The organism is Rhodanobacter sp. UC4451_H18 (genome assembly GCF_052978225.1).
Genome location: NZ_CM129663.1, coordinates 2,093,838 through 2,150,305, shown reverse-complemented (window position 1 = coordinate 2,150,305; position 56,468 = coordinate 2,093,838). Strand labels below are relative to the sequence as shown.

The window sequence follows — 56,468 nt, the reverse complement described above, 5'->3', positions numbered from 1 at the left end:
CCCGCCCTGGGCCAGGCCGCGTGGTACCGCACGGTGTTTGCGGACTCGATGACGCCGCGCTTCGGGCCGTATGTGCCGTCGCTGGCATTCGCCGTGGTTTTCCTGGCGTTCTGGTGGCTGGTGGTGTGGGCGATGGATCGGCGGGGCATCTATCTCAAGCTGTGATTCGGCGAACGACGCAGGGCGGGCACCGCCCGCCGGCTTCTCCACCCGAAAGCGACGGGCGGTGTCGTGTCTACCGGCGTTGGTGCATGGCCCGGATCAGCAGACCCATCAACAGCAGGCCCAGCACCACGCCGAGGGCGGCGCCCCACAACGCACCGACGTCGCCACCGACCAGGTAGCCCACGCCCGCGCCCAGCGGAAACAGCAGCAGCACCGGCAGGCAGCCCATCAGGATGCCTGCCGTACCGTGGCATCCGGTGCCGACGGGTGGCGCAGCAATACCGCACGCGCGCGTTGCCATTCGGCGGTGGACAGCTCGATCAGCGCCACCGGCTTGCCGCCGACCAGCGCGGCGATCGGCATGCCGTCGCGGTACAGCACGCGCGAGCCGGCCAGTGCCGGCACCTTGTCGCCGACCAGCACGGTGCCGACCAGGTTCAGCGGATCGCTGCCGCTGACGCAGACCAGCTCGCCGTCGTCCGCGCGTGAGCGCACCGCGCGCAACGGCGCGATCGCCTCGGGCAGGGCGAACTGCTCGCCCACCAGGCCCTCGACGAAACGGCCGCCGCGGATTTCGCCGCGAGCTTCAAGCCGGTGGTACACGCGCAGCAGCTCGCGCCACGACGGCAGCCACGGCGCCTCGCGCTCCAGCAGCTTCCAGAACACCACGCCGTAGCGGCGCAGCAGGGTACGCGCAATATGTTCAATCGCCTCGGGCCCGGCCTTGGCGTCCGTGGCCGGGCCGCGCGCCAGTGCCCAGCGCCCCGCATCCTCGATCCCGCCAAATGCGTGCCGGCGCATGCGCCGGTGCCGTGTGCCGTCGCGTTTCGCCGCCGGCAGCAGCAGGGCGCGCAGACCGGCGAAGCTGTCCGCGCTGATCCGGCCGGCGGCCACCAGCTCGCCCAGCGCGTCTTCCAGCTCCGGCCGCAACAGGCGGGTGTCCACCAGCAACTCGTCGAAGAACAGCGCACCATGCTCGCGCAACGCCTCGGCCACGGCCTGGGCGCGCGACGACAGCAGGATGTCCTGCGGCTCGCCCGCGGCGACGGCCGTCCAGACGGCCATCTCCCGGCGGGGCAGCAGCACGATCGGCGTACTGCGCAGCGGCCCGCCGCCACCGCCGCTGCCGGTGCGCAGGCGGCTCCAGGCGATGCGGCCGGCGCGGCACAGCTCGTCCAGCCAGCTGATCGAATAGTCGCCCACGCGCGCTGGCAGGATCTCCGCTTCCCACGCGCCGGCCGCGGCCTCGTAACCTTCCAGCTGTGCCAGCGTGGCCACCAGCGCATCCGGCCCGTTCAGGCGCGTGGCCGCCGACACGTGCTGCCAGTCGAACAGGAAGCGCATCAGCGCGCGCCGGCTGACCGGCTCGATCTCGCGGCGCAGCCGGCCGATGGTGTAGCGGTGGATGCGCGCCAGCAGATGCCGCTCGCACCATTCGGTGTCGCTCGCATCGGCGGTGAAGCGGCCCTGCATCACGTAGCCTTCGGACTGCAGTCGCAGCAGCGCCTGCTCGACCTCGCCCGCGTCGACGGTGATCGACTGCGCCAGCCCACGCACGGTGACCGGGCCGAGTCCGCCGAGGCGGTGGCGCACGAGTTCCAGCAGCGCGTCCTCGCGCGTCCAGGGCTGCGCGGCGTATTCGGCGGGTGCGGCGATCGGCGGCTGCATCGGGGCGGCCGGATGCAGTACCTGCCACAGCGGCAGCTGCTCGGCAGACGTCCATGCGTCGCCGAGCCGGGTGGCGCGCTTCGCCTTCGCCAGCGCCTGCAGTCGCTCGTTCCAGCCGGGGTTGGCGGCGACTTCATCGGCGGTGACGAAACCCAGCAAAGTCAGCGCCTCGTGCATCTCGTCGGCGTCGCGCACCTGCGGCCAGGCTTCCTCGCGTACGGCGGCGATCGCGTCGGAATCGAGCCGGCCCAGATCGTCGGCGCTGTCGGCGTTCCAGCGACGGTTCTGCACGGCCTGGGTGCGGCGCTCCTCCAGCGGCGCGTCGTCGAGGAACGCATACGGCGCGGCGTTCAATACTTCGGCGGCAAGCGGGCTCGGTGCGGTGAGATCGCGCGCCACGATGGCGATCTCGCCGGCTTCGAGCTGGCGCAGGATCGCCAGCAGCCCGTCCACGTCCATCGCCTCGCGCAGGCAGTCGTGCATAGTCTGGTTGACCAGCGGGTGATCCGGCACCTCGCGCTCGCCCACGATGTTTTCCAGGCAGGCGACCTGATCGGGGAAGACCGCGGCGAGCAGGTCCTCGCTCTTCATCCGCTGCAGCGGCGGCGGCGTCTTCCTGCCACCGGTGAAGCGCGGCAGCGCCAGTGCGGTCACCGCATTCCAGCGCCAGCGCGCGGGGAACAGCGGCGCGTCGAGCAGGGCCTGCACCAGCACGTGCTCGGCGGTAGCCGAGTGCAGATAGTGCGCCACTTCCTCCAGCGGAAAGCTGTGGCTGGTCGACAGCGACAGCACGATCGCGTCCTCGGTCGCCGCCGCCTGCAGCTCGAAGTTGAACTGGCGGCAGAAGCGCTTGCGCAGCGCCAGCCCCCACGCGCGGTTGATGCGGCTGCCCCACGGCGTGTGGATCACCAACTGGGTGCCGCCGGATTCGTCGAAGAAGCGCTCCAGCACCAGCGTGTGCTGGCTCGGCAGCACGCCCAGCGCGGCCTTCGCGCGGGCCAGGTAGTCGGCCAGCTGCTGCGCGGCAGCGTCGCCCAGACCCAGCTCGTCGTGCAGCCACGCCACGGCGGCCGGCACGCCGCCGGCATCGAGCTGTGTGGATATCTCCTCGCGCAGCCGCGACACGCCGAACGACAGTTCGTCGCTGCGCCCCGGTGCCTCGCCCAGCCAGAACGGAATGCTCGGCGGCGCGCCGTGCGCGTCCTCCACGCGCAGCCGGTCGCGCTCGACGCGCTGGATGCGGTAGCTGGCGTTGCCGAGCTGGAAGATGTCGCCGGCCATGCTCTCGACCGCGAAATCCTCGTTCACCGTGCCGACGATGATCGCCTGCGGTTCCAGCACCACCTTGTAGTCGGCGGTGTCGGGAATGGTGCCGCCGGAGGTCAGCGCGGTCAGCCGCGCGCTGCGCCGCGGCCGCAACTGGCGGTTCACCGCGTCGCGATGGATGTACGCCGCGCGCGGGCCCTGGCGGGTGGTGAAGCCTTCGGCCAGCATGCGCACCACCGCGTCGAAATCGGCGCGGGCGAGATCGCGGTACGGGTACGCGCGACGCACCAGTGCGTACAGCGCGTCCTCGTCCCACTCGGCGCAGGCGACCTCGGCGACGATCTGCTGGGCCAGCACGTCCAGCGGCTGCGGCGGCATCACCAGCGCGTCGAGTTCGCCGCGGCGCACGCAGTCGAGCAGGGCGGTGCATTCGATCAGGTCGTCGCGGGTCGCCGGGAACAGCCGCGCCTTCGGCGTGCCGTCGATGCTGTGGCCGGAACGGCCGGCGCGCTGCAGGAACGCGGCGATCGAGCGCGGCGAGCCGAGCTGGCAGACCAGGTCGACTTCGCCGATGTCGATGCCCAGCTCCAGCGACGCGGTGGCCACCAGCACCTTCAGCTCGCCGCGCTTGAGCCGCTGCTCCGCATCCAGCCGCAGCTCCTTGGCCAGGCTGCCGTGATGCGCGGCGACGTGCTCCTTGCCGAGCCGTTCGGACAGGTGCCGCGCGGCGCGCTCGGCCATGCGCCGCGTGTTGACGAAGACCAGGGTGGTGCGGTGCGCCTGCACCAGCTGGGCGAGGCGGTCGTAGACCAGCTCCCAGCTGTCGTTCGACATCACCGCTTCCAGCGGCACCGGCGGGACTTCGATGGCGAGGTCGCGCGGGCGGGTGTGGCCCGTGTTGATGATGGTGCACGGATCTTCCTTCTCCCCCTCGGGGAGAAGGGAGTGTTGAGCGCCGACCAGAAAGTCGGCGACTTTTTCTATGGGCTTCTGCGTCGCCGACAAGCCGATCCGCAGCAGGCGCCGCTGGCACAGCGACTCCAGCCGCTCCAGCGACAAGGCCAGATGCGAACCGCGCTTGCTGCCGGCGATGGCGTGGATCTCGTCGACGATCACCGTGCGCACGCCCGCCAGCATGGAACGGCCCGAGGCCGAGCCGAGCAGCACGTACAGCGACTCCGGCGTGGTCACCAGGATGTGCGGCGGCTGCTTGCGCAGCAGGTTGCGTTCGACCTGCGGGGTGTCGCCGGTGCGTACCGCGGTGCGGATCGCCACGTCGGGCAGGCCGAGCTTTTCCAGCTCGGCGCGGATGCCTTCCAGCGGCGCTTCCAGATTGACATGGATGTCGTTCGACAATGCTTTCAGCGGCGACACGTAGAGCACCGTGGTGGCGTCGGCCAGTGTGCCGCCGTGCGCCACGCCCTCGCGCACCAGTTCGTCGATGGCGGCGAGGAAGGCGGTGAGCGTCTTGCCGGAGCCGGTCGGCGCGGCGACCAGGGTGTGCTGGCCGGCGCGGATCGACGGCCACGCCGCCGCCTGCGCCGCGGTGGGTGCGGCGAAGCTGCGGCGGAACCAGGCGGCGACCGCCGGGTGGAAGGCTTCGAGGATTCGGGAGTCCATGCGCGGCGGCACCGGTCGGGGCGGTGGCGGGGAGTGGGACACCCGATCATATATGGGGGCCGCGGCTGCCGTCGCAACCGGCGCGCAGCGGTGCGCGGTCGGCGCCGGCATGTCAGTATTCGCGCTCCATCGGCGCATCGCGTGGAGGCGCTGCAGGACGGTGATCGAACGGGAGGAAGCGGTGCAGGCGCCATCGGATTCGCGGAGCGAGGAAACCGGAGTCACCAGTTGGCAGACCATGGCCGATGGCCAGCGCCTGCTGTTGCGCGACTGGCCGCGACAGGGGGCGCGCGGGGCCGCGCTGTTCGTGCATGGCCTGGGCGAACACAGCGGCCGTTACGATCGCGTCGCCGCGTGGTTCAACCAGCGCGGCTATGCCGTGCGCGGCTACGACCAGCGTGGCCACGGGCAGTCGCCCGGGCGGCGCGGCGCGCTGCGCCATCGCGACGACCTGCTGGCAGACCTGGCGGCGGTCTATCAGGAGTACGCGCGCGCCACGCCGCACCAGCCGCTGCTGCTCGGCCACAGCATGGGCGGTCTGGTGGCCGCGCGCGCCGTGCTCGACGGCGCGCTGGCGCCGCCGGCGCTGGTGCTGTCCTCGCCGGCCCTGCGCACTCACGAATCGCCGCAGATGATCCGGCTGGCCGCGATACTCGGCCGCTGGCTGCCGAACCTGCCGCTGCGCAACGGGCTGGATGCCGGCAAGCTGTCGCACGATCCGCAGGTAGCCGCCGACTACCGCGCCGATCCGCTGCGCCACGGCTGGATCACCCCGCGACTGGCCGATTTCATCTTCCGCGAAGGCGCCGCCTGCATCGCCGATGCCGCCGAGCTGGCCGTGCCCACCCTGCTGCTGGTGGCCGAGAGCGACGCACTGGTCGACCCCGCCGGCAGCCGTGCCTTCGCCAGGGCGGCGGCATCGAGCGGCCAACTGACCACGCGCTTCTTCGCCTCGCTGTACCACGAGCTGTTCAACGAAACCGAACCGGGCCGCGGCCAGGTGCTGATGCAACTGGGCGACTGGCTGGGTCGGCAGTTGCCTCGTTGAGAGAACCCGCGTGCCCGATCCGTGCCATCGGCCCGCCATGAATGGCGGCGATACTTCGATCCAATCTCAGGGAGAGACCACCATGTACGCACGATCGTTTGCGCGCTTTGCGCGGGTATGGCCAGTCCTGTTGTCGGGCCTGTTGCTGGTCGCCTGCGGGCGCGGCCATGACGGCCATCCGCCGACGCTGCAGGGTGCGCCGGGCACGGCCGCCTCGGCGGCGCCGGCGCCGGCCGCAACCAGCTTCGCCCTGCTTTCGGCCAGCTCCCGCAGCAGCGACTCGCGCACCGCGCTGACCCTGCGCTTCAACGCCACGCTGGCCTCGGCGCAGGCGTTCGACACGCTGATCGCGGTGACCGGCCCGAACGGCGAAGTGGTCAGCGGCAGCTGGAGCCTCGACAACGACGGCAAGACGCTGAACTTCCCGTTCGTGCAGGCGAACACGCGCTATGCGGTGCAGCTGAAGGCCGGCCTGCTCGCCGCCGACGGCCGCACCCTCGGCCACGAGGTGAAGCACGACGTGTACTCCGGCAACCTGCCGGCGGCGGTCGGCTTCGCCTCGCACGGCAGCGTGCTGCCGGCGCGCGGCACCCGCGGCCTGCCGCTGGTGTCGATGAACGTGCACGACGCCGACGTGGAGTTCTTCCGCGTGCGCGACGACGCGCTGTCCGACCTGTTCTGCGCGTACCCGCGCAACGGCCATCGCGACAGCTACGAACTCGACCACGACGTCGCCTACTACAACAGCTGCGGCGAAGGCGACGAGCGGCGCAGCCGCATGCCGATCACCGAGATCGCCGATTCGGTCTACGCCAACCACTACACGCTGGGCGGCGAGCCGAACGAGCGCACCGTCACCTACCTGCCGGTGCAGAACATCAGGGAGCTGGCCCAGCCGGGCGTGTACATGGCGGTGGTCAAGGCCGGCGGCACGTTCAAGGACGGCTACGACACCGCCACCTTCTTCGTCAGCGACCTCGGCCTGCACCTGCGCGTGTACCGCGACAACGTGCTGCTGCACGTGGCCTCGCTGCGCGACGGCACGCCGGTGAATGCGGTGGACATCGAGATCCGCGACGCGGCCGGGCGCAGCAAGCTCAAGGCCACCACCGGCGCCGACGGCAACGCGCTGCTCGCGTACAAGGTCAGGGCTTCCGACGTGCTGGTCGCGCGCCACGGCAAGGACGTCTCGGTGCTGCCGTTCAACCGGCCGGCATTGGACGTGTCCAACTTCGACATCAGCGGGCGCAAACAGGCACCGTTCGAGGTCTACGCCTGGTCCGGCCGCGACCTGTACCGTCCCGGCGAGACGCTGCGCGCCTCGGCGCTGCTGCGCGACGACGACGGCAAGCCGATGAAGGCGCAGTCGCTGTTCGTGCGGGTGAAGCAGCCGGACGGCCGCACCCTGGTGGAAAAGCGGCTGGAGCCGAGGCAACTGAACTACTTCGAGCTGAGCCAGGCGATCCCCGCCGACGCGCCGACCGGTTTGTGGCAACTGGAGTTCCGCCTCGATCCTTCGGCCAAGGAGACCGTGCAGGCGTTCCCGTTCCACGTCGAGGAGTTCCTGCCCGAGCGGCTCAAGGTGGATCTGTCCAGCCCGCAGGCGCGACTGGCGCCGGGCGAGCCGCTGAAGCTGAAGGTCGCCTCCAGCTACCTGTACGGCGCGCCGGCCGACGGCAACCGCTTCACCGCGAAACTGCTGGTGGCGCCGGACGTGCATCCGCTGGAGAAGATGAAGGACACCTTCTTCGGCAACCCGCTGGTCGAGCTGCCGAAGAGCGCCGACGACGTGGTCGATGCGAAGCTCGACGCGCAAGGCGTGCTGGAGCAGGACGTGGCGCTGCCCGATGACGTGAAACCGGTCGCGCCGCTGGCGGTGACCCTGTCCGGCAGCGTGTACGAGAGCGGCGGCCGCGCGGTGACGCGGCTGCTCAAGCGCACCTACTGGCCGGCCGACGCGCTGGTCGGCGTGCGCCCGCTGTTCGATCCGAAGCAGGGCGCGGAGAGCGAAAGCCCGGTCGGTTTCGAGATCGTGCGCGCGAACGCGGACGGCGAGTTGGTCGCAGGCAGCCACCTGAAAGTGCGCCTGCAGCGTGAACTGCGCGATTTCTACTGGCTGTACGAGCGCGACGGCGGCTGGCAGTCGAATGCGAACCAGCGCCTGCAGCTGATCGAGGAAAAGGACGTCGACGTGGCCGCCGGCAAGTCGGCCCAGGTGGAATTCCCGGTGCAGTGGGGCAGCTACCGCGTCGAGGTGTACGACCCGGCCACGAAACTCACCACGGTGTTCCCGTTCTTCGCCGGCTACAGCTGGGACGACGAGAACCTCGGCAAGGAAGCACGCCCGGACAAGGTCAAGCTGCAGCTGGACAAGGCGCGCTACCGCGCCGGCGACACCATGAAGGTCAGCGTGACGCCGCCGCAGCCCGGCCCCGGCGTGCTGCTGGTGGAATCGGACCACCTGCTCTACACCAGGAACATCGACGCGAAAGCCGGTGCCACCTTCGAGATCCCGGTGACGAAGGAGTGGGAGCGCCACGACGTCTACGTGACGGCGCTGGTGTTCCGCGGCGGCGAGGCCGCCGAGCACACCACGCCGGCGCGCGCGATGGGCGTGGAATACGTGGCGATGGACCGCAACGACCGGCGCATCCCGCTGAAGCTGGATGCGCCCGCGCTGATGCGCCCGGGCAACCCGCTCGAGGTCGGCGTGCAGGCTACCGGCCTGGCCGGGCAGAAGGCTTTCGTCACGCTGTCGGCGGTCGACCAGGGCGTGCTCAACATCACCGACTACCCGGTGCCCGACGCGTGGGCGTGGCTGTTCGCCAAGCGTGCCTTGGGCGTGGATGCGTACGACCTGTACAGCCGCATCATCGAGGCGATGGACGGCGCCGAGGCGAAGTTGCGCTACGGCGGCGACATGAGCGGTGCGGCGCTGCCCAAGGCCACCCGGCTCAACCCGAAGGTGCAGATCGTCGACCTGTTCACCGGCCCGGTGGCGTTCGACGCGCAGGGCAGGGCCACGCTGCACGTCGACGTACCCGACTTCAACGGCAGCCTGCGCCTGGCCGCGCTGGCGTACACCGACAGCCGCTACGGCAACGCCGACGGCGCGGTCACCGTGCGCGCGCCGCTGGTGGTCGAACCGAGCACGCCGCGGGTGATGGCGGCCGGCGACCAGGCGATGATCAGCCTCGATCTGAAGAACCTGTCCGGCAAGGACGGCACCGCGAAAGTGAGCGTCAAGGGCGGCGGCCCGATCACGGTGGACAAGGCCACCCAGAGCGCGGCGTTGAAGGATGGCGCCGGCACCACCCTGCACATGCCGGTCACCGCCGGCGCGGGCGCCGCGGTGGCGACGGTGGACATCCACGCCGAGCTCAACGATTACAGCGTGGACCGCCACTTCGAATTCGCGGTGCGCCCGGCCTGGCCGGAAACGGTGAGCACCACGCCCATGGCGCTGGAGGCGGGCAAGCCCGAGCACCTCGGCGCCGCCGCGATCGCCGGCCTGCTGCCGGCCACGGTGAACGCGCGGATCACCCTGAGCACCTTGCCGCCGCTGCCGTACGCGGCTGCGCTGCGCGACATGCTGCGCTACCCGTACGGCTGCATCGAGCAGACCACCAGCAAGGGCTACGCCGCGCTGATCCTGGACGGCCCCACGGCCAAGGCGCTGGGTGCGCAAGTGATGAGCGACGACGTGCGCAAGGCCGCGGTGGACGGCGCACTGTCGCGGATCGCCTCGTTCCAGGCCAGCAACGGCCACTTCAGCTTCTGGGGCGGCAGCAGTCCGATCGTCACCTTCACCACGCCGTACGTGGTCGACTTCATGCTGGACGCGCGCGACGCCGGCTTTGCGGTGCCGCAGGAGGTGCTGCAGAAATCGCTGCAGCGGCTCAACGACGACCTGCTCGCCGGCGGCCATCCGTACTACGAGTACGAACAGCACGACCACCTGCGCATCGCCGACGAGGCGTACTCCGGCTTCGTGCTGGCCCGCGTCAACCGCGCGCCGCTGGGCACGCTGCGCGCGATCTTCGACAACGAACGGCAGAAGCTGGTCGCGCCGCTGCCGCTGGTGCACTTCGGCATCGCGTTCAAGCTGATGGGCGACAACGAGCGCGCGCAGAAGGCGATCGACGAGGCGTTTGCGTGGAGCAAGGAGCGCCCGTGGTATGTCGGCGACTACGGCTCGGAGCTGCGCGACCTGGCCCTGATGGTCGCGCTCACGCATACCTACGGCATGAGCAAGCCGGCCTACGACGCCAAGCTGGTCGACTGGGCACGCAACGCCACCGCCAACGTGCGCGTGCGCCAGCAGCAGGACAGGAACTACCGCTGGTCGTGGTCGTACCTGAGCACGCAGGAGCAGGCGGCGATCGCCCGCGTGGCGGCGGCGTTCGACGCGAAGAGCAACGCGCCGCTGGCCGCCACCATGAGCGTGGCCGGCAAGCTCGAGACTGCGCCGGACAGCCGCGTGTGGAGCCGCGAACTCACCGCCGCCGACCTCTCGGCCGGCGTCAGCGTGCAGCCGACCAGCAACGCGGCGATCTTCGCCACGCTCGACGTCGCCGGCATTCCGCAAAAGGCGCCCGCCGCCGACGACAGCCAGATCGACGTGCGCCGCAGCTGGTTCACCACCGACGGCAAGCCGTGGATGGGCAATCAATTGAAGGAAGGCGACACGCTGATCGTCGAGCTGACCATCGAGGCACGCATGGACGTGCCCGACGCGCTGGTCACCGACCTGCTGCCCGGCGGGCTGGAAGTGGAGAACCTCAACCTCGGCGGTGCGCAGCAATGGTCCGGCGTGGTGATCGACGGCATCGACCTGGACCAGCACGCGGCGGCGGCGGAAACCGTGCACGAGGAATATCGCGACGACCGCTACGCCGCTGCGCTGAATCTGCGCCGCGGCGACAAGTCCCGCGTGTTCTACCTGGTGCGCGCGGTGACGCCCGGCAGCTACACCGTGCCGCCGTCGCTGGTGGAGGACATGTATCGCCCCGCCGTGCGCGGCATCGGCAAGGCCGAGCCGGTGAAGATCAGCGTGGTGGAGCCGTGACGGTCGGTGCGTGTGGCAAGCGGTCCGCCAGCTCGTCATCCCCGCGCAAGCGGGGATCCAGTGCCTTCGGTGTCGTGGGGCAAGGACGCAGGCGCTGGATTCCCGCTTTCGCGGGAATGACGGCGTGAGGGTGTATGGCCGTTGTCCATGCTCGCTGAAGGCAACACCATTCCGGCTACCGACAGCCTGACTCCGGCCAGGTCTCGCCGTCGTCGCTGGCTATGCATCGCGCTGGTTCCCTTCATTCTGCTGCTTGTCGCGGTCGTCCTCGATCGCCTGTTCCCGCTCCACCTGCCCGCGCCCGACACCGGCAGCACGGTAGTGCTCGCGCGCGACGGCACGCCGCTGCGTGCGTTCGCCGACAGCGACGGCGTGTGGCGCTACCCGACCACGGCGAAGCAGGTCTCGCCGCTGTACCTGAAGGCGCTGCTCACCTACGAGGACCGCTGGTTCTACCGCCACCCCGGCGTCAATCCGTACGCGCTGCTGCGCGGCCTCGCCGGCGGCATCGCGCACGGGCACATCGTCTCCGGCGGTTCCACGCTGACCATGCAGGTGGCGCGCATCATCGAACCGATCCCGCATACCTTCCGCGGCAAGCTGGTGCAGATCTTCCGCGCGCTGCAGCTGGAGGCGCATCTGTCAAAGGCGCAGATCCTCGACCTGTACCTCAACCACGCGCCGTTCGGTGGCCCGATCGAGGGCGTCGAGGCGGCGTCGTGGGCGTACCTGGGCAAGCCGGCGACGCGGCTGTCGCACGCCGAGGCGGCGCTGCTCGCGGTGCTGCCGCAATCGCCGAGCCGGCTGCGGCCGGATCGCCATCCCGAGGCGGCGCGCGCCGCGCGCGACAAGGTGCTGCGCCGCATGCGCGACCTCGGCGTGTGGAGCGCGGATGAAGTGCGCGACGCGGCGGTCGAACCGGTGGTGGCGCGTTCGCTGCGCGCGCCGTTGTCCGCGGCCTTGCTGGCCGAACGCCTGCACCGGCAGCAACCGCAGGCGCGACGCATCGCCAGCACCATCGACGCGAACCTGCAGCGCGCGGCCGAGGACCGGGTCAGTGCGTATCTCGCACGCCTGCCGGCACACACGTCGGCGGCGCTGCTGGTGGTCGACAACGCGACGCTGGAGGCGCGCATCTACGTCGGCACCAGCGACTTCGCCGATCCGCAGCGGCATGGCTACATCGACATGGTGAACGCGCCGCGCTCGCCCGGCTCGACGCTGAAGCCGTTCCTGTACGGCCTGGCGCTGGACGACGGCCTGATCCACTCGCAGAGCCTGCTGGTCGATGCGCCGCAGGATTTCGGCGGCTACAAGCCGGGCAATTTCGATGAAGCGTTCAGCGGCCCGGTCAGCGCCGCCGAGGCGCTGCAGCGCTCGCTCAACGTGCCGGCGGTGGACGTGCTGGACCGGGTCGGGCCGAACCGCTTCGTCGCGCGGCTGGCCAACGGCGGGGTCGACCTCGGCCTGCCCGCGGGGGCGCAACCGAACCTGTCGATCATCCTCGGCGGCGCGTCCACCCGGTTGGAGAACCTGGTCGGCGCGTACACCGCGTTCGCCAACGGCGGCCTCGCCGGTACCCCGCGCTACACGCTGGAACAACCCGCGCAGCCACGCCGGCTGCTGTCGCCCGGCGCGGCGTGGATCATCCGCGACATCCTCGCCAGCAACCCGGCCGACGTCGAAGGCGGCCCGCTCGCCGGCGCGATCAACCGGCACGCCACGGTGGCGTGGAAGACCGGCACCAGCTACGGCTACCGCGACGCCTGGTCGATCGGCGTCACCGACCGCTGGACCGTCGGCGTGTGGATCGGTCGTCCGGACGGCACGCCCTCGCCCGGCCAGTACGGCGCGGTGACCGCGCTGCCGCTGCTGTTCCAGATCGTCGACATGCTGCCTTCGCGCGGCGGCCACGCCCGCGCGCAACCGGCCAGCGTCAGCCGGCACGACATCTGCTGGCCGCTGGGCGGCGCGGCGGAGAATACCCCGCCCCACCTGTGCCGCCAGCGCCGCAGCGCCTGGGTGCTCGATGACGCCTTGCCGCCTACCTTCGCCGAACGCGATCTCGGCGCGTGGTCAGCCGGCCTGCTCCGCTTGCGCGTCAACGCGAAAGGCCAGCGCCTCAGTGGCGCCTGCCACGCCGCGCACGAGCGCACGATCCAGCTCGCGCGCTGGCCCGCGCTGGCCACGCCGTGGCTCGGCGTCGACGACCGCGCTGCCGCCGCGCTGCCGCCGCTCGCGCCCGGCTGCGCCCCCGATTCGCTGGACCGCGCCACGCCGATCCGCATCGCCGGCCTCGCCGGCGGCGTCACCCTGCGCCGCGCGCCGAACAGCGATCAGCCGCTGCGCGTGACCCTGCGCGCGCTCGGCGCCGACGGCGAAGTGCAATGGCTGCTCGACGGCCGCCTGCAAGGCAGCAGCGTGGGCGCCGCCGCACAAACCATCGCGCTGCACCGGCCCGGCCCGCACACCGTCACCGCCCTGACCCGCGATGGCGCCTTCAGCGCCGTGCGCTTCCACGTGGCGGACTGAAATCGCGCCCGCGTGAACCTCGCGCCGCCGGCGTGGTCAACGAGCCGCACGACCGGGCGAATTGCGCGCCAGAATGGCCGGGCATCGTGTGGCCGCTTTTTCCCCGTACCGGAGTCTCCATGCGCATCCTGCTGGTGGAAGACGATCCCTCCATTGCCGAGGGCATCCGCGCCTCGCTGCGCCAGGGCGGCCACGCCGTCGACCACGTGGCGGACGGCAGCCAGGCCGACGCCGCGCTGCGCGATCACGGCTACGACCTGCTGGTGCTGGACCTGGGCCTGCCGGGGCTGGATGGCAGCGAGGTGCTGCAGCGCCTGCGCCGCCGCGGCAAGGGCCTGCCGGTGCTGGTGGTGACCGCGCGCGACGGCCTGGCCGAACGCATCCGCGTGCTCGACCTCGGCGCCGACGACTATCTGGTCAAGCCGTTCGCGCTGAGCGAGTTCGAGGCGCGCGTGCGCGCCTTGCTGCGCCGAGCCAGCAGCCAGGGCAAGCCGGAACTGCAACTGGGCCGGCTGCGGCTGGACCTGCCCGGCCACCGCGCCTGGGTCGATCGCCGGCCGCTGGAGTTGACCGCGCGCGAGTTCGGCCTGCTCGAAGCGCTGGCGCTGCGCGCCGATCGCGTCACCAGTCGCGCGCAACTGATCGAGGCGCTGTGCGACTGGGACCAGGAGCTGACCGACAACGGGCTGGACATCGCCATCCATCGCCTGCGCCGCAAGCTGGACAGCAGCGGCACCGGCGTGCGCACCATCCGCGGCCTGGGCTATCTGCTGGAGGAGCTGGCCGACGCCGGCGGCGCGACATGAGGCGTCCCGCGCGACCCAGCCTGCGTCGCCGGCTGCTGGTGTTTCTGCTGGTTCCGATGGCGGCGCTGCTGCTGATCGACGCGCTGCTGAGCTACGGCGTGGCGCTGGGCTATGCCAACCGGGTGCACGATCGCGACCTCGTCGACGACGCGCGCACCTTGGCCAAGCTGCTGCACAACAGCCCGCTGGACGGCCGGCTGTCGCGGCAGGCGCGCTTTCTGCTCGAGTACGACCCGGACGGGCGCAGCTACTTCAGCGTGCGGAGTTCCGGCCACGGCCTGCTCGCCGGCGATGACCGGCTGACGCCGCCGACGGCGCTGGCGGTCGCGACCGTGCCCGCGCTGTACGACATCCGCCTGGACGGCCACGCGCTGCGTGCGGCCAGCGTGCGGGTGGACATGCTGAACGACTCCACCGACTGGCTCACCGTCACCGTGGCCGAGACCCTGCACGATCGCCACGAACAGGCGCGCGAGATCCTGCTGCTGGCGGTGGTGATGCAGACCCTGCTGATCGCCTGCGTGCTGTCGCTGGTCTGGTTCGGTGTGCGCCGCGGCCTGCGCGTGCTCGACCCGTTGACCGCGCGGCTGGCCGCCCGCTCGAACGAGCTGAGCCCGATCGACGGCCCCGACGTGCCGCAGGAGATCCAGCCGCTCACGCACACCATCGACGCCTTGTTCGGCCGGCTGCGCGACATGCTGGCGCTGCACGACCGCTTCATCGCCGACGCCGCGCACCAGTTGCGCACGCCGCTGGCCGGACTGAGCCTGCATGTCGATCGCGCGCTGGCGGACCCCAGCCCGGCGAGCCGCGCCGACGCGCTCGCGCACATCCAGCGCCTGACCCGCCGGGCGGCACGCACCTCCTCGCAGCTGCTGGCGCTGACCCGCGCCCAGACGGTGCCGCCGGAGGGCGGCGAGCAGCGCCTGATCGACCTGGCCCGGCGGGTGCCCGAGATGGTCGCCCAGCGCGTGCACGAGGCGATCCGCGCGGGCATCGACCTCGGCTACGAGGGCGGCACGGCGCCGTTGTGGGTGCTCGGCGAACCCGCCGGCGTGCAGGATCTGCTCGACAACCTGATCGACAACGCGGTGCGCTACGCCGGCCATGGCAGCGAGATCACCGTGCGACTGCGCGCGCGCGACGATGGCGGCGCCAGCCTGCTGGTCGAGGACAACGGCCCGGGCGTGCCGCCGGACCTGCTGCCGCGGCTGAGCGAACGCTTCTTTCGCGTCGGCGCCAGCGCCGAGCCCGGCAGCGGGCTGGGCCTGGCCATCGTGCAGCACATCGCCGGCCGCCATGGTGCCGAGCTGCTCTTCCGCAACATCGAGCCGCACGGCCTGCAGGTGGCCGTGCACTTTCCGCCGCCGCCCGCCGCGGTGGGCGCGCCGCCATGAACACCGCCGTGGCCGGCGCCGCGGGCGATAAGGCCGGCGAAAGATTCGCACACCACAATGGGGCTCCGACTTCTGCCCCGGCGCCCGCGCACGTCCTGCGCGGCCCGCCGCCATGGAACATGCCCGCCGAGTTCGCCCGCCTGAACCCCGCTGCATCCGGCCCGTGCAGGCGCCTCCGCCCGCTGCTGTGCGCGCTGCTGCTGTGCGCATTGGCCGGCTGCGCCGAACCGCTGCCGAAGCTGGCACCGCCGCAGTCCGCCCAGTGGCGGCATGCGACCGCCTCCGCGCCGGCGGCGGCGACCGACCCCGCGCTCTGGTGGCATGCGTTCCACGATCCGGCGCTCGATGCGCTGGTCGAGCGCGCGCTGGCCGACAACCTCGACGTGGCGCAGGCGGTCGAGCGCCTGCGCGCGGTGCGCATCCTGCGCCGGCACGCGACCGATCGCTACCGGCCCGGCCTTTCCGCACGCACCGGCGACGCGGTCGACCCGGACGCCAGCGCCTCGTTCTTCGTCGCCGGCTTCGACGCCAGCTGGGAACTGGGCCTGTTCGGCCGCGCCGAGGGCAGTCGCCGCGTGGCGCAGGGCGAGCTGGACGCCGGCGTCGCCGACCTGCGCGCGGCGCGGGTCAGCCTGGTCGCCGAGGTGGTGCGCGAATGGATCGGCCTGCGCACCGCGCAACGACAGGAGCAAGGGCTGCAGCAGGTGGCCGCCGAGCGCGCGCGCGCCTGGCAGTTGCTGCAGGCACGCCAGCGCCTGCAACTGGCCGCACCCGCCGCGGTGGATCAGGCCGCGGCCGCCAGCGCGCAGGCCGAGGCCGCGCTGGCGGCGCCGCGTCAGGCGATCGACGCCAGCGCCCAGCGGCTGGCCGTGCTGCTCGGTCGCGAGCAACCCGATCCGGCCTGGCTGCAGCCCGCGCCGCCACCCGAACTGGGTGCGTGGCGGCTCGGCGCCACCCCGGCCGACCTGCTGCGCACGCGCCCGGAGATCGCCCGCGCCGAGGCCGACGTGCTGCGCGCCGCCGGCGAACTGGCGCTGGCCCACGCCGACATGTTCCCCAGCATCGGCATCGGCGGCTCGCTGGTGTGGGCCACCGACATCAACAACAACCACCGCTTCTCCACCACTCCCAACGCGATCGCCTCGCTCGGCCCGATCATCAGCATCCCGCTGTTCGACTGGGGCATGCGGGTGGCGGCGCACCACGCCAGCGCGCACCAGCTCAAGGCCAGCGTGCTGGCCTATCGGCAGGCGGTGCTGCAGGGCGTGGCCGAGGTGGAGACGGCGCTCGGCAGCCTGCACCAGGAGAGCGAGCGCGAGCGCCACGACCAGGCCGCGTGGCAGGCGTTGCAACACGCCGACCAGGTGCTGCGCCAGCGCGTCGCGCTGCACCTGGACAGCCCGCTGCAGCAGATCGACGGCCGCATCGCCGCGACCCAGGCGACGCTGGAACTGGACGACGCGCGGGCCGCCCGCGCTCTGGCCTACGTGGCCTTGTTCAAGGCGCTCGGCGGCGCGCCGCCTCCGGCGGCAACGACGGCGCCGACCGCCGCGGCCAGTGCAGCGGCGCCGCGCTGATGGTCGCTCTCGCGCGCAAGACGCTGGTCTACGAATGGCGCCGGTTCCTGCCGGCGATGCTGGCGGTCGGCTTCGCCGGCCTGCTGCAACTGCTGCAGATCGCGCTGGTGCTGGGCATCTTCGGCAGCACCAGTGTGTACGTCACCGGTTCGGCGGCCGAGGTCTGGGTGGGTTATCCCGGCACGCAGAGCGTCGGGCTCGGCCGCGCGATCGACGCGGACGTGGCCTCGCACCTGCAGATGGACCCGCAGGTGCAGCGGGTCGAGCCGTACCTGTGGGTCGATGGCGACTGGCGCGGGCCGCGCGAGACCGGCGGCGTCTCGGTGTTCGTCTCCGGCATCGACCCGGCCGCCGACGGCCTGATGTTCGCGAAGGTGCTGCCGCCCGCGTTGCGCGCACGGCTGGCCGAACCCGATGCCATCGTCATCGACCGCTCCGCGCTGGACCAGCTCGGCGTGGACGTCGGCCAGAGCGCCACCATCAACGGCCATCGGGTGCGCGTGGTGGGCATCGGCAGCGGGCTGCGCGCGCTGGGCGGGGTCAACGTGCTGTGTTCGCTGGAAACCGCGCGCGAGCTCGACAACGATCCCACCGACACCGGCCCGACCTACCTGGTGGCGAAGCTGCGCGATCCGGCGCAGGCCGAGGCGGTGGCCGCGCGCCTGCGCGGCGCCACCGCGTTCGGCCCGTACACCGCCTGGAGCGCGCGCGATTTCGCCAAGCGCTCGGTGCGCTACTGGCTGTTCGACACCGGCGCCGGCGCCGGCGTGCTGTTCCTGGCCGGCATCGTGTTCCTGGTCGGCACCGTGATCACCAGCCAGACCCTGATCGCCGCGGTCAACGGCTCGGTGCGCGAGTACGCCACGCTCAACGCGCTCGGCGTGGGCGTCGGCGCGCTGCGCAAGGTGGTGCTGGAGCAGGCGTTCTGGGTCGGCGCGCTGGGCCTGCTCGGCGCCAGCGTGCTGGGCATCGTGTTGATGCTGCTGGCGCGCAGCCAGGACGTGCCGGTGGTGCTCAACGTGGCGGCGGCGCTGGGCTGCATCGTGCTGGTGATGGGGCTGGCCGCCGTGTCCGGGCTGGCCGCGATGCGCAGCCTGCGCCGCGCCGATCCGGCCAACCTGCTGCGATGAGCGCGATGCCCGCCACCACCGAAACCGCGCGCGTGCCGTCGCTGCAGGCCGACAACGTCAGCAAGGCGTTCGTCTCCGGCAACCAGCGCACGCAGGTGCTGGACGGCCTGTCGCTGAGCATCCACGCCGGCGAACTCACGTTGATCTCCGGCCCGTCCGGCTGCGGCAAGAGCACCTTGCTGGCGGTGCTCAGCGGCCTGCAGAAGGTGGACGGCGGCCGCGTGCGCGCGCTCGGCAGCGAGCTGGGCCAGCTCGACCTGCGCGCACTCGAGCGCTTCCGCCTGCAGCACACCGGCTTCGTGTTCCAGGGCTTCAACCTGTTCCCCGCGTTGAATGCGTTCGAGCAGGTCGAGCTGCCGCTGAACCACATGGGCCTGTCGCGCGACGAGGCGCGCCGACGCGCGCGGCAATCGCTGGAGGAGGTCGGGCTGGCGCATCGCATGCGGCTGCGTCCGTCCGAACTGTCCGGCGGCGAGAAGCAGCGCGTGGCGATCGCCCGCGCATTGGCCAAGCAGCCGGAGCTGCTGTTCGCCGACGAGCCGACCAGCGCGCTGGATGCCGCCAACGGCCAGGTCATCATCGACATCCTGCATCGCATCGCGCACGCCCACGGCACCACCGTGCTGTGCGTCAGCCACGACCCGCGGCTGGTCGTCCACGCCGACCGCGTGCTGGCGATGGAGGACGGCCGCATCCTCAGCGACCGGCGCCCCGCGGCACCGGCCATCGATCCCCAGGAACCCGCCCCATGACCTCGCTCGCACCGCATTCCCCGCACCGCCGCGCGCTCCGGTTTGGCATCCTCGCGCTGGGCGTCGCCGGGCTGCTCGGCGGCTGCTCGCAGCCGGGCGACGCACCGGTCGGCACCGCCGCACCGGTCGCCCGTTACGCCGCGGTGGCGCGTGGCCGGATCGACATCCAGGGTGGCCTGCTGGAACTGTCGATGCCGCGCGAAGGCGTGCTCGCCACGGTGGCGGCGCACGAGGGCGACCGCGTGAAGCGGGGCCAGTTGCTGGCCGCACTGGATACGCACCCGGCGCAGCTGGCGGTGGACGCCGCACAGGCGCAACTGGAGCAGGCGCAGGCCCAGCTCAAGCTGCTCGGCGTCAAGCAGCAGGCGGCGCGGCAGCGCGCGCAGCGCCTGGCCGCCGCCGCGGCTGCCGGCGCCGGCGACGGCCAGAGCGCCGACGATGCGCGCGAGGCGGCGGCCCAGCTCGACGCCGAGCAACTGGCCGCGCGCGCCGCGCAGGACATGGCCACGCAGAAGCTGCAGGAGGCCCGCTATGAGTTGCAGCAGCGCAGCCTGCACGCCCCGTTCGACGCCCAGGTGGTGCACGTGGCGGCGCAGCCCGGGGCGAGCGTGTCGCCGGGCTCCGGCGCGCTGTTCACTCTGCTGCCGGACAAGCCGCGCATCGTGCGCGCCGAGCTCAACGACAGCTTCGTCGGCGCGGTCCATCCCGGCATGCCGGCCGAGGTCAGCGCCGACAGCGACCGCGACGGAAACCGCTGGGCTGCACACGTGCTGCGCATCGGCCAGGTGTACGGCCCGGCCACGCTGGAGAACGATCCGCAGGTGCGCGCCAACGCACGCACCGTGGAGTGCGTGCTGACCTTCGACCAGCCGTCGTCGCTGCGCATCGGCCAGCGCGTGGTGGTGCGTTTCGACAAGCCCGCCGGTGCGGCGAAAGACTGAGGAAACCGCCCCCGGCGATCATGCTGGCGGCAAACCGCCACGATTCCGTCCCGCCAGGCCTGCGCGTGATCCAGCAAACCGACTTCTTCCTCGAGGGTGGCCGCCGCGGCGTGCTGCTGATCCACGGCCTCACCGGCACGCCGATGGAAATGAAGCTGCTCGGCAAGGGCCTGAACCGCGCCGGCTTCACCGTGCACGGCATGCAGCTGGCCGGGCATTGCGGCAGCGCCGACGACCTGCTCGCCACCGGCTGGCACGACTGGTACGCCAGCGTGCAGCAGGCCGCCGACGACCTGCTCGGCAAGGTCGATCAGCTGTTCGTCGGCGGCCTGTCGATGGGCGCGCTGCTGGCGTTGAAACTGGCCGCCGATCGTCCGGGGCAGGTCGCCGGCGTGGGCGTGTACGGCGCCACCTTCCGCTACGACGGCTGGAGCATTCCGCCGCTGGCGCGGCTGTCGTTCATGCTGCCGCTGCTGAAGAAACTGGGCATCGGCCGCGGCCGCAGCTTCATGGAGCAGCCGCCCTACGGCATCCGCGACGAGCGCCTGCGCGCCCAGGTCAGCGCGGCGATGCTCGGCGGCGACAGCGCCGCCGCGGGCCTGCCCGGCAACCCGTGGTACTCGCTGGCGGAGATGTACGGCCTGGCCGCCAGCGTGCGGCGCCAGCTGCCGCAGGTGACCGCGCCGTGCCTGGTCGCCCACGCCAGCGACGACGATGTCGCCAGCCCGAAGAACGCCGAGCTGGTGATGCGCGCGGTCAGCGCGCCGACCGAGCTGCTGCTGCTCGACGACAGCTACCACATGATCACCATCGACAAGCAGCGGCGCACCTTGATCGAGCGTTCGGCGGCGTTCTTCGACGGCATCGCCGCATCGCGCGCGGCGACCTGACGATGCCGACGGCGGGCGCCATCTCCCCCCTCGTCGCCAGCCTGTGGCTGCTCAACATCGTGCTCGACACCGGCGGCCAGCTGGCGTTCAAGGCGGCGGCGGGCGACCCGACGGCCGGCGACGGCCTGGCGCGCTGGAAACACATGGCATCGCGGCCGTGGCTGTGGCTCGGCATCGGCAGCTACGTGGCCGAGTTCCTGGTGTGGATCGCCTTCCTGTCGCTGATCCCGCTGTCCGAGGGCGTGCTGCTCGGCTCGATCAACATCGTGGCGATCATGCTGGCCGGGCGCTTCCTGTTCGGCGAGAAACTCACCCGGCTGCGCGTGGCCGGCATCGCGCTGGTCACGCTGGGCGTGGCGATCGTGGGGCTGGGCGCATGAAGCGCTTCTACCTGTTCGGCTTCCTGCTGCTGATGGGCTTCGACACCCTCGCGCAGATCAGCTTCAAGTATGCCGGCACCCAGGCGCTGCCGGTGGAGGCGAGCCTGGCGTGGCTGCTGCGCGTGTTCGGCCAGCCGTGGGTGTACGGCGCGGTGGTCGGCTACGTCGGTGCGTTCTTCACCTGGATGGCGCTGCTGAAACACGCGCCGATCGGCCCGGCCTTCGCCGCCTCGCACCTGGAAGTGGTCTCGGTGATGCTGCTGTCGGTGTGGCTGTTCGACGAACACCTCACCGCCGCCCGCGTGCTTGGCGCGATCGCGATCCTCGCCGGCATCGTCTGCCTCGGGCTGGCCGAGAGCCGCGAGCACGCGCCGGAAGCGGCCGTCATCTGAACGCAGGCCACGCGCTGCCCATGCTGCCCCGCCGCCGCCACGAATTGCCGCCCACCGCCGGCCTGCCGCTGCAGCTGGCCGACCTGCGTCCCGGTGCGCCGACGCTGGCCGCCGACGTCGCCGCGCTGCTGGGCTTGCCGCCGCTGTCACTGACCTGCTCCGGCACCGCCGCACTTCTGCTTGCGCTGGCCACGCTGCGTGAACTGCAGCCGCAACGCCGTCGCGTGGTGGTGCCGGCCTTCACCTGTCCGCTGGTGGCGATCGCCGTGCGGCAGGCAGGACTGGAACTGCAATTGTGCGATCTCGCGCCCGGCCACCATGACCTGGACCCGGCCGCGCTGCGTGCCGCCTGCGACGAACGCACGCTGGCGATCGTGCCGACTCACCTGGGCGGCCGTGTCGCCGACGTCGACGCTGCGCTGGTCGTCGCGCGCCAGGTCGGCGCGTACGTCATTGAGGACGCCGCGCAGGCGCTGGGTGCGCGCCGGGCGGACGGCGCCAGCGTGGGGCTGGCCGGTGACGTGGGCTTCTTCAGCCTGGCCGCCGGCAAGGGTCTGTCGATCTACGAAGGCGGCCTGCTCACCGCGCGCGATCCCGCGCTGCGCGAGCGGCTGGCCGATGCGGCGGCGCGCGTGCCGCGGCAGTCCGGCTGGGAATGGCGCCGGTGTTTCGAACTGTTCGGCTACGCCGCGCTGTACCGGCCATGGGGGTTGCGGCTGGCCTATGGCAATCCCTTGCGCCGCGCGCTGCGCCGCGGTGACGAGATCGCCGCGGTGGGCGACGATTTCCCGCCGACGATCCCGCTGCATCGCGTCGGCCGCTGGCGGCAGGCGGTGGGCGCGCATGCCGCTACGCGCCTGCCGGCGTTCCTGGCGCACACCGCCGCGCAGGCGCAACGCCGGCTGTCGCGACTGCGCGACATCCCCGGCGTGCAGGTGCTGGATGACCCGCCGCACGCCCGCGGCACCTGGCCGTTCTTTCTGCTGCTGCTGCCCGACCAGCGCCACCGCGACGCCGCGCTGGCGCAACTGTGGCAAAGCGGCCTCGGCGTCAGCCGCCTGTTCATCCACGCCCTGCCCGACTACCCCTACCTCGCCGGCGTGGTTCCCGCCGCGGATGTGCCGCGCGCGCGCGACTTCGCCGCGCGCAGCCTCACGGTCGGCAACAGCCCGTGGATGGACGAGGCGGATTTCGAGGCGATCTGCGGCGTGCTGGAGGCGGTGCTGCGCTGAGACGCTGACGATGGCGCTCCCGTCGTCATTCCCGCTTTCGCGGGAATGACGCCATCGGCAGGTTCGCAATCGCCGCCAGCAACTGCACGTTCAGCGCATGCTGCTGCGCCTGCCAGCCGGCGAGCTGCGCGGGGTCGACCGCCGGCTGCGCGTCCATCGCGGAGAGCTTGCGCTTCCACCAGCTGCGATAGTGGTAGTGCGAGATCTCGCCGTTGATGTCGCTGCCGACCAGGCCGCGACGCAGGCTGCCGACCAGCGCCAGCGCGTGGTCGAGTTGCAGCCGGCCCTGGTCCCAGTTCGTGCGCGCCACCTCGGGTGCGAACACGTCCTTGTCGATCGACAGGTAACTCGGCAGCGTCTGGGCACGCTGGCTTTCGACGAAGGCATCGAGCATGGCCTCCGCCGTGTCGAAGCCATGGAACGCCGGCGCCAAGCCGAGTCGCCGCGACCAGCCGGTATCCACGCCGATGCTCCAGTAGCTCAGCCTGCCGCGCCGCAATGGCGTCAGGTAGTTCTCCCACGCGTGCCCGGCGCCGATGTCGGCGGAGGTGATGCCGAGCACGTGCACGTGGCTCACCTGCGGCAGCAGCGCCACGCGGCGCACCCACGAGCCGCAATGGACGCCGAACGGGAAGCGCATGTTGTCCGGGTGGTTGTCCAGCACCACCACCTGGAACGGCGCGTTGCCGCGCAGGCGCGCGATCAGCGGCCAGCTCAGGTGGTGGAAGTCGCCGCTGCCGGTGAACACGGTGCCGTGGCGCGTCGGCAGCAGCTCGTCGAGCACGCGCGCGAAGCGCCGCATCCTCGCCAGCGAACAGCCGAAGCGGATCGACTCCTGCCAGCGTTCCAGTGGCAGCACCAGCCGGTCGCGCAGGGGGCCGACGGAGTGGTCGATGTCCAGCACGATCGGCTGGTTCGAAAGCTCACTCATCGGCGCTCGCCTCCCGCCACTGGCGGTCGCTTTCGAAATGACCGCCGAGGCGGCGCAGCAAGGCGCGCAGCAGCGGGTTGCGCGCGTACACCGCGTGGCGGGTGAAGCTCATCCGCGCGCCGAGAAAGGCTTTCACTTCCGGATCGGTCCAGCCGGCCACGTAATGCGTCAGCCCGCGCCGGCGCGCGTGCTCGAGGTTGTGCATCCAGCTGACGAAGTACAGGTTGTGCTCGCGCGCCTGCGGATAGGCAAAACCGACGTACTTGTCGATCAGCTTGCCGGCGTGTTCGTAGCAGAGGTTCCAGCCGATCATCGCGCCCCCGTGACGGTAGACGAACACCACGCCGCCGCTGGCGGCATCCTGCAGCAGGGTGCGGAAGAACGCCGCGGTGGGCCGGTCGAAGTGGATCGTGCTTTGCGCGTAGACGTTGTCGAACAGCGCGTGGAACGCCGCCAGCGTCGCCTCGTCGCGAAAGCGCGCGTCGCCGGTCGGCACCGCCTCGACATCCAGCGCGGCCCGCGCGCGCAGTTTGCGCCGGATGTTCTTCCGCCGGCCGTGCGACAGGCGCGCCAGGTACTCGTCCTCCGAGTCGAAGTCGATCGGCACCCAGGCCAGCGCCTGGCCCTCCAGCAGCACGAAACCCGCGGCCGCGCAGGCGCCGGCGAAGGCGTGCGCATACGCGTTGTCGGCGTCGCCGAGCAAGGGCGAGTCGTGCGCGATGTCCTTCACGATCAGCAGCCGGCACTGGCGCCCGAAAGCGGCCTTAAGTCCCTGCGCCAGCGCTGCGGGCGCCACCCCCGGCGGCAACGGCGCGTACTCGGTCACGGTGCTGCCGGCGAAGCGCGTGCGCCAGCGCAGCAGCGCCCGCCAGTGGCGGTACAGCGGCAGCGCGGCCACGCGGCGGCGCAGCGCGTCGTCGGCGGTGGTCAGCAGGTCGAACGGCGCCACGAAGGCCGGCATGCCCTGCGGCGAGCGGTCCACCGCGAAACCGGCCGGCGGTTCGGCCGTGAACGCCGCCAGCAGCGCGTCCGGCTCCAGTTGCGCAATGAAAGGCATGAGTAAGCGAGCGTGCCTAGACTGGGGCCGTCAGCTTGCGTCAGCCACCTTGCGCCAGCCTTCCATTGCCGCCTGCCACCCGGGACATGCCATGAATGCCACCACCCAGCAGCAAGTGTTCGAGATCATCGCCAAACAGGCCAAGACCGACGTCGCCAACGTGAAACCCGACTCCACCCTGAAGGACCTGGGCATCGCCTCGCTGGAAGCGATCGAGTTGATCTTCGACATCGAGGAGCACTTCAACATCAACTTCCCCGACCAGCAGGGCGCCAACTTCGACCGCGACACCGCGCAGAGCCTGGTCGACGCGGTGGACAAGGCGTTGGCCGACAGGGCCGGCGCCGGCGAAGGAGCCGCCTGATGCAAGCTCTGCCGCTGCGCCGCGTGGTGATCACCGGCATGGGCGCGATCAGCCCGCTCGGCGTCGGCGCCGCGGCGCTGTGGCAAGGCCTGCGCGAAGGGCGCAGCGCGATCGGCCCGCTGCGCCACCCCGACGCCGAACGACTGCGCGTGAGGGTCGCCGCGCAGGTGCCGGCCAGCTTCGATCCGGCGGCCGACCTCGACGAACGCATCCTGCCCACGCTCGACCGCACCTCGGAATTCGCGCTGCACGCGGCGCGCGAGGCGGTGGCGCAATCCGGGCTGGAGTTCGCCAATCGCGGGCTCGGCCTGCGCACCGCGGTGGTCGTCGGCACCGGCGTCGGCGGCGAGACCACCCAGGACGAGCAGAGCCGGCGCCTGTACGGCGAAAACGCCCAGCGCGCGCACCCGCTCACCATCGTGCGGCTGATGACCAACGCCTCGGCCAGCCAGATCAGCATCGCCTACGGTTTGCGCGGCCCCACCTTCGCCGTGGCCAGCGCCTGCGCCTCGGCCAATCACGCGATCATCCAGGCCGCGCAGATGATCCGCTGTGGCATGGCCGACGCCGCCGTCACCGGCGGCACCGAGGCCTGCCTCACCTACGGCGCGCTGCGCGCGTGGGAAGCCATGCGCGTGCTGGCCGACGACACCTGCCGCCCGTTCAGCGCGAACCGGCGCGGCCTGGTGCTGGGCGAGGGCGCCGCCATCTTCGTGCTGGAATCGCTGGAGCATGCGCGCTCGCGCGGCGCCACCATCCTCGCGGAACTGGCCGGCAGCGGCATGACCGCCGACGCCAGCGACATCGTGATGCCCAGCGCCGACGGCGCCGCCGCCGCGATGCGCCAGGCGCTGGACGACGCCGGCCTCGCCGCGCAGGACGTCGACTACATCAACGCCCACGGCACCGGCACCCAGGCCAACGACGTCACCGAGACCAAGGCGATCCGCCTCGCCTTCGGCGAACACGCCGACCGCCTCGCGGTGTCCTCCACCAAGTCCATGCACGGCCACGCCCTCGGCGCCTCCGGCGCACTGGAACTGATCGCCGCCATCGGCGCACTGCGCGATGGCGTGGTGCCGCCCACCGCCAACCTCGACCAGGTCGACTCCGCCTGCGATCTCGACTATGTGCCGAACGTGGCGCGCGAGATGCCGGTGCGGGCGGTGCTCAGCAACTCGTTCGCATTCGGCGGGTTGAACGCGGTGCTGGCGTTGAAGCGGGTGCCGTAGCCGCCTCCTCGTTCGCGCTGGGCGCAGCTTGCGATAGCAAGCGTAAGCGAGGCTCTATGGATGGCACTCGTTTGATGGGAGGAGGTCGAGCACTGGGGGCAGTAACGGCCTATTTCAGTCCCAGATCTTGAAGAGAAACTTGAAAATAGACAGCATTTTGTCTTAAAGTGAGTTTCGCGGCCAATTGATGGCCATTTCGGCGGGCCTGCCCATGCTTCACTCCTTTGCGTTCAAGAACTTCCTCTCGTTCAGGGAGCGAACCGAGGTGTCCTTCGCCCTGACTCAAAAGGCCAGTTCGCACGGCTGGGACGTACCTTCGCCGACCGGCCAGCGTCTCGCCACGGCCTTGGCTGTCATTGGTGCCAATGGCGCGGGCAAGACTTCGCTGATCAAGCCTGTGGCGTTTCTGAGCTGGTTCATCAAGCACTCGTTCCTGCAAAGCACGCCTGGCGCGCAAATACCGATCAAGCCGCATTTCTCCACCACGAACGAGCCGGTTGAGTTCGAGGTTGAGGCTGATGACCTGGACGGCACGCTTTGGCGCTATGTGTTGAAGGCGACGCAGGAACGCGTGTTGCACGAGGCCGTTTACAAGCGCGCAAACAAGAAGCGCGCGAAGTTTTCTTATGTGTTCGAGCGGGATTGGGACGAGGCTGCGAAGGAATACGTCATTGCGCAGAATGGTTTCGACCTCAACCCTGCCGAGGCGAAAAAGGTTCGCCCGAACGCCTCGCTGATTTCAACGGCGGCGCAGTATGGTGTGGAGGTCGCGCAGCACCTGATCGGCGCGAATGTCGCCAGCAACATCATGCAGATTGGTCGCGTAGACCCTCATCTAGGTTTCATCAATGCATCCATCTTCTTCCATGGAAATGTCGCGTTGAAGAAGCAGATGGAAACCCTGCTGCACAATCTGGATCTCGGCCTGTCCGGCGTGGAGATCAGGAAACTGGATATGACCGCGCCACCGGACATGAAGCTTCCGGACGGCACGAAGTTGCCGTCGCAGTATCAGGTTCTTGGCGTCCATACCTTGAAAGACGGTTCCAAGCATGAACTGCAAATGATAGAAGAATCCAGCGGCACGCGGACGGCATTCACGCAGCTCTGGTATTTGTTGAGCGTGCTGGACGGTGGTGGCATCGCCGTGATCGACGAGCTGGAGAGCGACATGCACCCGCACATGATTGAGCCTTTGCTTGCTCTCTTTGCCAGCCCGCATACCAATCCACACAACGCGCAAATCATCTTCACCAGCCATTCTATTGAGGTGATGGGCCTGCTTGGCAAATCGCAGGTCGTTCTTGTCGAGAAGAAGGATTGCGAAAGTGAAGCCTGGCGATTGGACACGATGACTGGCGTGCGAAGTCAGGACAATCTGTATGCGAAATACATGAGCGGCGCCTATGGAGCGGTGCCGCAACTATGACGCCAGCGCTGGCCAAGATGCGCGCAGTCAGGGAAACCCTGCTCATTGTCTGCGAAGGCGATGCCGAGATCGCGTTCGTCCGCTTTGTGAAGCGCACTTATGCCGACGCACTGGGGCGTGCCGTGCAGGAACACAATGCTCAAGGCAAGGGTGGCAAGCATGTATTGGAAACTGGATTGCGCCGCGCGAGGAACAACCGTACCTACGACAAGATGGTTCTGTTGCTGGATGCAGATCAAGACTGGGACGACCAGCTACGTGCACGAGCGCAAAAAACCCGCGTCGGCAAACATCCGATAAGCGTGATCGAAGCAAGCCCCTGCCTGGAAGCATGGCTGTTACAAATCCTCGGTGCCGAAGCCGAAGGCGATACCCGATACATGAAGCAGAAGTTCCAGGCGCGCACTGGAGTCCAGGCGCATGAGCCTGAATGGATGGAGCGGCTACTCAGCCGCGGCGCGCTGGACGAAGCTAGGGAGCGAGTGCCGCAACTTGCCGACTTGATGAATCACATGGGCGTAGCAAAGCGGTAAATGCCCATGGCAACGGCGTCGGAGGCAAGGGAAAGGCGCCACGAGAAAGATGCCAGAAGCAATTAGCTGCACGGCGAGGCCAGGCTCATCCCGGCACTCTCTCCAGGGAGGCGAGAAGGAGAACGGGGTCAGCTTTAGTTGGTTTGAGGACGCTACCCCGATCCGCTGCATGCAGTGCGTCAGCCAGCCGCGTCGCTAGAAAACCGACTGCAACCCCAGGTGCACGACGAATGGCTCGAAGTCCCGATCGCTGTGCAGCAGCGTCAGTCCGTCGACGATGCAGCGGGTGGCGATGACGCAGTCGATGGTCTTGCGGACGGTGACGCCTTTCTCGCGCAAGGTCCGGAAGTTCCGGGCTGCCTGCACGGCCACGGCCTGGCCGCCTAGCGGCACGACGTCCAGGCTGCCGAGCAGGCGCAGGACGTCGCGGAACTCCTTGTCGGTGGTGGTTCCCTGCAGCACCTCGGTCAGGATCAGGTCGCCGATGGCCAGGGGTTCGGTTCCCAGCAGGCCATCCAGGCAATTGGTTTGCCGGGTTTCGGTGCCGCGCAGGTAGTCGATCCATACGCTGGAGTCGACCAGGATCACGCATCCATCCTCAGTCTTTCGAGGTTGCCCTGCCACTGAACCTTGCCGCGCAGGGTCTTGATCTGCTGTTGCCGTTTGAGCCTCACCAGCGTCTGCAAGCCGAGTTCCACGGCCTCGCGCTTGGTCTTGAGGCCCGAAGCCTTCATGGCATCTCGCATGAGTGCGTCGTCGATCACGATGTTGGTACGCATGTGTATGTTCCTCCTAGATCATACACACACTAGCGCAGGTTGCGACGGGCGTTCAAGTGGCAAGCGCCGCGCCGCAACGGCGGGGTTCACCATCAAGGGGCTCGCTAACGCCGGAGGCAGGCCCTTCGACTTCCTCGCTCCTCAAAGCCGTGACCATCCATGGTCACTCCCCGCGTGCGGCCCTGCGGGCCTACGCTCAGGGTGAACGGCGGGGAGGGGCGGGCGCCCCTCCGCATGGCGAGTCCGGGGAACTTCAGCCCTTCTTCGCCTTCGTCAGCAACTGATCCAGCAGCGCGATCGCCAGATCAATCTCCTCGTGCGTGATGTCCAGCGACGGCGCAAACGTGATCACGTTCTTGTACCAGCCGCCCACGTCGAGCACGAGGCCGATCTTCTTGCCGTTGTGCGTGAGGTCGCCGGCCAGGCCGATGTCGACCATCCTGTCGAGCAGCGCCTTGTTCGGGGTGAAGCCGTCGTCGGTGCAGATCTCGGCGCGCAGCGCCAGGCCGAGGCCGTCGACGTCGCCGATTTCCTTGTGCTTCTTCTGCAGCTCGCGCAGGCTGTCGAGGAAGTGCGCGCCCTTCTTCGGCACGGTGGTCGCGTAGTCCAGCTCGTAGCCCATCTTGATCACTTCGAGGCCGAGCGAGGTGCCGAGCGGGTTGGAGTTGAACGTGCTGTGGGTGGAGCCGGGCGGGAAGATGGTGGGGTTGATCAGTTCCTCGCGCGCCCACAGGCCGGACAGCGGGTTGAGGCCGTTGGTGAGTGCCTTGCCGAACACCACGATGTCCGGCGTCACACCGAAGTTTTCGATCGACCACAGCTTGCCGGTGCGCCAGAAGCCCATCTGGATTTCGTCGGACACCATCAGGATGCCGTACTGGTCCAGCACTTTCTTCAGGCCCTTGAAGAAGCCCGCGGGCGGGATCACGTAGCCGCCGGTGCCCTGGATCGGCTCGACGTAGAACGCGGCGTACTCGCACTGGTTGGTCTTGGGGTCCCACACGCCGTTGTATTCGGTCTCGAACAGGCGCGCGAACTGGTGCACGCAGCTGTCGGAATATTCTTCCGGCGTCATCCCCTTCGGGCGGCGGAACGGATACGGAAACGGCAGGAACATCGCGCGCTCGCCGAAGTGGCCGAAGCGGCGGCGGTAGCGGTAGCTGGAGGTGATCGAGGAGGCGCCCAGCGTGCGGCCGTGGTAACCGCCCTCGAAGGCGAACATCAGGCTCTTGCCGTTGCGCGCGTTGCGCACGATCTTCAGCGAATCCTCGATCGCCTGCGCGCCGCCGACGTTGAAATGCACGCGCCCGTCCAGGCCGAACTTCTTCTTCGCGTCCAGCGCCACCGCCTTGGCCAGCTCGATGCGGCTCTGGTGCAGGTACTGGCTGGCCACCTGCGGCAGCAGGTCGATCTGCTGCTTCAGCACGTTGTTGAGGCGCTTGTTGCCGTAGCCGAAGTTGACCGCCGAGTACCACATCTGCAGGTCGAGGAACGGCACGCCGGCCGTGTCGAACATGTAGCTGCCTTCGCAGCGGCGGAAGATCTTCGGCGGGTCGACGTAGTGCACGGTGTCGCCGAAGGAGCTGTATTTCGCCTCGTCGGCGAGCAGCTGGGCGTCGTCGATCACGACGGCAGCGTTCTTGTCGAAAACATTCATCGGAAGTCCGGGGTCGGTAAGGAGTGGATCGCGCGGGCGGGCCGGTCAGGCCGTGGTCGCCTGCGCAGGGGTGGCGGGTTGGCCGGCCAGGCTGCCGTCGAGCAGCCGCGGCAGCAGGTCGAGTGCGTCCTCGAAGCCGGTGATCGGCACGTAGGGAATGCCGCTGGCGCGGCAGTGCTCGACCAGGCGGTGCTTGGCGAACACGAAATCGACGCGATCGGCGGCGCAGAAATCCGAGGCGCCGTCGCCGATCAGCAAGGTCCTGGCGCCGCTCGTGCGGGCCCGCGCCACGCAGGCGCACTTGCAGGTGCCACTGCGGCAACCGTCGGCCTGGAATGGCGAAGTGAGCTGCCATTGCTTCGGCGGCTCGGCCGGCGCCAGATGGTTTGCCGCCAGCGGCAGGTCGTCCAGGCCGTAGCGGGCGAGGATCCGGTGGATCGCATAGTCGAGGCCGTCGCTGACCACGCGGATCGGCATGTTCAGCTCGCGCGCCCTGGCCACGAAGGTGGGGAACGCATGGTCGATCCACAGCCCCGACAGATGCGCGTCCAGTTCCGCGCGCGTCATCTGCAGCCGCTCGACCTGGCCGGCCATGCATTCGCGCGAACCGATCCGCCCGGCGCGCCAGTCCTGTTCCAGCACCTCCCAGCCGGGCCGGCCGAAACGATCGAGCAGCGAGTCGATCACGTCCTCGACGGAAATGGTGCCGTCGAAATCGCACAGGATGGTCCAGCCGGAAACGGGCATCACGAACTCACGTCGGCAACGATGGGGCGGCAGCTTAGGCAGCCTGCCTTTCCATCGCCTTTCCGTTGCCTGGCGCGGCCGGCGCCCGCGGAAACCGGCGCCTCCGTAAGCAAAAGGAAAGCTGGCCCGCGTAGCGTGGCAAGGCACGGACCAGCCGACTTGCCTGGTCGGGGAGAGGATCATGCGTGCGCCATCGTTCCTGCTGCTGTGCCTTGCCTTGCTCGCCTCGACCGGCGCGATGGCCGCGAGTGGCCCGCTCGGCATCGACCACCGCCTCCACTACGACAACCGCGGCATCTGGAACCGCTCGGACCAGAACGCGCTGATGTATGGCACCGTCATCACGGTGGTCGGTGGCGCGCTGGCGTTCGGCGATCAGGACAAACTCGGCGACACCTTCTGGCGCTCCGTGGACGCTCTCGCGGTGACTGCCGTCGCCACGCAAGGGCTGAAACTGACGTTCCAGCGCGAACGCCCGTCGCAGACCAGCGACCCCAACCGCTTCTTTGCCGGCACCCATGCCAAAAGCTTTCCCAGTGGCGAGGTCGCCGCGATCTCCGCTGCGGTTACCCCGTTCATGGTGAACTATGGGCACGATCATCCCGCGGTCTACGCACTGGCGCTGCTGCCGGCCTACGATGCGGTAGCCCGAATGAAGACCCGCGGACACTGGCAAAGCGATGTCCTGGTTGGCGCGCTGATCGGTACCGGAGTGGGCGTGTGGGCGACGCATCGACATTCTCCCCTTATCATCGGTTGGTTGCCGGGCGGCTTCCAGGTCGGATTCATCCATCATTTCAAGTGATCACTGCCATCTGCACGCCTGACCCTCTCCCCATTCGCCCACGTGCAGATCCGGCCGCGACCCGCGCCGTCGCGCGAGCACGCTGGACCGCTTCCAGCCATCCGCATCGCCACAGCGTCCGGATGGGTCTGCTGCTCAGCATCATGCTGATCCTGACCGGGTGCGCCACCTACTCGGCACTGCCGCTGGGCGACGGGCACGGCGCATCCAGCGTGGCGCAACTCACCGCGCCGACATCGGCCATGCCGCTGCCCGCCCTGTCGACACACCGCTTCGATCCGTCCGACGGCCTGGATGCGACCGAGGTGGCCATGCTGGCCGTGGTGAACAGCCCGGCGCTGAAGCTCAAGCGCGACGAACTGGGGCTGGCCCGCGCGCAGGCGTTCGCGGCCGGCCTGCTGCCCGATCCGCAGCTGAGTCTGGGCGCGGACTTCCCGCAGCACTCCGGGCCGGGCCTGACCACCGCGTTCAACCTCGGCATCAGCGAAGACATCACCGCGCTGCTCACGCGCTCCTCGCGTACGGCCGAAGCGCGCAGTCACGTCGAGCAGGTCAACCTGGACCTGCTGTGGGCGGAATGGCAGACGGTGACGCAGGCGCGCCAGCTGTTCGATCAGGTCGTCTCGTTGCGCGCGCAACACCATCGACTGCAGGTTGAAGCTGACGCGCTGGCGCCAGTGGACCGTTATGTGCAGATGGCGCTGCAGGCGGGCAATCTCACCTACGACACGGCCAGCGCCGGGCTCAACGCCGGCGCCGACGTGCGCAAACGCCTCGGCGACACGGCAGTGCAACTGCACCAGGCCGAGAGCGACCTGCACGTGTTGCTGGGGCTGGCCGCCAGTGCGCCGATCGAGCTGGTGGGCAGCGCCGAACCCGCCCAACCCACCGCCGCGCAAATCCGGCAGGCGTTGACCGACCTGCCTGCGCGGCGGCCGGACCTGCTCGCGCTGCAAGCCGGCTATGCCGCGCAGAATTCCAAATTGCGCGGCGCCATCCTGGCGCAGTTCCCTGCACTGACGCTCGGCTTCAACACCGCACGCGACACCAGCGCCATCTACACCAAGGGCTTCAGCATTGGTATCAGCCTGCCGCTGTTCAACCACAATCGCGGCAATATCGCGATCGAACGTGCCACCCGCGTCCAGCTCAAGAATGCCTACGACGAACGCGTGCTGACCGCCCGCAGTGACGTGCAGCGAACGCAGGCCGACCTGGCCACGCTGGATCAACAACGCGCACAACTCGTCGCCCACGTACACCAGCTTGACGCCGCTCGCCGCTCGGCCGAACAGGCCTGGCGCGAGCAGTTGCTGGACTGGCCCACCTACCTGGCCATTCGCAGCAACGTGCTCAGCGCCGATCTCGACTTGCTCGCCTTTCGCCAGCAACGAGCCAAGGCGGCGATTGCGCTGCAGGCGCTGTTGGGCAATACCGACATTCCCGTCACCAGGAAACCTCCGCCATGACCAACCGCCGCCTGATTTCGTACCTCGGCGCCTTGGCGGTATTTATCCTGCTGACGAGCTGCAGCGGCGCAGACACGCCCACGGCCACCGACGACAGCAATACGGTGACCGTCACCACCGTGCTGCCGCAGCGCCAGACCTTCCACGACACCATCGACGCCGTCGGCACGGCGATAAGCGACCCGCATCGCGCGCGCACGTTGAGCTTGGCCTATGGCGGCCAGATCGTGAGTGTGACGACCAGCGCGGGACAGCGCGTGCAGCGCGGCGAGTCGCTGCTGACGGTCAGTGCCGACCCGGCCACCCGCCAGGCGTATGAGCAGGCGCAGGCGGCGTTGGGGCTGGCGCGCGGCGACTTGCAGCGCACTGAAAAACTCGCGGCGCAGCGGCTGGCCACGCAATCCCAGGTAGCCGCCGCGCGCAAGAGTCTGACTGATGCGCAGGCGGCGCTGAACGCCCAGCAAGCGATCGGCGGCGGCAGCGCCAGCCACGCGGTCACGGCGCCGACCGACGGCGTGGTGACCGCGTTGCGGGTGGGCCTGGGCGAGCGCGTGGCGGCAAACGCACCGCTGCTGGACTTCACGCCGGCGCACGCGCTGGTGGCGCAACTCGGAGTGCAACCGGAGAGCGGCGGCAAGCTGCACGCGGGCATGCCAGTGCAATTGAAGAGCGTGTACGGACCGGGCAAAAGCTTCACCGGTACCCTGCGGATGATCGGCCAGTCGATCGATCCGCAGACGCATCTGCTGCCGGCGCAGGTCGAACTGCCGGCCAGCGCGGGCGCCAGGCTGGTGGCCGGGGCTGCCGTGACGGCGCAGATCGACGCCAGCGATTTCCAGGCGTGGGCCGTGCCGCGTGATGCGGTGCTGCATGACAACCAGGGCGATTACCTGTTCCAGGTCCATGACGGCCACGCCAAACGCGTCGACGTGACGCTGCGCAGCCCTGACGGCACTACCGTCGGGGTGCAGGGATCGATCGATCCGCAGGCGCCGATCGTGGTGCTGGGCGTCTACGAGCTCAGCGACGGTGACGCGGTCGCGGTCAGTACGCAGAAGATCGACGCCCATCGGCCCGTCGCGGCGAGTTCGACGGTTGCCGCGACGCAGGCTCCGGCCAGCGCGGGTTCGTCGAAGTGAACTTCAGCATCTGGATGCAGCGGCACCGCCGCTCGCTGCTGTTCCTGGCCTTCATGCTGGCCATGGGCGGCATCGCCAGCGCGTTCTTCATGCCGGTGGCACTGTTTCCCAACGTCGCCTTTCCGCGCATTCAGATGACCATCGACGCGGGCGACCGACCGGCCGACCAGATGGCGATCCAGGTGACCACGCCGGTCGAGGTCGCGGTGCGCAGGGTGCGCGGCGTGCGCGACGTGAAGTCCACCACCAGCCGTGGCAGTGCGCAGATCGAGGTGACCTTCGACTGGGGCTTCGACATGAACGCGGCGCTGCAGGAGATCAACGGCGCCGCCGGCCAGGTGCTGGCGCAGCTGCCCGCCGGCACGCAGTTGAGCACCCGGCGCATGGACCCCACCACCTTTCCCGAACTCGGTTACAGCCTGCGCTCGCACACGCTCTCGCCGAGCGACCTGCACGACCTGGCCGAGTACCAGCTGCGGCCGCTGCTCAGCTCGATCACCGGCGTCGCGCACGTCGACGTGCAGGGTGGCGAGGTCGCCGAATTCCACGCCGACGTCGATCCGCACAAATTGCGCGCGCTGGGCCTGAGCCTGGCCGACGTTACCAAGGCGGTCAGCAACGCGGCCACGATCCAGGCGATGGGCCGCGTCTCGGATCATTACAAGCTGTACCTGCTGCTGGCCAACAATCAACCGACCACCCTCGCCGCGCTGGGTGACATCGTGGTGCAGGCGGTGCCCGGCGGCGTCGTTCGCCTGAAGGACGTGGCGCGCGTCAGCCTCAGCCATGTGCCGCAGTGGATCCGGGTCAACGCCGACGGCCAGAACGCGGTGCTGCTGCAGGTCTACCAGCAGCCCGGCGGCAACAGCGTGCAGATCGCCAAGGACGTGAAGCAGAAGCTGGCCGACTACGCGCCGCAGCTGCCCGCGGGCGTGCACATTGCCAACTGGTACGACCAGACCCAGCTGGTGACGGCGGCCGCCAGCAGCGTGCGCGATGCGATCCTGATCGGGATCGTGCTGGCCGGACTGATCCTGTTCTTGTTCCTGCGCAACACGCGGGTGATCCTGATCGCGCTGATCGTGGTGCCCTCGGTACTGGCGATCACCATGTTGCTGCTGTCCGTGCTCGGCATGAGTTTCAACATGATGACCCTGGGCGGCATGGCGGCGGCGGTCGGCCTGATCATCGACGACATCATCGTGATGCTTGAACACATCATGCGCCGGGTCGGCGGCGGTGCCGGCGAGATCCATGAGCGCGTGGCCGGGGCGGCATGGGAATTTACCCGGCCGCTGACCGGCTCCAGCGCTGCCACTGTCATCATCTTCCTGCCGCTGGCGTTCCTGACCGGTGTCACCGGCGCCTTTTTCAAGGCGCTGTCGTTGACCATGGCCAGCGCGCTGATCATTTCCTACCTGCTGACCTGGGTCGCGGTGCCGCTGCTGGCCGAGCGTTTCCTGGACAAGAAGCATCTGGCCGAGCCCGAGCAGGGCCGTTTCACCCGCCGCATGATGGCCGGTTACCAGAGCACGCTGGCGCGCGGATTGAAGCGGCCGTGGCTGGTGCTGGTGATCGTCATCCCGCTGCTCGCCCTGGGCGGCCTGGCTTACACCCAGGTCGGCTCCGGCTTCATGCCGAAGATGGACGAGGGCGGCTTCATCCTCGACTACCGGTCGCCACCGGGCACCTCGCTGGAGGAAACCGACCGCCTGCTGCGTCAGGTCGAAACCATCATCCGCGCCAATCCCTACGTCGACACCTACTCGCGGCGTACCGGCCTGCAGTTGGGCGGTGGCCTGACCGAAGCGAACACGGGTGACTTCTTCGTGCGCCTGAAAACCGGCTCGCGCCCCTCGACCGAACAGGTCATGGAAAAGGTGCGCAGCCAGGTGGCAAAGCAGGTGCCGGGCCTGGATGTCGACGTGGCGCAGTTGATGGAAGATCTGATCGGCGACCTGGTCGCGGTGCCGCAGCCCATCGACGTGCAGCTCTCCGGCGCCGACGCCGCCACGCTGAACGCCACCGCCAAAAAGGTCGCGGCGAACATCGGCAAGATCAACGGCGTGGTCAGCGTACTTGACGGCATCAACCCGGCCGGCGATGCGCTCACCATCAAGGTGGATGAAACCAAGGCGGCGATCGAGGGTCTCGATCCGGTCAGCGTCACCGACCAGGTGGCCGCGGCGGTCGACGGCACGGTCGCCGCCCGCATGCCCGAGGGCGAGAAACTGGTCGGTGTTCGCGTGCGGCTGCCGGAGAGCGCGCACCAGCGTATCGAACAGATCGAGCAGTTGCTGATCCGCGCGCCCGATGGCCACATGCTGCCGCTGTCGCGGGTGGCCACCGTCACCCAGGTGCAGGGCCAGCCGGAGATCACGCGGATCAACCTCAAGCGCACGGTCTCGGTGACCGGTCGCCTCAGCGGTCGCAGCCTGGGTTCGGCCGTCGCCGACGTGAAAAAGGCGATGAATACCAAAGGGCTGCTGCCCAAGGGCGTGGTCTACCAGCTGGGCGGCACCTACCAGCAGCAACAACAGGCGTTTCGCGGACTGATGATCATGATGGCGGCGGCGATCGCGCTGGTGTTCACCTTGCTGCTGTTCCTGTACGAGAGCTTCCGCGTGGCCATCACCATCCTGGCGATGCCGCTGCTGGCCATTCCCGCCGTGTTCGTGGGACTGTGGGCGACCGGCATCGAACTGAACATCTCGGCGATGATGGGCATGACGATGATCGTGGGCATCGTCACCGAGCTGGCGATCTTCTATTTCTCCGAGCTGCAGGAAGCTGAAAAGGAATGCGAGCTGCACGCTGCCCTGCACGCCGCCGGCGAGCACCGTACCCGACCGATCCTGATGTCGACCTTGGCGGCGATCCTGACCCTGCTGCCGCTGGCGCTCGCCATCGGCCAGGGCTCGCAGATGCAGCAGCCGCTGGCGATTGCCATCATCTCGGGCATGCTGGTGCAGCTGCCGCTGGTGCTGCTGGTGATGCCGGTGCTGTATTCGCTGTTGCGCCGGCGCGACAAGGCTGCGCCGCGTCAAGATGCCATCAACGCTGCGCCCGCCGGCTGATGGTCCCGTAACCAACCTTCAAGGTGACTGCCATGCAAAGACTGCTTCGTTCACTCCTGCCTACCGCTCTGCTGCTGGCGCTGCCCATCGCCAGTCACGCGGCAGCGGCGCCGACGCCCGCGCCGCATGTGCTTTCGACGCTGCGGCTGGGTGGCACCGGCGGCTGGGATTACCTCGCTTTCGACGCGGCGCATCGACACCTGTTTGTCAGCCGCCGCGATCGCGTGCTGGTGATCGATGTCGATCGCGACAAGCAGATCGGCACGATCGCCGACACCCCCGGCGTGCACGGGATCGCGCTGGCGCCCAGTCTGAATCGCGGATTCACCAGCAACGGCAAGGCGGCGTCGGTAACCGTGTTCGACCTGGCCACGCTGAAAACCGTCGCAACGATCGCCGGCACCGGCAAAAACCCGGACGCCATTCTCTACGATAGCGCCTCGAAACATGTGCTGACCTTCAATGGACACAGCGACTCGGCCAGCGTGATCGACCCGGCCAAAGACGCCGTGGTCGCCACCATCGAACTGCCGGGAAAACCCGAGTTCGCCGTCTCCGATGGCGCGGGCCACGTCTACGCAAACATCGAGGACAAGTCCGAACTGGTGCAGATCGATACCGCCAGCAACCGGGTGCTGCATGTGTGGTCACTGGCCCCGTGCCAGTCACCCAGCGGCCTGGCCATCGACACGCGCCACCATCGCCTGTTCTCGGTTTGCGACAACCGAGTGATGGCCGTCACTGATGCGACCGACGGGCATCAGGTCGCCACCGTGGCGATCGGCGACGGCCCCGACGCGGTGGTCTTCGATGCCGCCACGTCGACGATCTACAGCTCCAACGGCGAAAGCGGCACGATCACCGCCGTGCGGCAGGATGATGCTGATCACTACCACGTGAGCGCCACCATCCCCAGCCAGGTCAGCGCCCGCACGCTGGCACTGGATCCGAAACTGCATCGGCTTTACCTCTCCGCCGCGCGCTTCGGCACCAAGCTGCGGCCGAATGGCCGACACCCGATCGCGCCGGACAGCTTCGGCATCCTGACGGTGGGGCAGCGCTAGCTCGAGCTCACGAGCGGTCGAGTCACTTTTCGCATGCGAAAAGTGACTCTGGCCCCTGCGCCCGCAACCCCTGCGCCCGCAAGCGTGTGCTGCACCATTGCGCGGCTGCCGTCGCCGCGCCCACCGCATCCATCGCGCGCGTATCCAGCGCGGCATTGGCGCCGCCGTAGGGTGCGTATTTGGCCGGATCAGTGACCGAGAACAACCCCAGCGTGGGTGTGCCGCTGGCGGTGGCCAGGTGCATGACGCCGCAGTCGGCGCTGATCACGCCATCCATGCAGGCCGTCATCGCGGCCAGCCGGCGCAGGCTCTGCGAATAGAACGGCGTCAGCCGCGAACCCAGTTGCGAGCGCCCATGCGCCGCCAGCAAATCCACCAGCCTGACCTGCGGGCATAGCAACTGAAAGGTATCCACGAAGCTCTGCCACCAGTCTTCCCCGTAGTATTTGGCACCGGTCGCGTTGGAAAAGATGCCCACCGTTGCCCCGCCATGTTCGCGCGAACCACCGCACAGCCTTGCCATGACCTGGGCCGCCGCACGCTTTTCATCGGGCGTCAGATCGAGGTTGAGCGGTGGATAGTCCGGCTGCGCCGCCCGGGCACAAGCCTGACGCAGCAGGAATACACCGCGATGCGCCAGGTGATCGGGCCAGGTCAGGGCGTGCCACGCCGATGCAGGATTCAATTGGGGGTCGGGAAATCCCGCCTTGTATCGGGCTTGCGCCAGCGCCAGCACGATGCGACCGGACTGCGATCCGTTACAGGCATCAATGGCCAGGTTGTAGCGGCATCGCCGCAGGGCGCGCAGCACGCTTGCCGATTGCCACAAATGACGGGCGATCTTCCCCGGCAGCACGAACACGGTGCGCACGCTGAACCGGTTGGCATACAGGCACGCGCTGGCGTCGCTGCCGAGGATGTCGATCTCGGCGCCTGGATAGAGCGTCTCGATCTCCGCGATCAGCGGGCTGATCAGCACGCTGTTGCCGAGCCGATGGTTCGGCCGGCACACCAGCACCCGGTGAATGCCTGTGCGCGGCAACCCGCCGGGCTCGCACAGGCCTCGGCCTGCTCGCTGCAGGCGACGGCGAAGGATCGCGGCCACCCATGTGCGCCCCCGCGCATTCCATGAGATGGAAGCCTTGCGGGATTCAGCTGCCGGCAGTGGCGCGGCGACGAGAGAACGGATGCTGTCGATGGCGGTCATGGCTACAGCATGAAGCGCGTCGCTTACAGCACGCTTATGGAGCCGTGAGTATCAGGTTAATCGGTAGACGGCGCGTGCCTGGGCGCGGACGCAAAGACGGCCCGGCCGACGGATCGGCCGAGCCGCCGGTGGAGCGCGCTCAGTCGTCGTCCGCGCCTTCCACCGAGTTCTCCACCACCTTGCCGGTTTTCGCGTCCACGCCGATTTCGTGGGTTGCGCTGGCCGAGGTAATGTCGAACGAATAACGCAGGCCGCTGCCGCCGGGCTCGCGCTCCAGTTCTTCCTTGACGATGCGGCCAGGATACGTCTTCAGCGCGATCTCGCGGGCATGCGGCATGTCGATCTTTGCCTGTGCCTGCAGATTTGCCGCCGCTGCGGCGTGAGCCGTCGGCAAGGCGCCGGCCGCGAGCAGCGCCAGCAAGGTGGACGTGACAAGTACATTGCGCATGGTGCTTCCTTCCTTCGTGAGGGGAAGGTCAGCTTCGCCGAACAAGCTTCGGTGACGCTTAGTTCGGTGGTGGCGTGTTCAGCCCGGCCAGTGTCGCTTCCGGCGGGGCCGATGCCGACGGATACCTTTCGTGCGGGACGTCGTGGTGGCGGCGTTCAGCAGCTGCACGAAGTGGGCCGCGATCACACCCGTGCTGAAATGCTCGCGCACGAACGCCTCGGCCGCCACGCCCATCGGCAGCCGGCGCGATGCGTTGCACATATCCAGAATGGCCACGCGCCACGCCTCGACGTCGCCGGGCGGCAGCAGCGCGCCGGTGATGCCTGGCTGCAGCGTTTCCGGGATGCCGCCGATGTCGCTGGCCAGCACCGGCAGGCCGGCGGCCTGCGCTTCCACCGAGACACGGCCGAACGTTTCCGGTGCGATGGACGGGAAGGCCAGCATCGACATGGCGCTGTAGTACGGGTGGATGTCGTTGACCCAGCCCTGGAAATGGTGGCGGCTACCCAGCGGATGCGCGGCAGCGCGCTCGCGCAGCGCCTGCGCATCCGGGCCGTCGCCGAGCCACAGGCAATGCAGCTGCGGCTGCTGCGCCATCGCCGCGGTGGCGGCGTCGAACAGGGTGAAGATGCCCTTGCCCCGCTGCATCCGGCCGCAGTAGCCGAGCACGACGGGGTCGCCGAAGATGTCCAGGCTGCGCAGGATTGCGCTGCGCTGCACCGGGTCGTGCCGGCACAGCGCCATGTTCACCGGGTTGTACAGCACCTGCACCAGGCTGGGCGGCACGCCGCGTTCGAGGTAGGCGCGGCGCGCGTGGCGCGACACGGCGAAGAAGCGGTGCGCCAGCCGCGGCAGCAACCAGGCCGAGACGTGCTTCATCGGCGGCACGCGGTGGCGGAACAGCACGACCGGGATGCGCAGCAGCCGGCCGATCACGATCAGCGGCCAGTACTCCTTGCCGAAGTTGCCGACCAGCCAGTGCGGCCGCAGTTGTCGCGCCGTGCGCAGCACTGCGACGTAGCCGCGCAGGTCCAGCGCGTTGCGGAACGTGGCGCGGTGCAGCTGCACCGCGGTGTCGGCTAGCTGCTGTTCGATCAGTCCCTCGGCGGCCGTGACCACGCCGACCTCATGGCCGGCCTCGGCCAGCGCCTGCGCCAGCGCGACGAAATGGGTGGCCGCGCCGGTGTGCTCCGGGTTGGTGCCGACCAGCAGGAACTTCATGCGCGGCGATCCTCGTAGCGGGTCAGCACGCGCGCCGCGAACTGCGGCAGCAGGTGGTGCCGCGCCACCTGTATCCGCGGCAGTCGCCACAGGTCGGCGCCGGCCACGGCGCGCCCCCGTCGCGTGGTGGTGGCCGCCGCGTAGCCGGCTGCGCGGGCCATCGCGACCACGCGTTCGTCGGCGTCGCCGTAGGGGTAGCAGAACTGGGTCACCGCGCAGCCGAGGCGGTCCTCGAGGTCGGACTTGCAGCCGTGGATTTCGCCGTGCAGGGCGGCGTCCGTACATTGGCTGAGCCGCGGATGGCTGCGCGTGTGCGCGCCGATCTCCATGCCGGCGTCGTTCCAGCGGCGCATGTCCGCGGCCGACATCAGCGGCTTGCGGATGCCGAGCCGTTCGGCGTCCCACGTGTTGAAGCGGCCGATGCTGCCGCTGACCATGTAGGTCGTGGCGCTGAAACCGAACGACTGCAGCACCGGCAGCGCCGCGTCGAGATTGTCGACGTAGCCATCATCGAGCGTGATGGCGACCACGCGACCCTGGCGCTCCCCGCGCAGGAACGGCAACGCGGCCGACATCGACAAGCCGGTGTAGCCCAGCTGGTGCAGCAACCACATCTGCCGCGCGAACTTCGCCGGGCTGACATAAAGGCTGCGGTAGGTGCGCAGCCCTGGTGGGACCGACGCGATGTTGTGATACATGAGCACGGGCACCACCTGGCTGCCCGCTTTCCCCGCTTCGTTCATGTCTGTTTTCGCCGCGTCCGGGTTGTCGAGCCACCGGTGCAAATCGGCCGGTGGGGTTGGCCGGCATTCTCCGGGCGGACGGCTTTCATCCGGCTTATGGATTCGCCGGCCGGACGGCGGTGTATCAGGTGCCCTGATTGGCGACTTCGCTCAGCCGGAAATTCCGTTCGCGCTGAGCCCAGCCCCGTAGGGCCGAAGCTCAGGGGGGCACGGTGGAAAAGTGGAGGGGCGGCTGAGCAAAGTCGCCATCAGCTCAGGTATTGCGCGGAATGCTCACGTGCACGCGCAGCCCTTGGCCGAACGGCGAGTCGAGCAGTTCGATGGTCGCGCCGTGCAGCTCGGCGGCGCGCTGCACGATCGACAGGCCGAGGCCGTAGCCTTCGCCGCGGCTGCTCGATTCGCGATGGAAGCGGGCGAACACCGCGGCGCGCCGTTCGGGCGGGATGCCGGGGCCATCGTCGGCCACGTCGATGGTGGTGGTGACCACGCCCTGCGCAATCGACAGCTGCACCTGGCCCCCGGCGGGCACGTGGCGCATGGCGTTCTCGACCAGGTTGCGCAGCAGCGCGGCCAGCGCGGCCTCGTGGCCCAGCACCCGCACCGGCCGGTCGTCGTGGCTGAAACCCAGCTCGGCGCCGCATTCGGAAATCACCGGGGTCAGCTCCTCGATCACGTCGATCGCCACGCCGACCAGGTCGATGGACTGGCGCTGCTCCAGCTCCGTGCCGGATTCCAGCCTGGCCAGTGCCAGCAGCTGTTCGACCCGCCGCGCCAGCGCGGCCACGTTGTGGCGTGCACCGGCCAGACTCGTGGTGGCCTCATCGGGATCGCTGGTGGCCGTGGCGCTTTCGATGTTCAGCATGATCGAGGCCAGCGGCGTGCGCAGCTCGTGCGCGACATCCGCGCTGAAACGATGCTCGCGTTCCAGTGCATCGGCGAGGCGTTGCAGCTGTCCGTTCAGTGCATCGAGCACGGGCTGCAATTCCAGCGGTGCGCGCTCCAGCACGATCGGTTCCCGGCTGCCCAGCGAACGCGAGCCTAGCGCACCGGCGAGCGATTCCAGCGGACGCAGTCCGCGCTTCACCGCCCAGCCCACCAGCAACGCCAGCAGCGGCAAGCCGATCAGCAAGGACAAGGCATGGTCGAACCACAATGCGCGCAGGATGTCGTGACGACTGTCGTAGCGTTCACCGGTGCGGATCACCACCCCATCGGCGGTGTCCCTGAGGGTGAACAGACGCCAGTGATACCCGCGGGCGTCGATGTCCCGGAAATTGGCATCGGCGACACCCGGAGGCGGCAGCGCGGCGAGATTGGCGGTGGCCATGATCATCCGGCCAGAAGCATCGAACACCTGAAAGCCGACTTCCGATTCAAACGGGTACCGGCGTCGCTGCACGGCCGACGCTTCCGGCACTTCGATCGGCACCAGCTTGTCTTCCTGATCGTGACCGTCGAGCGCCTCGGCGCCTTCTTCCCCGATGATGACCTGCAGCGTACGGGCTGACTGCGCCAGCCTCCCGTCGGAGAGTTCGTTGACCTCCTGCATGGTGCGCCGGAAGCTGAACACCGCCAACGGCAGCAGCACCGCGATCATCACCAGGATGATCAGCCAGCGCAGCCGGCCACGCAGGCTCGGCTGGATCATTCGATCTCCCGCGGGATCATGTAACCGAATCCGCGCACCGTGCGGACAGTGTCATAACTGAGCTTCTTGCGCAGCACGTGCACCAGCACCTCCAGCGCGTTGTCGCCGACCACGTTGTCCAGACCATACAACGAGTTGATCAGGCTTTCGCGACGCACCAGCTTGCCCGCGCGCTCCAGCAGGATCTGCAGCAAGGCGAACTCGCGCCGGGTCAGTTCGATCACTTCGCCGCGGAAGGTCACCTGCGAGGTGCCCAGGTCCAGCGTCAGCGCACCGACCTCGATGCGATTGACCGCCAGACCCTGCGCGCGCCGGCTCAGCGAGCGGATCCGCGCGCACAACTCGTCCAGGTGGAACGGCTTGATCAGGTAGTCGTCCGCGCCGGCGTCGAGCCCGTGCACGCGCGCTTGCAGTCCGTCGCGGGCGGTCATCACGATCACCGGGGTGGTGACGTGGGTGCGGCGGGCCTCGACCAGCACCTCGAGACCGTCCTTGCCGGGCAGGCCGAGGTCGAGCAGCACCAGGTCGGCGGTCTCGTCGCGCAGCGCGATCAGCGCCTCGCGGCCGTCGCGCAGCCAGCTCACCGTATAGGCGAGGCGTTCCAGCGCGCGCTGGATCGCGGCGCCGAGCTGGACGTCGTCCTCGACCAGGATGATGTGCACGAACGGACCCCGTGTGGCGGCGACTGGCCGGGAGATTATCCCTGCGTCGGCTTAAGAAGTGCTTATAGCGCAGTCGACACGTCAAGAGCCGGTGGCTGCGCGGTCCGCGCGGAGGCGCTCGACCGGGTGCCGCCGGCAATCAGTCGGGCCCGGCCGGGCGCAACAGCTCGTCCAGCGGCTGCGCCTTGCCGAACAGCCAGCCCTGGGCAAACGCCACGCCGTGCTGACGCAGGAACTCGGCCTGGGCGTGGGTCTCCACCCCTTCGCTGATCAGCGTGAGCTTGAGCGAGCGCGCCATCGCGATGATGTGCAGCACCACTTCGCTGGTGACCGACCCGGTGCCGATGGCGTCGACGAAGATCTTGTCGATCTTCAGGCAATCGGCGCGCAGCTGGGTCAATTGCGACAGGCCGGAAAAGCCGGTGCCGAAGTCGTCGATCGCCACCCGGATGCCCAGCGCATGGATGCGCGCGATCGTGCGGTTGGCGCTGGCCGGGTCGACGAAGGAGCTCTCGGTCACCTCCACCACGATGTTGTGCACGCCGATGCCGGGCGTGGTCAGCAGGCGCTGCAGGTGCTCGACGACTGCGCCGGACAGCAGGTCGCTCGGCGCCAGGTTGACGCTGATGTAGCAGCCCGGATATCGACTGAAGAAGCGTGGCCCGTCGATGGCGACGCGGGCGAGCACGTATTCGGTGAAGCGGGCGGTCAGTCCGCAGTCGGCCGCGGCCTGCACGAACAGCGCCGGGCGCATGCCGATCTGCTTGTTGGCGGGCCAGCGCAAGAGTGCCTCGGCCCCGGCTATCGTGTTGGAGCCCAGCTCGACGATCGGCTGGTAGTACAGCACGAACTCCTGCCGGTTCAGCGCCGCCCGCAGCAACGCGGGCAGCGACGCACGCTGGCGCGCGAACATGACGATCGCGCCGACCAACGCCGCGCCCAGTGCCAGCCCGACGGGAAGCAGCAACAGGGCGAGCTCGCGCAGGCGGGAGCTCAGGTAGGCACGCGGAATTGCCGCGTAGGCGCCCACGTCGAAGCGCTCCGATCCCTGGATCGCCACCAGGTAGCCGCCGTCGTAGAAGATCGCGCGGGCAGCCTTGCCGTGCTGCTCCAGCCATGCCGGGTCGAAGTGGCCGTCACGGGCCCAGACCTTGCCGGCGCTGCGCCCGAACACGCCCTGCGCAAGGCCCGGCACGGAAGGCGTTTCGACCAGCAGGTTGTCCGGGTGAACCGCGGTGGCGTAATGGTCGCCGCTGAGCACCACGAACGGACGGCTGCCGTCGATGGAGACCCCGAAGTGCACCCGCGTGCCCTTCGGGCTCACGTACGCCGGTGGCCCCATCTGCAGGCCGTCGGCCTGCGGGCCGATGGCCGAGCAGGTGATGCGATCGCCGGAGACGTAGCCGGCCGCCTGCACGTAGTCGTAATCCAGCAGAATCCGGCGCAACTGCGCGCGTTTGGCCTCGGAGCACGTGCCGGAGGGATTCAACTCGGTCAACCGCTGATAGGCGGCCGCGGACTGTTCGCCCACCGCTTCCGTGCGATGGATGATGGCGCTGGCGATGTTCGATGCCTGGGCGCCGGCTTCCTCCATCGACTGGTGGCGGGCGATCAGCAGTGCCGCCACCAGCGGCAGGACGATGGCCACGGTGCACAGCGTCAGCGCGATGGTGGTGGCAAACCGCCTTGGCATCGTTTCCCCTTGCCGCGCCCGTGTCCGGACGGCTCGTCGGAGCCTCGATGATGCACCAACGCTGCCGGCGTGCCTATCCGCTCATGCGCCGGCGGCACGCCTCAGAAGCGCAGGTGGACGAACAGCGAGGGGCCGTCCAGTTTCATGTCGAGGTTGGCGTGGTAGGCGTGCTTGCGCTGGTGCAGCACCACGCGGCTGTAGCCGTATTCGGCGCCGAAGCCAAGGTGTGGCCACGGCAGCCATTCCACGCCCAGCGCGGCGTTGACGATGTGGCCGCTGAGCCGGCCGCCGTTCTTCTTCACCCCGGCGGCGTCGGCATACATGCGCCACTGGTCGTTGAACGCATGGCGCCAGCCGAGCTGCAGCATCGGTGCCCAGGCGCCGTCGCTGGTGCCGGAGGAGACCTGCCCGACCGGCTCGCCGTTGACGCTGGCCTCGCCGCTGATGGCGGCATGCACGCGGTAGTAGGCGCCGCCCAGGCCCAGCCCGAACACGTCGTTGCCGTGGCCGAACCACCAGCGCCAGGAGGCGCTGCCGAAATCGAAGTTCAACTTGCCGCGCACCGTGGCGGCGGCCTCGTAGTCGTTGCCGGCGTAGCTGATCGAGCGCGCCAGGCTCTGGCTGCGCGAGCGGTTGACGCTGTAGTAGTCGAGCGAGAAACCCTGGCTGTCGCCGACCAGGAAATCCAGTCGCGCGCGCGGCACGCGCTTGCGGTCGTTGAAGCCGAGATCGTTCTCCAGGCTGAAGTTGCCGCCGTACCGGCCGCCCGGATCGCTGGCGCCGATCGTGGTGTCGACGTGCGCGTCGTAGCCGCCCAGCCACAGGCTGACGCGATCGAGTGCAGGCGACTGCTGCGCGCAGGCGAGGCCGCTGCCCAGCGCCAGCGGCAGGAGAGCGGCGAGGCGCAGCGCGCGGCGGGGCCGACGAAGAGGTGGACAGGTCATCGATCATGTCTCCGGATGGGTGCGAGGCAACGCATGCGCGCGGCCATCCCGGGATTCCACGGGTGATGGTACGAACAGGTGGTGTGCAAGCGCCGTGCAGGGCCGTTGCCGCTTGCGCGCGGCGAACGATAGAATCGGGCGAGGAGTCCGGACGGTTCTGGCCGCCACGCTCCCAGCCCAGAGGTGAGTGCATGCGGGTGATCGCGACGATGGCCTGCCATGCCGCGCGCCTGCATGACAGCTGGTTCGAGGCGGTAGCCGTGCGTGATGCACCCGGGCGCCGGTCCGGTGACGGGCGACACCGACGATCTTTCCATCGAACGCAGTGAGCGATGCCCGACAACCTCATCCCAGGCGCCATCCTCTGCCTGCCCTTCGCGGCGGCCGCGGCGACGTGGCTGATGCGCGAGCGCGGCCACAACCGCGCCGCCTGGCTGATGACCGGCACCGCGCTGCTCGGCCTGGGGCTTTCGTTGTGGCTGGCCCCGGCGATCTTCGCCGGCGAGGTGCTGCGCCAGACCATCGCGTGGGCACCGTCGCTGGGTCTGGACCTGGTGCTGCGAGTGGACGGCTTCAGCTGGCTGATGCTGCTGCTGATCTGCGGCATCGGCGCGCTGGTGGGCGTGTACGCGCGCTACTACATGTCGCCGGACGATCCGCTGGCGCGCTTCTTCGCGCTGCTGCTGGCGTTCATGGGTTCGATGCTGGGCATCGTGATGTCCGGCAACGTGATCCAGCTGGTGTTCTTCTGGGAGCTGACCAGCCTGTTCTCGTTCCTGCTGATCGGCTACTGGCACCACGGCGCGTCCGCGCGCGACGGCGCGCGGATGGCGCTGATCGTCACCTCCGGCGGCGGCTTCTGCCTGCTCGCCGGCATGCTGCTGCTGGGGCACATCGCGGGCAGCTATGAACTGGACGCGATCCTCGCCGCGGGCGAGGCGGTGCGCGCGCACCCGTGGTACACGCCGACCCTGCTGCTGATCCTGCTCGGCGCGTTCACCAAGAGCGCGCAGTTCCCGTTCCACTTCTGGCTGCCGCAGGCGATGTCGGCGCCCACGCCGGCGTCGGCCTACCTGCATTCGGCCACCATGGTGAAGGCTGGCGTGTTCCTGCTGGTGCGCTTCTGGCCGGTGCTGGGCGGCACCGACCAGTGGTACTGGATCGTCGGGGGCGTGGGCCTGGTCACGTTGATCCTGGGCGCCTACGCGGCGATGTTCGAGCAGGACCTGAAAGGCGTGCTGGCCTATTCGACGATCAGCCACCTGGGCCTGATCACCATGTTGGTGGGGCTGGGCAGCACGCTGGGCGTGGTGGCGGCGATCTTCCACATCGTCAACCACGCCACCTTCAAGTCCTCGCTGTTCATGGCCGCTGGCGCGGTCGACCACGAGGCCGGCACGCGCGACCTGCGCAGGCTCGGCGGCCTGTACCGGGTGATGCCGGTCACCGCCACGCTGGCGCTGGTGGCCGGCGCGGCGATGGCCGGGGTGCCGTTGTTGAACGGTTTCCTCTCCAAGGAGATGTTTTTCGCCGAGACGCTGGCAGTGCGGCAGGGGCCGCTGCTGGATGCGATCTCGGTGGTGATCGCGGTGGCCGCGAGCGCCTTCGGCGTGACCTATTCGATCCGCTTCGTGCGCGGCGTGTTCTTCGGTCGCATGGCCACCGACCTGCCGCGCGAACCGCATGAGCCGCCGCTGTGGATGCGCTTCCCGATCGGCTTCCTCGCGCTGGCCTGCCTGCTGGTGGGCGTGCTGCCGGGGCGGGTGATCGGACCCACCTTGCACGCGGCGGCCGGCGCGGTGCTCGGCGCGGAGATGCCGGCGTACAGCCTGGCGGTGTGGCACGGCCTGACCACGCCGCTGCTGATGAGCGTATTCGCCTTCGCCGCCGGCTGCCTGCTGTTCGCCAGCCTGCGCCGTCGCTTCGATACCATCGAGACGGCGCCGCTGACCAGCCGCTTCAGCGGCAAGCGGCTGTTCGAGCGAGCGCTGGCGCTGTTCGCGGCGGACTGGCCGCAGCGCATCGAGCGGCTCTATCCCAGCCGGCGGCTGCAGTCGCAGTTGCTGTGGATCGTGCTGCTCGCTCTGCTGGCCGCCGTGCTGGCGGCAACCACGGCACCCCTGGATTTTCGCCCGCACTGGTCCAGCATCGATCCGGCGTTCGCGCTGCTGTGGCTGCTCGGCGCGGCCTGCGCGATCGGCGCGGCAACCCAGGCCAAGTTCCACCGCCTCGCCGCACTGGTGCTCAGCGGCGGCGCCGGGCTGGTGTCGTGCGTGAGCTTCGTGTGGCTGTCGGCGCCGGACCTCGCGGCGACCCAGCTGCTGGTGGAGGTGGTCACCACGATCCTGATCCTGCTCGGCCTGCGCTGGCTGCCCAAGCGTATTGCCGGGTTCGCGCCCGAGGGGCGGCGCCAGCGCTTCCGTCGCCGCCGCGACATCGTGATCGCGCTGGCGGTGGGCATCGGCGTGGCCAGCCTGGCCTACGCCGCGATGATGCATCCGGTGGCCGATTCGATCTCGCGCTTCTTCCTCGAACAGGCGTACACCGAGGGCGGCGGCCACAACGTGGTCAACGTGATCCTGGTCGACTTCCGCGGCTTCGACACGCTGGGCGAGATCAGCGTGCTGGCGATCGTGGCGCTGACCGTGTTCGCCTTGCTGCGCCGTTTCCGCCCGGCCGCCGAAAGCATCCACGTACCGGAGCAACAGCGCCAGCAGACCGCGCTGGAGGCGGATGAACCCGGGCGCGCGGCGGACCATTCGCTGACCGACTACCTGATGATCCCCGGCCTGATCATCCAGTTGATGGCGCCGGTGATCCTGCTGTTCGGGATGCACCTGTTCCTGCGCGGGCACGACCTGCCGGGCGGCGGCTTCGTCGCCGGCATCACCGTGGCGGTGGCGCTGATCCTGCTGTACATGGCGCGCGGCGCGCGCTGGGTGGAGTCGCACCTGCGCGTGCTGCCGCTGCGCTGGATCGGCGCCGGGCTGCTGCTGGCATTGTTCACCGGGCTGGGCTCGCTGGCGTTTGGACGTCCATTCCTGACCAGCCATTTTCAGTACCTGGCGCTGCCGCTGTTCGGCCGCGTGCCGCTGGCGACGGCGCTGCTGTTCGACCTTGGCGTGTTCGCCACGGTGGTGGGCGCGACCATCCTGATGCTGATCGCGCTGGCGCACCAGTCGCTGCGACGTCCGCGCCAGGTGTCGGCCGCCGCCGCGGAAGGGGAGGGCTGATGGAACTGGTGCTGGCCGCCGCGATCGGGATTCTCGCTGCCTCCGGCGTGTGGCTGCTGCTGCGTCCGCGCAGCTTCCAGGTGATCATCGGGCTGACCCTGATTTCCTACGCCGTGAACCTCTTCATCTTCTCCATCGGCGGCCTGCGCACCGGCGCCGATCCGGTGCTGCACGAGGTGGCCGGCGACGTCGCGCAGTACACCGACCCGCTGCCGCAGGCGCTGGTGCTCACCGCGATCGTGATCGGTTTCGCCACCACCGCGCTGTTCCTGGTGGTGCTGCTGACCTCGCGCGGGCTGACCGGCAACGATCACGTCGACGGCGAGGACGGCACGCCGTGAGCCAGCACCTGGTCGTCGCGCCGATCCTGCTGCCGCTGCTCATTGCCGCGCTGCAGCTGCTGGTGGGCGAGAAGCGCCGGCGCACGGCGCTGACGCTGAGTATCGCCTCGTGCGTGGCGCTGGTGCTGCTGGCCGCCGCGCTGCTGCTGGAGGTGTCCGCCGACGGCGCGCTGGCGGCGGTCTACCGCATCGGCGACTGGCCGGCGCGCTTCGGCATCGTGCTGGTGGCGGACCGGCTTTCCGCGCTGATGGTGCTGCTCACCAGTGTGCTGGCGCTGGCGTTGCTGCCGTATGCGCTGGGTCGCTGGCAGCATCGCGGCGGCCATTTCCAGCCGCTGCTGCAGTTCCTGCTGATGGGCTTGAACGGCGCCTTCCTCACCGGCGACCTGTTCAATCTTTTCGTGTTCTTCGAAGTGCTGCTGGCGGCGTCCTACGGCCTGGCGCTGCACGGCTCGGGTGCGCGGCGGGTCAGCGCGGGGCTGCACTACATCGCGGTCAACCTGACCGCCTCGATGCTGTTCCTGCTCGGCGTCAGCCTGATCTTCGGCGTCACCGGCACGCTCAACATGGCGGCACTGGCCGAGCTGATCCCGCACGTGCCGGAGCGCACCCGCGCGCTGCTGCATGCGGGCGCGGCGCTGCTCGGCGTGGCGTTCCTGATCAAGACCGCGATGTGGCCGCTCGGCTTCTGGCTGCCGCGCACCTACGCGGCCGCGGCGCCGGCGGTGGCCGCGATGTTCGCGCTGATGACCAAGCTCGGCATCTACGTGCTGCTGCGCCTCGGCCTGCTGCTGTTCGGCGCTGGCGCCGGGCCCGCCTCGGCGCATTTCGGCAGCGCGTGGATGCTGTGGGGCGGCATGGCCACGCTGGTGGCCGGCACCATCGGCATGCTGGGCGCGCGCGACCTCGGCAAGCTGGCAGGCTACAACGTGGTGGTCTCCGCCGGCACCCTGCTCGGCGCGATCGGCCTGCAGCAGAGCGCGGTGACCGCCGGCGCGCTGGCCTACCTGGTGATCTCCACCCTGGCGATCGCCGCGTTCTTCCTGATTGCCGGCCTGCTCGCCTCCGACGGCGACGACGACACCGACGACACGCTGAGCCTGGAACCATACGAGCAGCCCGGCGAAACCCCCGCGAACGAGAGCCTGTACGCGCAGGAGGACGAGAGCCGCGTGGTGATCCCGGCGCCGATCGCGATGCTGGGCCTGAGCTTCTCGGCCTGCGCGGTGCTGCTGGCGGGGCTGCCGCCGCTGTCCGGTTTCCTGGCCAAGTTCGCCCTGCTGGCGCCGATGCTCGATGACGCCGGGCGCGGCGCGCAGCTGCTGTTCGCGCTGGTCGTGGCGGCCGGTTTCTGCACCGTGACCGCGCTGTGCCGCGCCGGCATCCAGATCTTCTGGGTCGAGCCGGAGCGGATCTTTCCGAAGGTGCGCCTCACCGAGAGCGTCTCCGTCGCGCTGCTGCTGGGGCTGTGCCTGCTGCTGACGGTCTGGCCCGAGCGGCCGCTGCACTACTTGCGCGACACCGCCGCGCAGCTGCATGCGCCGGGCAACTACATCCACGCCGTGCTGCCGGGCGCCGAGGTCGCACCATGATCCGCCGCTGGCTGCCGCATCCGCTGCTGTCCGCGCTGCTGGCGCTGATCTGGCTGATCTTCAACCAGAGCGTGTCGCCCGGCACCGTGCTGCTCGGCATCGTGCTCGGCATCGTGCTGGGCCGGATGCTCGACCTGCTGGACCCGCCCAAGGCGCGGCTGCGCCACTATCCGTTGCTGCTGCGCCTGTTCGTGCGCGTGGTGCTGGACATCGTGCGCTCCAACCTCGCGGTGGCGCGCATCGTGCTGTTCAACAAGAGCCCGTTGCACTCGGGTTTCGTGGCGATCCCGCTGGAGTTGACCGACCATTACGGCCTGGCCGTGCTGTCGTGCATCATCACCTCCACCCCCGGCACGATCTGGGTCAGCTACGACTCCGACGCCAACATCCTGCTGATCCACGTGCTGGACCTGGTCGACGAGGCCGGCTGGATCGACTCGATCAAGCAGCGCTACGAACGCCCTCTGCTGGAGGTTTTCCAATGAGCCACGAACTGCTCGACGTGTCGATCCGCGCGGCGCAGATCCTGCTGCTGCTGGCGATGGCCTTCTCGCTGATCCGCATGGTGCGCGGCCCGCGCGCGCAGGACCGCGTGGTGGCGCTGGACGCCCTGTACGTCAACGCGATGATCCTGCTGCTGACCATCGGCATCCGCAGCGGCAGCATGCTCTACGTCGAGGCCGGCCTGATCATCGCCCTGCTCGGCTTCGCCAGCACGGTGGCGCTGTCGAAATTCCTGATGCGCGGGCAGGTGATCGAATGAGCCACCTCGACGCCCTGCCGCCATGGGCAGCCATCGCCGTCGCCGTGCTGATGCTGCTCGGCGCGCTGTTCGCCTTCGTCGGCTCGCTCGGGTTGCTGCGCCTGAAGAACTTCTACCAGCGCGTGCACGCACCCACGCTGGGCACCACGCTGGGCACGTTCTTCATGCTGGCCGCCTCGATCACCTGCTTCTCGGTGCTGCACGGCCGGCCGATCTTCAACGAGGTGCTGATCGGCGTGTTCCTCACCTTGACCACCCCGATCACCCTGATGCTGCTGGTGCGCGCCGCGCTGTACCGCGACCGCGAGGAAGGCTCGCAGGACGTGCCGCAGCTGACGCCGAAGGACTGACGCGCGGAGCCGCCGCAACCGCAGCGATCCCGTGCGATGCCGGCGGGATTACAGCGTCCGCTCGAAATCCCGCACCTGGCGCTTGGCCTCGTCGCGCGCGATGCCGTAGCGCTCCTGCACCTTGCCGACCAGGTATTCGGTATTGCCCTCGGCCCGGGCCAGGTCGTCGTCGGTCAGGTCGCCCCACTTGGCCTTGATCTTGCCGGTGAGCTGTTTCCAGTTGCCCTGGATGCGGTCGTCGTTCATGTCGTGTCACTCCGTTGCGATAGGGATGACAGGCGTGCCGTTGCAACCCGTCGCGACCCACTATCCCCGCGGCGGCGTTAGGGCCAGGTGGTGGCGACGTGCATGGGGGGAGCGGGCGTTCAGGCGGCGGCGCATTGCGGGCGCCACGCATCATGCACAGGGGTAGCCGCGAGGTACGCAGGATGGTGGGCCCACCAGGACTCGAACCTGGAACCAAGGGATTATGAGTCCCCTGCTCTAACCATTGAGCTATAGGCCCGCGAGCGTGGGAGTTTACCGTAGGGCGCGGCGCGCCCACGAGGCCGGACCTTCGCCGGAACGAAGAAGCCCCGCGTCGGCGGGGCTTCCTGGCAGGCGCGGCGGGTTGTCCGGTCATTGTCTGGCTTGCTGGGGCACCTTGCGCACCTTGTCCATCGGGTAGCCCAGCGCCTGCACCCGCGCCAGCAGCGCGTCGTAGTCGGCCTGCGCGATGGTCGGCGTGCGCGCCATCACCCACATGTAGTCGCGCGCATCGCGTGCCACGATGACCTGGCTGTAGTCGTCCTTCAGCCAGGCCACGATGTACTGCGCCTTCAGCGGCCAGAACACCTGCACGCCCCACACCGCGTTGCCGGTGCCGGGCTTGACGAAGCCGGTGGAGTGGATCTCCTTGCGTTCGCCGTCGAAGCTGCCGTTGCGGAAGTGGAACGAGGTGGCGACGTTGCCATCGGGCCTCAGCGTGTAGACCTCGACCGCGTTGTACGCGTTCTTCTCGAAGCGGGTGGGGATGGTGGCGATCACGTACCAGTCGCCCATGAAGCGGGGCAGGTCGACGTGGGCCACCGGCGTGATCGGCGGCAGCTCCCTGGCGAAAGTGTTGACGTTGAACAGCATGAGGCAGGCCAGCAAAAAGGTCGTCAGGATTCTCATGGCGTCTCCGCGGCGATCGAGGGGCGGGTGTCGACCGCGGGGCGCACGAAGCGGTAGTGCGCGACCAGCCACTGCTGGCCGTCGGCGTAGCCGAACAGCTCGGCGCAGGACATCCAGAACATGCGCCAGCGCTGGAACCACAGCGGTGCGGCCTTGCTGCCGTAGGCTTGCGCCAGTACCTTCATCACCTCGTCGTGGTGCGCATCCTGGTTGGCCAGCCAGTGGTTGGCGGTGCGCTGGTAGTGCGTGCCGTCGACATGCCAGCGCTGCTCGATGTGCAGCGCGGACTGGAACCACAGCAAGGTGTCCGACGCCGGCATCAGCCCGCCGGTGAAGAAGTGCCGGCCCATCCAGTTGTCGTCGCCCTCGGTCTCGAACGGATACATCGCCGTGCGGTGCGCGAAGATGTGCACGAACAGCTTGCCGCCGGGTTTCAGCCAGCCGGCGATGCGGTTCAGCAGCGTCTCGTAGTTGCGCATGTGCTCGAACATCTCGATCGACACGCAGCGGTCGAACTGCGTCGGATCGAGTTGCAGCGCGTTGACGTCGCAGGTGATCACCTGCACGTTGAACAGGCCACGTCGGCGGCACTGCGCCTCGATGTGCTGGCGCTGCGGGGTGGAGTTGGATACCGCGGTGATCCGCGCGCTCGGAAAATGCTCGGCCATCCACAGGGTCAGCGAGCCCCAGCCGCAGCCGAGTTCGAGTATCGACTGGCCATCGGCGAGCTGGGCGCGTTCGCCGTACAGCTTGAGCATCGCCTCCTCGGCCTGGTCCAGCGACTCGTCGCCGCGCGGGTAGTAGCAGGACGAATACTTCAGGCGCTTGCCCAGGCAGAGTTCGAAGAACGCCGGCGGCAGCTCGTAGTGCTGCGCGTTGGCCGCGTCGGTGTGGATCGCCACCGGGCTGTGGCGCAGCATCTCGATGCGCTGCGCATATCGCTCGGCCTGCGCGTCCAGGCCGCCGGCCTGTTCCTCGCGCAGGCGTTGCGCACACAGTCGGCGGATGCCCTGGCGCAACAGCGCGTCGGGGATGCGGCCGCGTTCGGCCATGCCCAGCAGGCCTGGCGCCGGCCGCTCGCTGGCCAGTTCGGTGGAAGCGGGGGTGGTCATCGCGGGGTCCTCCTGGGGAACCATGGAATAAGCATCGCCGTGGTGCGCTGGTAGTCGCGGTAATCCTCGCCGCGCGTGCGCAGCGCCTGTGCCTCGGTGTATGGCACGCCGCTGATCCAGCGCAGGAACACGTACATGACTACCGGCCCGGACCACGCCAGCCAGCCGATCGGCGAACCGACCGCCAGGCAGACGTAGGCGAACCAGTG

49 protein-coding genes and 1 tRNA gene (2 of these 50 cut by a window edge) are annotated in these 56,468 nt (G+C 69.2%); 29 read left to right on the top strand and 21 right to left on the bottom strand.

The window, feature by feature from the left end; all coding sequences use genetic code 11:
* On the top strand, nt 1-165 hold the 3' end of the coding sequence (locus tag ACVCMG_RS09800) for an acyltransferase family protein (RefSeq protein ID WP_447113997.1). The gene continues 906 nt to the left of window position 1, outside the view; only the last 165 of its 1,071 coding nucleotides appear in the window; its start codon lies off the left edge, out of view; the stop codon is at nt 163-165.
* A gap of 70 nt (nt 166-235) precedes the next feature.
* On the opposite strand, the gene ACVCMG_RS09795 is transcribed toward ACVCMG_RS09800, so the two are convergent.
* Nucleotides 236-394, bottom strand: coding sequence for a hypothetical protein (locus ACVCMG_RS09795; protein WP_395120912.1), 159 nt, complete (start codon nt 392-394; stop codon nt 236-238).
* Nucleotides 394-4,719 (bottom strand): DEAD/DEAH box helicase, encoded by a 4,326-nt coding sequence (locus ACVCMG_RS09790; protein ID WP_447113996.1) that lies wholly within the window; start codon nt 4,717-4,719, stop codon nt 394-396. Before ACVCMG_RS09790 ends, ACVCMG_RS09795 begins: the two co-directional genes overlap by 1 nt.
* A gap of 238 nt (nt 4,720-4,957) precedes the next feature.
* Here ACVCMG_RS09790 and ACVCMG_RS09785 point away from each other — a divergent pair, with 238 nt between their 5' ends.
* The 13 genes from ACVCMG_RS09785 to ACVCMG_RS09725 all read left to right on the top strand — a co-directional run bounded on the left by ACVCMG_RS09785 (nt 4,958) and on the right by ACVCMG_RS09725 (nt 22,864).
* Nucleotides 4,958-5,767 carry an alpha/beta hydrolase gene (locus ACVCMG_RS09785; RefSeq protein WP_447115406.1) on the top strand — a complete coding sequence of 270 codons (810 nt, stop codon included), beginning with the start codon at nt 4,958-4,960 and terminating at the stop codon, nt 5,765-5,767.
* Nucleotides 5,768-5,849: 82 nt separating this feature from the next.
* Nucleotides 5,850-10,835 carry an alpha-2-macroglobulin family protein gene (locus tag ACVCMG_RS09780; protein ID WP_447113995.1) on the top strand — a complete coding sequence of 1,662 codons (4,986 nt, stop codon included), beginning with the start codon at nt 5,850-5,852 and terminating at the stop codon, nt 10,833-10,835.
* A gap of 147 nt (nt 10,836-10,982) precedes the next feature.
* A complete protein-coding gene (gene pbpC / locus ACVCMG_RS09775) occupies nt 10,983-13,367 on the top strand; it encodes a penicillin-binding protein 1C (protein ID WP_447115405.1) in 2,385 nt (794 codons plus the stop codon).
* 119 nt (nt 13,368-13,486) lie between these two features.
* A complete protein-coding gene (locus ACVCMG_RS09770) occupies nt 13,487-14,173 on the top strand; it encodes a response regulator (protein WP_447113994.1) in 687 nt (228 codons plus the stop codon).
* Entirely contained in the window at nt 14,170-15,570 is a 1,401-nt protein-coding gene (locus ACVCMG_RS09765) for a sensor histidine kinase N-terminal domain-containing protein (RefSeq protein ID WP_447113993.1), read from the top strand. Before ACVCMG_RS09770 ends, ACVCMG_RS09765 begins: the two co-directional genes overlap by 4 nt.
* A gap of 119 nt (nt 15,571-15,689) precedes the next feature.
* Complete coding sequence (locus ACVCMG_RS09760; RefSeq protein ID WP_447113992.1) at nt 15,690-17,147, top strand: TolC family protein; 1,458 nt, start codon at nt 15,690-15,692, stop codon at nt 17,145-17,147.
* Nucleotides 17,147-18,277 (top strand): ABC transporter permease, encoded by a 1,131-nt coding sequence (locus ACVCMG_RS09755; RefSeq protein ID WP_136257706.1) that lies wholly within the window; start codon nt 17,147-17,149, stop codon nt 18,275-18,277. The genes ACVCMG_RS09760 and ACVCMG_RS09755 overlap by 1 nt, the downstream gene beginning before the upstream one ends.
* Before the next feature lie 5 nt (nt 18,278-18,282).
* Nucleotides 18,283-19,029, top strand: coding sequence for an ABC transporter ATP-binding protein (locus ACVCMG_RS09750; RefSeq protein WP_136257705.1), 747 nt, complete (start codon nt 18,283-18,285; stop codon nt 19,027-19,029).
* Nucleotides 19,026-19,970: an HlyD family secretion protein gene (locus ACVCMG_RS09745; protein ID WP_447113991.1), complete on the top strand. Its 945-nt coding sequence runs from the start codon at nt 19,026-19,028 to the stop codon at nt 19,968-19,970. The genes ACVCMG_RS09750 and ACVCMG_RS09745 overlap by 4 nt, the downstream gene beginning before the upstream one ends.
* Nucleotides 19,971-20,035: 65 nt before the next feature.
* Complete coding sequence (locus tag ACVCMG_RS09740; RefSeq protein WP_447113990.1) at nt 20,036-20,860, top strand: alpha/beta hydrolase; 825 nt, start codon at nt 20,036-20,038, stop codon at nt 20,858-20,860.
* 2 nt (nt 20,861-20,862) lie between these two features.
* Nucleotides 20,863-21,240, top strand: a complete 378-nt coding sequence (locus ACVCMG_RS09735) for a hypothetical protein (RefSeq protein WP_447113989.1) — start codon at nt 20,863-20,865, stop codon at nt 21,238-21,240.
* Nucleotides 21,237-21,632: a DMT family transporter gene (locus ACVCMG_RS09730; protein WP_447113988.1), complete on the top strand. Its 396-nt coding sequence runs from the start codon at nt 21,237-21,239 to the stop codon at nt 21,630-21,632. The genes ACVCMG_RS09735 and ACVCMG_RS09730 overlap by 4 nt, the downstream gene beginning before the upstream one ends.
* Nucleotides 21,633-21,652: 20 nt before the next feature.
* Nucleotides 21,653-22,864: a DegT/DnrJ/EryC1/StrS family aminotransferase gene (locus ACVCMG_RS09725; protein WP_447113987.1), complete on the top strand. Its 1,212-nt coding sequence runs from the start codon at nt 21,653-21,655 to the stop codon at nt 22,862-22,864.
* A 25-nt stretch (nt 22,865-22,889) separates the two neighbouring features.
* Here ACVCMG_RS09725 and ACVCMG_RS09720 read toward each other — a convergent pair whose 3' ends face one another.
* Entirely contained in the window at nt 22,890-23,795 is a 906-nt protein-coding gene (locus ACVCMG_RS09720) for a hypothetical protein (RefSeq protein WP_447113986.1), read from the bottom strand.
* Nucleotides 23,788-24,852, bottom strand: a complete 1,065-nt coding sequence (locus ACVCMG_RS09715) for a peptidogalycan biosysnthesis protein (RefSeq protein ID WP_447113985.1) — start codon at nt 24,850-24,852, stop codon at nt 23,788-23,790. Before ACVCMG_RS09715 ends, ACVCMG_RS09720 begins: the two co-directional genes overlap by 8 nt.
* A 91-nt stretch (nt 24,853-24,943) precedes the next feature.
* Between ACVCMG_RS09715 and ACVCMG_RS09710 the strand changes: the two genes are divergently transcribed.
* The 4 genes from ACVCMG_RS09710 to ACVCMG_RS09695 all read left to right on the top strand — a co-directional run bounded on the left by ACVCMG_RS09710 (nt 24,944) and on the right by ACVCMG_RS09695 (nt 28,410).
* Entirely contained in the window at nt 24,944-25,216 is a 273-nt protein-coding gene (locus ACVCMG_RS09710) for an acyl carrier protein (RefSeq protein ID WP_136257697.1), read from the top strand.
* Nucleotides 25,216-26,448 (top strand): beta-ketoacyl-[acyl-carrier-protein] synthase family protein, encoded by a 1,233-nt coding sequence (locus ACVCMG_RS09705; protein ID WP_447113984.1) that lies wholly within the window; start codon nt 25,216-25,218, stop codon nt 26,446-26,448. The genes ACVCMG_RS09710 and ACVCMG_RS09705 overlap by 1 nt, the downstream gene beginning before the upstream one ends.
* Nucleotides 26,449-26,635: 187 nt before the next feature.
* Nucleotides 26,636-27,877, top strand: a complete 1,242-nt coding sequence (locus ACVCMG_RS09700; RefSeq protein WP_447105320.1) for an AAA family ATPase — start codon at nt 26,636-26,638, stop codon at nt 27,875-27,877.
* Entirely contained in the window at nt 27,874-28,410 is a 537-nt protein-coding gene (locus ACVCMG_RS09695; protein ID WP_447105321.1) for an RloB domain-containing protein, read from the top strand. The genes ACVCMG_RS09700 and ACVCMG_RS09695 overlap by 4 nt, the downstream gene beginning before the upstream one ends.
* Nucleotides 28,411-28,605: 195 nt before the next feature.
* On the opposite strand, the gene vapC is transcribed toward ACVCMG_RS09695, so the two are convergent.
* From vapC to ACVCMG_RS09675, 4 genes are all read right to left on the bottom strand, one after another.
* Nucleotides 28,606-28,998 (bottom strand): type II toxin-antitoxin system VapC family toxin, encoded by a 393-nt coding sequence (gene vapC, locus ACVCMG_RS09690; protein ID WP_447105322.1) that lies wholly within the window; start codon nt 28,996-28,998, stop codon nt 28,606-28,608.
* Nucleotides 28,995-29,189 carry a type II toxin-antitoxin system VapB family antitoxin gene (locus ACVCMG_RS09685; RefSeq protein ID WP_447105323.1) on the bottom strand — a complete coding sequence of 65 codons (195 nt, stop codon included), beginning with the start codon at nt 29,187-29,189 and terminating at the stop codon, nt 28,995-28,997. The genes vapC and ACVCMG_RS09685 overlap by 4 nt, the downstream gene beginning before the upstream one ends.
* Before the next feature lie 253 nt (nt 29,190-29,442).
* A complete protein-coding gene (locus ACVCMG_RS09680) occupies nt 29,443-30,846 on the bottom strand; it encodes an aspartate aminotransferase family protein (RefSeq protein WP_447113983.1) in 1,404 nt (467 codons plus the stop codon).
* A gap of 45 nt (nt 30,847-30,891) precedes the next feature.
* Nucleotides 30,892-31,593 (bottom strand): MtnX-like HAD-IB family phosphatase, encoded by a 702-nt coding sequence (locus ACVCMG_RS09675; RefSeq protein ID WP_447113982.1) that lies wholly within the window; start codon nt 31,591-31,593, stop codon nt 30,892-30,894.
* 181 nt (nt 31,594-31,774) lie between these two features.
* On the opposite strand from ACVCMG_RS09675, the gene ACVCMG_RS09670 reads away from it, so the two are divergent.
* From ACVCMG_RS09670 to ACVCMG_RS09650, 5 genes are all read left to right on the top strand, one after another.
* Complete coding sequence (locus ACVCMG_RS09670; RefSeq protein ID WP_447113981.1) at nt 31,775-32,398, top strand: phosphatase PAP2 family protein; 624 nt, start codon at nt 31,775-31,777, stop codon at nt 32,396-32,398.
* A gap of 122 nt (nt 32,399-32,520) precedes the next feature.
* A complete protein-coding gene (locus ACVCMG_RS09665; protein WP_447113980.1) occupies nt 32,521-33,867 on the top strand; it encodes a TolC family protein in 1,347 nt (448 codons plus the stop codon).
* Nucleotides 33,864-35,006, top strand: coding sequence for an efflux RND transporter periplasmic adaptor subunit (locus ACVCMG_RS09660; protein WP_447113979.1), 1,143 nt, complete (start codon nt 33,864-33,866; stop codon nt 35,004-35,006). The genes ACVCMG_RS09665 and ACVCMG_RS09660 overlap by 4 nt, the downstream gene beginning before the upstream one ends.
* Nucleotides 35,007-35,020: 14 nt before the next feature.
* Nucleotides 35,021-38,083 carry an efflux RND transporter permease subunit gene (locus ACVCMG_RS09655; RefSeq protein ID WP_447115404.1) on the top strand — a complete coding sequence of 1,021 codons (3,063 nt, stop codon included), beginning with the start codon at nt 35,021-35,023 and terminating at the stop codon, nt 38,081-38,083.
* Nucleotides 38,084-38,115: 32 nt separating this feature from the next.
* A complete protein-coding gene (locus tag ACVCMG_RS09650; RefSeq protein ID WP_447113978.1) occupies nt 38,116-39,147 on the top strand; it encodes a YncE family protein in 1,032 nt (343 codons plus the stop codon).
* A 22-nt stretch (nt 39,148-39,169) separates the two neighbouring features.
* Here the strand turns inward: ACVCMG_RS09650 and ACVCMG_RS09645 are convergent, their stop codons facing one another.
* The 8 genes from ACVCMG_RS09645 to ACVCMG_RS09610 form a co-directional block, all read right to left on the bottom strand.
* Nucleotides 39,170-40,354 (bottom strand): glycosyltransferase family 9 protein, encoded by a 1,185-nt coding sequence (locus ACVCMG_RS09645; RefSeq protein ID WP_447113977.1) that lies wholly within the window; start codon nt 40,352-40,354, stop codon nt 39,170-39,172.
* Between the two features lie 139 nt (nt 40,355-40,493).
* Nucleotides 40,494-40,802, bottom strand: coding sequence for a PepSY domain-containing protein (locus tag ACVCMG_RS09640; protein ID WP_447113976.1), 309 nt, complete (start codon nt 40,800-40,802; stop codon nt 40,494-40,496).
* Nucleotides 40,803-40,880: 78 nt separating this feature from the next.
* Complete coding sequence (locus ACVCMG_RS09635; RefSeq protein ID WP_447113975.1) at nt 40,881-42,023, bottom strand: glycosyltransferase family 4 protein; 1,143 nt, start codon at nt 42,021-42,023, stop codon at nt 40,881-40,883.
* Complete coding sequence (locus ACVCMG_RS09630) at nt 42,020-42,766, bottom strand: polysaccharide deacetylase family protein (RefSeq protein ID WP_447113974.1); 747 nt, start codon at nt 42,764-42,766, stop codon at nt 42,020-42,022. Before ACVCMG_RS09630 ends, ACVCMG_RS09635 begins: the two co-directional genes overlap by 4 nt.
* 253 nt (nt 42,767-43,019) lie before the next feature.
* Nucleotides 43,020-44,414 (bottom strand): ATP-binding protein, encoded by a 1,395-nt coding sequence (locus ACVCMG_RS09625; RefSeq protein WP_447113973.1) that lies wholly within the window; start codon nt 44,412-44,414, stop codon nt 43,020-43,022.
* A complete protein-coding gene (locus tag ACVCMG_RS09620) occupies nt 44,411-45,076 on the bottom strand; it encodes a response regulator (protein ID WP_447113972.1) in 666 nt (221 codons plus the stop codon). The genes ACVCMG_RS09625 and ACVCMG_RS09620 overlap by 4 nt, the downstream gene beginning before the upstream one ends.
* A 139-nt stretch (nt 45,077-45,215) precedes the next feature.
* Entirely contained in the window at nt 45,216-46,769 is a 1,554-nt protein-coding gene (locus ACVCMG_RS09615; RefSeq protein ID WP_136257911.1) for an EAL domain-containing protein, read from the bottom strand.
* Between the two features lie 101 nt (nt 46,770-46,870).
* Entirely contained in the window at nt 46,871-47,713 is an 843-nt protein-coding gene (locus ACVCMG_RS09610; protein ID WP_447105334.1) for a hypothetical protein, read from the bottom strand.
* 332 nt (nt 47,714-48,045) lie between these two features.
* Between ACVCMG_RS09610 and ACVCMG_RS09605 the strand changes: the two genes are divergently transcribed.
* From ACVCMG_RS09605 to mnhG, 6 genes are read left to right on the top strand one after another with little or no spacing between them, the layout of a single operon-like run.
* Nucleotides 48,046-50,946, top strand: a complete 2,901-nt coding sequence (locus ACVCMG_RS09605) for a monovalent cation/H+ antiporter subunit A (RefSeq protein WP_447113971.1) — start codon at nt 48,046-48,048, stop codon at nt 50,944-50,946.
* Complete coding sequence (locus tag ACVCMG_RS09600; protein ID WP_447113970.1) at nt 50,946-51,287, top strand: Na+/H+ antiporter subunit C; 342 nt, start codon at nt 50,946-50,948, stop codon at nt 51,285-51,287. Before ACVCMG_RS09605 ends, ACVCMG_RS09600 begins: the two co-directional genes overlap by 1 nt.
* Nucleotides 51,284-52,879: a monovalent cation/H+ antiporter subunit D gene (locus tag ACVCMG_RS09595; RefSeq protein ID WP_447105336.1), complete on the top strand. Its 1,596-nt coding sequence runs from the start codon at nt 51,284-51,286 to the stop codon at nt 52,877-52,879. Before ACVCMG_RS09600 ends, ACVCMG_RS09595 begins: the two co-directional genes overlap by 4 nt.
* Nucleotides 52,876-53,364: a Na+/H+ antiporter subunit E gene (locus ACVCMG_RS09590; RefSeq protein WP_447105337.1), complete on the top strand. Its 489-nt coding sequence runs from the start codon at nt 52,876-52,878 to the stop codon at nt 53,362-53,364. Before ACVCMG_RS09595 ends, ACVCMG_RS09590 begins: the two co-directional genes overlap by 4 nt.
* On the top strand, nt 53,361-53,642 hold the full coding sequence (locus ACVCMG_RS09585) for a K+/H+ antiporter subunit F (protein WP_395120956.1): 282 nt from the start codon (nt 53,361-53,363) through the stop codon (nt 53,640-53,642). The genes ACVCMG_RS09590 and ACVCMG_RS09585 overlap by 4 nt, the downstream gene beginning before the upstream one ends.
* On the top strand, nt 53,639-53,992 hold the full coding sequence (gene mnhG / locus ACVCMG_RS09580; protein WP_447113969.1) for a monovalent cation/H(+) antiporter subunit G: 354 nt from the start codon (nt 53,639-53,641) through the stop codon (nt 53,990-53,992). The genes ACVCMG_RS09585 and mnhG overlap by 4 nt, the downstream gene beginning before the upstream one ends.
* 48 nt (nt 53,993-54,040) lie before the next feature.
* Here the strand turns inward: mnhG and ACVCMG_RS09575 are convergent, their stop codons facing one another.
* The 5 genes from ACVCMG_RS09575 to ACVCMG_RS09555 all read right to left on the bottom strand — a co-directional run.
* Nucleotides 54,041-54,238 (bottom strand): CsbD family protein, encoded by a 198-nt coding sequence (locus ACVCMG_RS09575; RefSeq protein ID WP_447113968.1) that lies wholly within the window; start codon nt 54,236-54,238, stop codon nt 54,041-54,043.
* Nucleotides 54,239-54,421: 183 nt separating this feature from the next.
* A tRNA-Ile gene (locus ACVCMG_RS09570) sits at nt 54,422-54,497 on the bottom strand.
* Nucleotides 54,498-54,610: 113 nt separating this feature from the next.
* Nucleotides 54,611-55,147 (bottom strand): lipocalin family protein, encoded by a 537-nt coding sequence (locus tag ACVCMG_RS09565; RefSeq protein ID WP_395120968.1) that lies wholly within the window; start codon nt 55,145-55,147, stop codon nt 54,611-54,613.
* Complete coding sequence (locus ACVCMG_RS09560; protein ID WP_447113967.1) at nt 55,144-56,259, bottom strand: SAM-dependent methyltransferase; 1,116 nt, start codon at nt 56,257-56,259, stop codon at nt 55,144-55,146. The genes ACVCMG_RS09565 and ACVCMG_RS09560 overlap by 4 nt, the downstream gene beginning before the upstream one ends.
* Nucleotides 56,256-56,468: the 3' portion of a DUF1295 domain-containing protein gene (locus ACVCMG_RS09555; RefSeq protein WP_447105340.1), read on the bottom strand. 570 nt of this gene lie beyond the right edge of the window; the window shows 213 of its 783 coding nt (coding positions 571-783); the start codon falls outside the window, past its right edge; the stop codon is at nt 56,256-56,258. Before ACVCMG_RS09555 ends, ACVCMG_RS09560 begins: the two co-directional genes overlap by 4 nt.

Excerpts from the sequence above, each read along its gene's own strand:
- ACVCMG_RS09795 (WP_395120912.1), bottom strand. The coding sequence starts at position 394 with ATGGGCTGCCTGCCGGTGCTGCTGCTGTTTCCGCTGGGCGCGGGCGTG.
- ACVCMG_RS09765 (WP_447113993.1), top strand. The coding sequence starts at position 14,170 with ATGAGGCGTCCCGCGCGACCCAGCCTGCGTCGCCGGCTGCTGGTGTTT.
- ACVCMG_RS09785 (WP_447115406.1), top strand. The coding sequence starts at position 4,958 with ATGGCCGATGGCCAGCGCCTGCTGTTGCGCGACTGGCCGCGACAGGGG.
- ACVCMG_RS09655 (WP_447115404.1), top strand. The coding sequence starts at position 35,021 with ATGCAGCGGCACCGCCGCTCGCTGCTGTTCCTGGCCTTCATGCTGGCC.
- ACVCMG_RS09575 (WP_447113968.1), bottom strand. The coding sequence starts at position 54,238 with ATGAACGACGACCGCATCCAGGGCAACTGGAAACAGCTCACCGGCAAG.
- ACVCMG_RS09675 (WP_447113982.1), bottom strand. The coding sequence starts at position 31,593 with ATGCCCGTTTCCGGCTGGACCATCCTGTGCGATTTCGACGGCACCATT.
- ACVCMG_RS09640 (WP_447113976.1), bottom strand. The coding sequence starts at position 40,802 with ATGCGCAATGTACTTGTCACGTCCACCTTGCTGGCGCTGCTCGCGGCC.
- ACVCMG_RS09750 (WP_136257705.1), top strand. The coding sequence starts at position 18,283 with ATGCCCGCCACCACCGAAACCGCGCGCGTGCCGTCGCTGCAGGCCGAC.
- ACVCMG_RS09705 (WP_447113984.1), top strand. The coding sequence starts at position 25,216 with ATGCAAGCTCTGCCGCTGCGCCGCGTGGTGATCACCGGCATGGGCGCG.
- ACVCMG_RS09605 (WP_447113971.1), top strand. The coding sequence starts at position 48,046 with ATGCCCGACAACCTCATCCCAGGCGCCATCCTCTGCCTGCCCTTCGCG.
- ACVCMG_RS09610 (WP_447105334.1), bottom strand. The coding sequence starts at position 47,713 with ATGACCTGTCCACCTCTTCGTCGGCCCCGCCGCGCGCTGCGCCTCGCC.
- ACVCMG_RS09715 (WP_447113985.1), bottom strand. The coding sequence starts at position 24,852 with ATGCCTTTCATTGCGCAACTGGAGCCGGACGCGCTGCTGGCGGCGTTC.
- ACVCMG_RS09560 (WP_447113967.1), bottom strand. The coding sequence starts at position 56,259 with ATGACCACCCCCGCTTCCACCGAACTGGCCAGCGAGCGGCCGGCGCCA.
- ACVCMG_RS09770 (WP_447113994.1), top strand. The coding sequence starts at position 13,487 with ATGCGCATCCTGCTGGTGGAAGACGATCCCTCCATTGCCGAGGGCATC.
- ACVCMG_RS09665 (WP_447113980.1), top strand. The coding sequence starts at position 32,521 with ATGGGTCTGCTGCTCAGCATCATGCTGATCCTGACCGGGTGCGCCACC.
- ACVCMG_RS09725 (WP_447113987.1), top strand. The coding sequence starts at position 21,653 with ATGCTGCCCCGCCGCCGCCACGAATTGCCGCCCACCGCCGGCCTGCCG.
- ACVCMG_RS09645 (WP_447113977.1), bottom strand. The coding sequence starts at position 40,354 with ATGACCGCCATCGACAGCATCCGTTCTCTCGTCGCCGCGCCACTGCCG.
- ACVCMG_RS09660 (WP_447113979.1), top strand. The coding sequence starts at position 33,864 with ATGACCAACCGCCGCCTGATTTCGTACCTCGGCGCCTTGGCGGTATTT.
- ACVCMG_RS09760 (WP_447113992.1), top strand. The coding sequence starts at position 15,690 with ATGCCCGCCGAGTTCGCCCGCCTGAACCCCGCTGCATCCGGCCCGTGC.
- ACVCMG_RS09730 (WP_447113988.1), top strand. The coding sequence starts at position 21,237 with ATGAAGCGCTTCTACCTGTTCGGCTTCCTGCTGCTGATGGGCTTCGAC.
- ACVCMG_RS09635 (WP_447113975.1), bottom strand. The coding sequence starts at position 42,023 with ATGAAGTTCCTGCTGGTCGGCACCAACCCGGAGCACACCGGCGCGGCC.
- ACVCMG_RS09615 (WP_136257911.1), bottom strand. The coding sequence starts at position 46,769 with ATGCCAAGGCGGTTTGCCACCACCATCGCGCTGACGCTGTGCACCGTG.
- ACVCMG_RS09745 (WP_447113991.1), top strand. The coding sequence starts at position 19,026 with ATGACCTCGCTCGCACCGCATTCCCCGCACCGCCGCGCGCTCCGGTTT.
- ACVCMG_RS09670 (WP_447113981.1), top strand. The coding sequence starts at position 31,775 with ATGCGTGCGCCATCGTTCCTGCTGCTGTGCCTTGCCTTGCTCGCCTCG.
- pbpC (WP_447115405.1), top strand. The coding sequence starts at position 10,983 with ATGCTCGCTGAAGGCAACACCATTCCGGCTACCGACAGCCTGACTCCG.
- ACVCMG_RS09735 (WP_447113989.1), top strand. The coding sequence starts at position 20,863 with ATGCCGACGGCGGGCGCCATCTCCCCCCTCGTCGCCAGCCTGTGGCTG.
- ACVCMG_RS09700 (WP_447105320.1), top strand. The coding sequence starts at position 26,636 with ATGGCCATTTCGGCGGGCCTGCCCATGCTTCACTCCTTTGCGTTCAAG.
- ACVCMG_RS09755 (WP_136257706.1), top strand. The coding sequence starts at position 17,147 with ATGGTCGCTCTCGCGCGCAAGACGCTGGTCTACGAATGGCGCCGGTTC.
- ACVCMG_RS09710 (WP_136257697.1), top strand. The coding sequence starts at position 24,944 with ATGAATGCCACCACCCAGCAGCAAGTGTTCGAGATCATCGCCAAACAG.
- ACVCMG_RS09790 (WP_447113996.1), bottom strand. The coding sequence starts at position 4,719 with ATGGACTCCCGAATCCTCGAAGCCTTCCACCCGGCGGTCGCCGCCTGG.
- ACVCMG_RS09590 (WP_447105337.1), top strand. The coding sequence starts at position 52,876 with ATGATCCGCCGCTGGCTGCCGCATCCGCTGCTGTCCGCGCTGCTGGCG.
- ACVCMG_RS09565 (WP_395120968.1), bottom strand. The coding sequence starts at position 55,147 with ATGAGAATCCTGACGACCTTTTTGCTGGCCTGCCTCATGCTGTTCAAC.
- mnhG (WP_447113969.1), top strand. The coding sequence starts at position 53,639 with ATGAGCCACCTCGACGCCCTGCCGCCATGGGCAGCCATCGCCGTCGCC.
- ACVCMG_RS09685 (WP_447105323.1), bottom strand. The coding sequence starts at position 29,189 with ATGCGTACCAACATCGTGATCGACGACGCACTCATGCGAGATGCCATG.
- ACVCMG_RS09625 (WP_447113973.1), bottom strand. The coding sequence starts at position 44,414 with ATGATCCAGCCGAGCCTGCGTGGCCGGCTGCGCTGGCTGATCATCCTG.
- ACVCMG_RS09585 (WP_395120956.1), top strand. The coding sequence starts at position 53,361 with ATGAGCCACGAACTGCTCGACGTGTCGATCCGCGCGGCGCAGATCCTG.
- ACVCMG_RS09695 (WP_447105321.1), top strand. The coding sequence starts at position 27,874 with ATGACGCCAGCGCTGGCCAAGATGCGCGCAGTCAGGGAAACCCTGCTC.
- ACVCMG_RS09650 (WP_447113978.1), top strand. The coding sequence starts at position 38,116 with ATGCAAAGACTGCTTCGTTCACTCCTGCCTACCGCTCTGCTGCTGGCG.
- ACVCMG_RS09680 (WP_447113983.1), bottom strand. The coding sequence starts at position 30,846 with ATGAATGTTTTCGACAAGAACGCTGCCGTCGTGATCGACGACGCCCAG.
- ACVCMG_RS09630 (WP_447113974.1), bottom strand. The coding sequence starts at position 42,766 with ATGAACGAAGCGGGGAAAGCGGGCAGCCAGGTGGTGCCCGTGCTCATG.
- ACVCMG_RS09600 (WP_447113970.1), top strand. The coding sequence starts at position 50,946 with ATGGAACTGGTGCTGGCCGCCGCGATCGGGATTCTCGCTGCCTCCGGC.
- ACVCMG_RS09780 (WP_447113995.1), top strand. The coding sequence starts at position 5,850 with ATGTACGCACGATCGTTTGCGCGCTTTGCGCGGGTATGGCCAGTCCTG.
- ACVCMG_RS09720 (WP_447113986.1), bottom strand. The coding sequence starts at position 23,795 with ATGAGTGAGCTTTCGAACCAGCCGATCGTGCTGGACATCGACCACTCC.